This window comes from Gordonia sp. NPDC003585, assembly GCF_040610755.1.
GTDB lineage: Bacteria > Actinomycetota > Actinomycetes > Mycobacteriales > Mycobacteriaceae > Gordonia.
Genome location: NZ_JBEXMX010000042.1, coordinates 1 through 47,701, shown reverse-complemented (window position 1 = coordinate 47,701; position 47,701 = coordinate 1). Strand labels below are relative to the sequence as shown.

46 protein-coding genes and 1 pseudogene are annotated in these 47,701 nt (G+C 66.2%); 23 read left to right on the top strand and 24 right to left on the bottom strand.

The window, feature by feature from the left end:
- Window positions 1-300: 300 nt before the first annotated feature.
- Together ABZW74_RS13510 and ABZW74_RS13505 are read right to left on the bottom strand one after the other, a co-directional pair.
- Entirely contained in the window at window positions 301-489 is a 189-nt protein-coding gene (locus tag ABZW74_RS13510; protein ID WP_240862298.1) for a hypothetical protein, read from the bottom strand.
- Window positions 490-506: 17 nt separating this feature from the next.
- Window positions 507-1,439 (bottom strand): YafY family protein, encoded by a 933-nt coding sequence (locus ABZW74_RS13505; RefSeq protein ID WP_355276799.1) that lies wholly within the window; start codon window positions 1,437-1,439, stop codon window positions 507-509.
- A 91-nt stretch (window positions 1,440-1,530) separates the two neighbouring features.
- Between ABZW74_RS13505 and ABZW74_RS13500 the strand changes: the two genes are divergently transcribed.
- The 5 genes from ABZW74_RS13500 to ABZW74_RS13480 all read left to right on the top strand — a co-directional run bounded on the left by ABZW74_RS13500 (window position 1,531) and on the right by ABZW74_RS13480 (window position 6,558).
- On the top strand, window positions 1,531-2,124 hold the full coding sequence (locus ABZW74_RS13500) for a TIGR03086 family metal-binding protein (RefSeq protein ID WP_240862302.1): 594 nt from the start codon (window positions 1,531-1,533) through the stop codon (window positions 2,122-2,124).
- A 313-nt stretch (window positions 2,125-2,437) separates the two neighbouring features.
- Window positions 2,438-3,679: an MFS transporter gene (locus ABZW74_RS13495; RefSeq protein WP_355276797.1), complete on the top strand. Its 1,242-nt coding sequence runs from the start codon at window positions 2,438-2,440 to the stop codon at window positions 3,677-3,679.
- A 40-nt stretch (window positions 3,680-3,719) separates the two neighbouring features.
- Window positions 3,720-4,217 carry an SRPBCC family protein gene (locus ABZW74_RS13490; protein ID WP_240862307.1) on the top strand — a complete coding sequence of 166 codons (498 nt, stop codon included), beginning with the start codon at window positions 3,720-3,722 and terminating at the stop codon, window positions 4,215-4,217.
- 86 nt (window positions 4,218-4,303) lie between these two features.
- Window positions 4,304-5,878, top strand: a complete 1,575-nt coding sequence (locus ABZW74_RS13485) for a hypothetical protein (protein ID WP_240862308.1) — start codon at window positions 4,304-4,306, stop codon at window positions 5,876-5,878.
- Window positions 5,875-6,558: a DUF305 domain-containing protein gene (locus tag ABZW74_RS13480; protein ID WP_355276794.1), complete on the top strand. Its 684-nt coding sequence runs from the start codon at window positions 5,875-5,877 to the stop codon at window positions 6,556-6,558. The genes ABZW74_RS13485 and ABZW74_RS13480 overlap by 4 nt, the downstream gene beginning before the upstream one ends.
- Before the next feature lie 3 nt (window positions 6,559-6,561).
- On the opposite strand, the gene ABZW74_RS13475 is transcribed toward ABZW74_RS13480, so the two are convergent.
- Complete coding sequence (locus tag ABZW74_RS13475) at window positions 6,562-7,059, bottom strand: HNH endonuclease (protein WP_240862313.1); 498 nt, start codon at window positions 7,057-7,059, stop codon at window positions 6,562-6,564.
- A 311-nt stretch (window positions 7,060-7,370) separates the two neighbouring features.
- Here ABZW74_RS13475 and ABZW74_RS13470 point away from each other — a divergent pair, with 311 nt between their 5' ends.
- Entirely contained in the window at window positions 7,371-7,715 is a 345-nt protein-coding gene (locus tag ABZW74_RS13470) for a hypothetical protein (protein WP_355276792.1), read from the top strand.
- Window positions 7,716-7,818: 103 nt separating this feature from the next.
- Complete coding sequence (locus tag ABZW74_RS13465; RefSeq protein WP_355276790.1) at window positions 7,819-9,288, top strand: acyltransferase; 1,470 nt, start codon at window positions 7,819-7,821, stop codon at window positions 9,286-9,288.
- Here the strand turns inward: ABZW74_RS13465 and ABZW74_RS13460 are convergent.
- The 4 genes and pseudogenes from ABZW74_RS13460 to ABZW74_RS13445 form a co-directional block, all read right to left on the bottom strand.
- Window positions 9,201-10,202 (bottom strand): SGNH/GDSL hydrolase family protein, encoded by a 1,002-nt coding sequence (locus tag ABZW74_RS13460; protein ID WP_355276788.1) that lies wholly within the window; start codon window positions 10,200-10,202, stop codon window positions 9,201-9,203. The two genes, ABZW74_RS13465 and ABZW74_RS13460, sit on opposite strands and share 88 nt — an antisense overlap.
- Before the next feature lie 69 nt (window positions 10,203-10,271).
- Window positions 10,272-11,117: an enoyl-CoA hydratase-related protein gene (locus ABZW74_RS13455; RefSeq protein ID WP_355276786.1), complete on the bottom strand. Its 846-nt coding sequence runs from the start codon at window positions 11,115-11,117 to the stop codon at window positions 10,272-10,274.
- A 429-nt stretch (window positions 11,118-11,546) separates the two neighbouring features.
- Window positions 11,547-14,093 (bottom strand): ATP-dependent Clp protease ATP-binding subunit, encoded by a 2,547-nt coding sequence (locus tag ABZW74_RS13450; RefSeq protein ID WP_355276784.1) that lies wholly within the window; start codon window positions 14,091-14,093, stop codon window positions 11,547-11,549.
- A gap of 246 nt (window positions 14,094-14,339) precedes the next feature.
- Window positions 14,340-15,099: pseudogene (locus ABZW74_RS13445) on the bottom strand (VOC family protein).
- An 81-nt stretch (window positions 15,100-15,180) separates the two neighbouring features.
- Here ABZW74_RS13445 and ABZW74_RS13440 point away from each other — a divergent pair.
- The gene (locus ABZW74_RS13440) at window positions 15,181-16,089 is read left to right on the top strand and encodes a DUF5996 family protein (RefSeq protein WP_355276782.1); all 909 of its coding nucleotides are present in this window, start codon (window positions 15,181-15,183) and stop codon (window positions 16,087-16,089) included.
- Between the two features lie 4 nt (window positions 16,090-16,093).
- Here ABZW74_RS13440 and ABZW74_RS13435 read toward each other — a convergent pair whose 3' ends face one another.
- On the bottom strand, window positions 16,094-16,696 hold the full coding sequence (locus ABZW74_RS13435; RefSeq protein WP_240862329.1) for a TetR/AcrR family transcriptional regulator: 603 nt from the start codon (window positions 16,694-16,696) through the stop codon (window positions 16,094-16,096).
- Window positions 16,697-16,765: 69 nt separating this feature from the next.
- On the opposite strand from ABZW74_RS13435, the gene ABZW74_RS13430 reads away from it, so the two are divergent.
- The 3 genes from ABZW74_RS13430 to ABZW74_RS13420 are packed head-to-tail and all read left to right on the top strand — an operon-like array spanning window position 16,766 to window position 19,524.
- The gene (locus ABZW74_RS13430) at window positions 16,766-17,626 is read left to right on the top strand and encodes an alpha/beta hydrolase (RefSeq protein ID WP_355276779.1); all 861 of its coding nucleotides are present in this window, start codon (window positions 16,766-16,768) and stop codon (window positions 17,624-17,626) included.
- A 57-nt stretch (window positions 17,627-17,683) separates the two neighbouring features.
- Window positions 17,684-18,208, top strand: coding sequence for a sigma-70 family RNA polymerase sigma factor (locus tag ABZW74_RS13425; RefSeq protein WP_355276777.1), 525 nt, complete (start codon window positions 17,684-17,686; stop codon window positions 18,206-18,208).
- Window positions 18,205-19,524, top strand: coding sequence for a VOC family protein (locus ABZW74_RS13420; RefSeq protein WP_355276775.1), 1,320 nt, complete (start codon window positions 18,205-18,207; stop codon window positions 19,522-19,524). The genes ABZW74_RS13425 and ABZW74_RS13420 overlap by 4 nt, the downstream gene beginning before the upstream one ends.
- A gap of 23 nt (window positions 19,525-19,547) precedes the next feature.
- Here the strand turns inward: ABZW74_RS13420 and ABZW74_RS13415 are convergent, their stop codons facing one another.
- Window positions 19,548-19,946, bottom strand: a complete 399-nt coding sequence (locus tag ABZW74_RS13415; protein WP_355276773.1) for a helix-turn-helix domain-containing protein — start codon at window positions 19,944-19,946, stop codon at window positions 19,548-19,550.
- Between the two features lie 133 nt (window positions 19,947-20,079).
- Between ABZW74_RS13415 and ABZW74_RS13410 the strand changes: the two genes are divergently transcribed.
- Entirely contained in the window at window positions 20,080-20,946 is an 867-nt protein-coding gene (locus ABZW74_RS13410; RefSeq protein WP_355276771.1) for an NAD(P)H-binding protein, read from the top strand.
- Window positions 20,947-20,964: 18 nt separating this feature from the next.
- On the opposite strand, the gene ABZW74_RS13405 is transcribed toward ABZW74_RS13410, so the two are convergent.
- Window positions 20,965-21,441, bottom strand: coding sequence for an anthrone oxygenase family protein (locus tag ABZW74_RS13405; protein ID WP_355276769.1), 477 nt, complete (start codon window positions 21,439-21,441; stop codon window positions 20,965-20,967).
- 201 nt (window positions 21,442-21,642) lie between these two features.
- On the opposite strand from ABZW74_RS13405, the gene ABZW74_RS13400 reads away from it, so the two are divergent.
- Together ABZW74_RS13400 and ABZW74_RS13395 are read left to right on the top strand one after the other, a co-directional pair.
- Window positions 21,643-22,884, top strand: a complete 1,242-nt coding sequence (locus tag ABZW74_RS13400; protein WP_355276767.1) for a hypothetical protein — start codon at window positions 21,643-21,645, stop codon at window positions 22,882-22,884.
- Window positions 22,885-23,562: 678 nt separating this feature from the next.
- On the top strand, window positions 23,563-24,336 hold the full coding sequence (locus ABZW74_RS13395; RefSeq protein WP_240862344.1) for a lytic murein transglycosylase: 774 nt from the start codon (window positions 23,563-23,565) through the stop codon (window positions 24,334-24,336).
- Here the strand turns inward: ABZW74_RS13395 and ABZW74_RS13390 are convergent.
- The 5 genes from ABZW74_RS13390 to ABZW74_RS13370 all read right to left on the bottom strand — a co-directional run bounded on the left by ABZW74_RS13390 (window position 24,333) and on the right by ABZW74_RS13370 (window position 27,774).
- Window positions 24,333-25,607, bottom strand: coding sequence for a M18 family aminopeptidase (locus tag ABZW74_RS13390; RefSeq protein ID WP_355276765.1), 1,275 nt, complete (start codon window positions 25,605-25,607; stop codon window positions 24,333-24,335). The genes ABZW74_RS13395 and ABZW74_RS13390 overlap by 4 nt on opposite strands.
- A complete protein-coding gene (locus ABZW74_RS13385) occupies window positions 25,604-26,287 on the bottom strand; it encodes a hypothetical protein (protein WP_240862348.1) in 684 nt (227 codons plus the stop codon). Before ABZW74_RS13385 ends, ABZW74_RS13390 begins: the two co-directional genes overlap by 4 nt.
- Window positions 26,284-26,967 (bottom strand): phosphoribosylformylglycinamidine synthase subunit PurQ, encoded by a 684-nt coding sequence (gene purQ, locus ABZW74_RS13380; RefSeq protein ID WP_240862349.1) that lies wholly within the window; start codon window positions 26,965-26,967, stop codon window positions 26,284-26,286. Before purQ ends, ABZW74_RS13385 begins: the two co-directional genes overlap by 4 nt.
- A 9-nt stretch (window positions 26,968-26,976) precedes the next feature.
- Window positions 26,977-27,216 carry a phosphoribosylformylglycinamidine synthase subunit PurS gene (gene purS / locus ABZW74_RS13375; protein WP_240862350.1) on the bottom strand — a complete coding sequence of 80 codons (240 nt, stop codon included), beginning with the start codon at window positions 27,214-27,216 and terminating at the stop codon, window positions 26,977-26,979.
- 75 nt (window positions 27,217-27,291) lie between these two features.
- Complete coding sequence (locus tag ABZW74_RS13370) at window positions 27,292-27,774, bottom strand: glutathione peroxidase (RefSeq protein WP_240862351.1); 483 nt, start codon at window positions 27,772-27,774, stop codon at window positions 27,292-27,294.
- Window positions 27,775-27,916: 142 nt separating this feature from the next.
- Between ABZW74_RS13370 and ABZW74_RS13365 the strand changes: the two genes are divergently transcribed.
- The gene (locus ABZW74_RS13365) at window positions 27,917-28,453 is read left to right on the top strand and encodes a MarR family transcriptional regulator (RefSeq protein WP_240862364.1); all 537 of its coding nucleotides are present in this window, start codon (window positions 27,917-27,919) and stop codon (window positions 28,451-28,453) included.
- Window positions 28,454-28,503: 50 nt separating this feature from the next.
- Complete coding sequence (locus ABZW74_RS13360) at window positions 28,504-30,057, top strand: DHA2 family efflux MFS transporter permease subunit (protein WP_240862353.1); 1,554 nt, start codon at window positions 28,504-28,506, stop codon at window positions 30,055-30,057.
- A 198-nt stretch (window positions 30,058-30,255) separates the two neighbouring features.
- On the opposite strand, the gene ABZW74_RS13355 is transcribed toward ABZW74_RS13360, so the two are convergent.
- Entirely contained in the window at window positions 30,256-32,400 is a 2,145-nt protein-coding gene (locus ABZW74_RS13355; RefSeq protein WP_355276761.1) for a S9 family peptidase, read from the bottom strand.
- Complete coding sequence (locus tag ABZW74_RS13350; protein ID WP_355276759.1) at window positions 32,397-33,299, bottom strand: phosphoribosylaminoimidazolesuccinocarboxamide synthase; 903 nt, start codon at window positions 33,297-33,299, stop codon at window positions 32,397-32,399. Before ABZW74_RS13350 ends, ABZW74_RS13355 begins: the two co-directional genes overlap by 4 nt.
- 35 nt (window positions 33,300-33,334) lie before the next feature.
- On the opposite strand from ABZW74_RS13350, the gene ABZW74_RS13345 reads away from it, so the two are divergent.
- Window positions 33,335-33,622, top strand: a complete 288-nt coding sequence (locus ABZW74_RS13345) for a SelT/SelW/SelH family protein (protein WP_355276757.1) — start codon at window positions 33,335-33,337, stop codon at window positions 33,620-33,622.
- Window positions 33,623-33,737: 115 nt separating this feature from the next.
- On the opposite strand, the gene purB is transcribed toward ABZW74_RS13345, so the two are convergent.
- The 3 genes from purB to ABZW74_RS13330 form a co-directional block, all read right to left on the bottom strand.
- Window positions 33,738-35,165 carry an adenylosuccinate lyase gene (gene purB / locus ABZW74_RS13340; protein WP_240862360.1) on the bottom strand — a complete coding sequence of 476 codons (1,428 nt, stop codon included), beginning with the start codon at window positions 35,163-35,165 and terminating at the stop codon, window positions 33,738-33,740.
- Between the two features lie 24 nt (window positions 35,166-35,189).
- Window positions 35,190-35,555, bottom strand: coding sequence for a hypothetical protein (locus ABZW74_RS13335; RefSeq protein ID WP_240862365.1), 366 nt, complete (start codon window positions 35,553-35,555; stop codon window positions 35,190-35,192).
- Window positions 35,556-35,748: 193 nt separating this feature from the next.
- Window positions 35,749-36,342 carry a TetR/AcrR family transcriptional regulator gene (locus ABZW74_RS13330; protein WP_355276754.1) on the bottom strand — a complete coding sequence of 198 codons (594 nt, stop codon included), beginning with the start codon at window positions 36,340-36,342 and terminating at the stop codon, window positions 35,749-35,751.
- Window positions 36,343-36,518: 176 nt separating this feature from the next.
- On the opposite strand from ABZW74_RS13330, the gene ABZW74_RS13325 reads away from it, so the two are divergent.
- The 6 genes from ABZW74_RS13325 (at window position 36,519) to ABZW74_RS13300 (ending at window position 42,154) form a co-directional block, all read left to right on the top strand.
- Complete coding sequence (locus ABZW74_RS13325; protein WP_240862035.1) at window positions 36,519-37,256, top strand: DUF6882 domain-containing protein; 738 nt, start codon at window positions 36,519-36,521, stop codon at window positions 37,254-37,256.
- Window positions 37,257-37,388: 132 nt separating this feature from the next.
- A complete protein-coding gene (locus ABZW74_RS13320; RefSeq protein WP_240862033.1) occupies window positions 37,389-39,536 on the top strand; it encodes an MMPL family transporter in 2,148 nt (715 codons plus the stop codon).
- Window positions 39,537-39,594: 58 nt separating this feature from the next.
- On the top strand, window positions 39,595-39,864 hold the full coding sequence (locus tag ABZW74_RS13315; RefSeq protein WP_240862031.1) for a metal-sensitive transcriptional regulator: 270 nt from the start codon (window positions 39,595-39,597) through the stop codon (window positions 39,862-39,864).
- Between the two features lie 27 nt (window positions 39,865-39,891).
- A complete protein-coding gene (locus ABZW74_RS13310; protein WP_240862029.1) occupies window positions 39,892-40,305 on the top strand; it encodes a DUF302 domain-containing protein in 414 nt (137 codons plus the stop codon).
- A 6-nt stretch (window positions 40,306-40,311) separates the two neighbouring features.
- A complete protein-coding gene (locus ABZW74_RS13305) occupies window positions 40,312-40,962 on the top strand; it encodes a DsbA family protein (RefSeq protein WP_240862027.1) in 651 nt (216 codons plus the stop codon).
- Between the two features lie 253 nt (window positions 40,963-41,215).
- Entirely contained in the window at window positions 41,216-42,154 is a 939-nt protein-coding gene (locus ABZW74_RS13300; RefSeq protein WP_240862025.1) for an alpha/beta hydrolase-fold protein, read from the top strand.
- A 93-nt stretch (window positions 42,155-42,247) separates the two neighbouring features.
- On the opposite strand, the gene purD is transcribed toward ABZW74_RS13300, so the two are convergent.
- The 4 genes from purD to ABZW74_RS13280 all read right to left on the bottom strand — a co-directional run.
- On the bottom strand, window positions 42,248-43,501 hold the full coding sequence (purD, locus tag ABZW74_RS13295; protein WP_355276750.1) for a phosphoribosylamine--glycine ligase: 1,254 nt from the start codon (window positions 43,499-43,501) through the stop codon (window positions 42,248-42,250).
- Window positions 43,502-43,525: 24 nt separating this feature from the next.
- Complete coding sequence (locus tag ABZW74_RS13290) at window positions 43,526-44,740, bottom strand: low temperature requirement protein A (protein ID WP_240862042.1); 1,215 nt, start codon at window positions 44,738-44,740, stop codon at window positions 43,526-43,528.
- Between the two features lie 372 nt (window positions 44,741-45,112).
- Window positions 45,113-47,194 carry a glycosyltransferase family 39 protein gene (locus ABZW74_RS13285; RefSeq protein WP_355276748.1) on the bottom strand — a complete coding sequence of 694 codons (2,082 nt, stop codon included), beginning with the start codon at window positions 47,192-47,194 and terminating at the stop codon, window positions 45,113-45,115.
- A partial coding sequence (locus ABZW74_RS13280; RefSeq protein ID WP_355276746.1) for a GtrA family protein occupies window positions 47,191-47,701 on the bottom strand: 511 nt, incomplete at its 5' end. The genes ABZW74_RS13280 and ABZW74_RS13285, both read right to left, overlap by 4 nt.

Sequence of the window (47,701 nt, the reverse complement as noted above, 5' to 3'; positions counted from 1 at the left end):
GAAGAAACTCGTCCCCTATCCCTGGAGTCCTCCCCGCGAATTTTCTCGCGGACGACTCAACAAGCAGGGGCAGAAAGTAGGGGAAGAACCTTCCCTACTCTCCGTGGTCCGGTGGCTCGCCGACGTGGCCCGTTCACCTGCCCTTCGAGGCATCCCTCGGCTGGCGCCTCGGGCACCTCAGAGAGCGGTGGGGTGGTGGACGCTTATGTGCAGTTCAGAGCGCGAATCACCGAACTCTTCGGAGTCAGCGACCACTCCGAGTGTCGTCTATGCGGCCTCTGCCGACCAGGACTCGACGACCTACTCGATGTCCATGCTCGGCTGTCCTGCCATCAAGACAAAGATGAAAACGCCATAGGCGACAACACATGCAACACCGGCGGTGAACAACGCGCCTACCAGGCTTCGCGTACGCCGATACACGGTGACGGCGGCGATCACGGCCGCAACAGCCAGAATCGGAACGGACACAACGGCAGCGAGCGGCATGAAACGACACTACTCAGTCACAGATACATCGTGGCCAATGCGCGAACGCGTTCCACGACCGCCGCGCGCACGCTTTCTGGCGCACACACCTCGACATCGGCGGCGAAGGTCCACAGGGCGTTGACCGCATGCCGTTCTCCGACAAAACCCAAGGTCAGCTCGATACGACCATCCTCAACCGTGACCGGCGTTCCCTGTTCATCGGCGATCCCGCGCAGCACCTTCGCCGTCTGCTCCGAGCACCGCACCGTCACTCCGATGACGGTGAACCCGGCGCGAAACTCATCGCGCCGGCGTTGCCAGATCTCTTCGAGGTCGACGTCGTCGGACCGTCTGGCAGGCTCGTCGAGGATCTCGACGTCGGACATGCGCGACATCCGATACATGCGTTCGCTGCCCTCGACCTCGGCAACGAGATACCAGGTGTCGCCGGCGACGATCAGTCCCACCGGATCGAGGACGCGTTCGGCGGCGTGGTCGGCGCCGCGCCGGCGATACCGCACGCGGATGCGCCGACCGTCGAAGACCGCCTGCTGGACGGGCCCGAGTGCGTCGAGCTGTTGTGGTGGACGCACAAAACCCTCCGGCCGCACCAGGATTCGCTGTGCAGCACGCACCGCCGACGCCCGGAACTGTTCCGGCAGCGACGCGGCGACCTTGCGCATCGCCGACGCGAAGGCGGGCGAATCAATACGCCCACTGCCGGCGACCAGCGATCGGGCCTCGTCGAGGGTGAGCCCGGAGAGGTCGGTGCGGTAGCCCGGCAGAAGCGCAAACCCGCCATGCCGTCCACGTTCGGCGTAGACCGGCACGCCCGACAGCGACAGCGCATCGATGTCGCGCAGTACCGTCCGCTCCGATACCTCCAACTCGGCGGCGATCTGCGCGGCAGTCATCTGCGAGTGCGTTTTCAGCAGCATCAGGACCGCGAGTAGACGTTCGGCGCGCATGATTCACATTCTCCTCGAAATCATGACAGAAGGTGTCATGTATTGGCCGTTGACTGGTTCATGAGACAGCCACCAACCGAAGGAGAACGTCATGAACCGCCCCGCCGATCCCCGCCCCGTCTACGCCGCAGCCACCGCCTGGACCACCGGCATCATGCGCACGGTCACCGACGAACAACTGGGCAACCCGACGCCATGCACCGAATTCGACGTCCGCGCACTGTGCGCACATCTGATCGGAACCGCGCGTCGCGCCGAAGGCCTCGCCGCCGGCGCCGACATCTTCGCGATCAACCCTTACCCCGACATCTACGACGTGCAGACCTACGCCGACACCGTCGCCCACGCCATCGAGCTGTGGTCCGACGACGCCAGACTGTCCGCGATGGTCACCGTCCCGTGGGGCACCGTGCCGGGCGCGGGCGCGCTCTGGGGCTATGTGAACGAGACCCTGGTGCACGGGTGGGATCTGGCCGTCGCGATCGGGGCCGACGCCGAGGCCGGTCCCGCGATCGTCGCACCCGCACTAGCCGTCGCTCAGCAGTTCATCTCCGCCGACATTCGCGACGACGACGATGTGCCGTTCGGGCCGGTTGTCGAATCCCGACCGGATGCCGGGCTGACCGAGCAGCTCGCCAACTGGTCGGGGCGGGAATCGCGCAGCTGGGTCGGGGTGCGGGCGTGAGCTGAAGGTGTACCGCGAACAGCAGCACCGAGTAACTACCGCTCCCTGAGGTGCTCGAGGCGCTAGCCGAGAGCCTCGAAGGACCTGGTGAGACGCGTCGCCAGGGCCTTCGAGGCTCGTCGGTTTCGAGACGCGTCGGGTCGCTTCGCTCCCTCGTCGCTCCTCAACCCGGCGGCTTGCGCTCCTCGCACCTCAGGCAGCGGGAGGGTCGCGTTCGCTCGTCAGGCAGCGGGAGGGTCGCGTTCGCTCGTCAGGCAGCGGGAGGGCCTCAGGCAGCGGTGGACGGTTCGGAGTGCGAACTACCATCGAAATAATGACCACGCCCGAACTCCCGCGCAACGCGGTGTTCGCGTCGTTGGCCAGTCACAACTACCGCCTCTACTTCGGCGGTCAGGCGCTGTCGCTGATCGGGACGTGGATGCAGGCCACCGCGCAGGCGTGGCTCGTGCTGACGCTCAGCGGTTCGGCGTCGATCCTCGGGATCATCGTCGCGTTGCAAGCACTGCCGGTGCTGCTCCTCGGGCCGTACGCGGGGGTGGTCGCCGACCGCGTCGATCGACGCAAGCTGATGATCGCGCTGCAGTCGGTCATGGGGATCCTCGCCGCCATCCTCGCGACGCTCGCGCTCGGCGGCTGGGTGCAGGTCTGGCAGATCGCGATCCTTGCGGTGTTGCTCGGACTCAACAACGCCTTCGAGAATCCGGCACGCCAGGCATTCATCCACCAGATCGTCGGCCACGACCTCATCCGCAACGCGGTCACGCTGAACTCGGTGCTGGTGAACGCGGCGCGAGCCGTCGGGCCGGCCACCGCGGGCGTCATCCTCGCGGCGGTCGGCGCCGGCTGGTGCTTCGCCATCAACGCGGCCAGCTTTGTCGCGGTCGTGGTGTCGCTGCTGGTCATGCGCACTTCCGAGATCACCTACGAACAGCCGGTGGCGCGCGCCAAAGGCCAGCTCCGCGAAGGGCTCCGGTATGTCGGCGGACGCCCGACACTGTGGGTGCCGCTGGTGATGATGGCGATCGTCGGAACGCTGGCCTACGAGTTCCCGGTGTCGTTGCCCGTCGCGGCGAGCGAGGTGTTCGACGGAGGGCCGCAGGCGTTCGGGTTCATGACGTCGTCGATGGGGATCGGCGCGGTGATCGGCGGGCTGGTCGTCGCGGCGCGGGGCACCACGGGCCTGCGGACCTTGACCTTCGCCGCCTTCGGATTCGGCGTCACCATCGCACTCACCGCGCTGGCACCGACCCTGTGGCTGGCGATCATCGCCCTCTTCTTCGTCGGTTGGCTCAGCGTGTCGTTCATGTCGACGGGCAACGCCACCCTGCAGCTCGAATCCGAGCCCCAGATGCGCGGACGGGTGATGGCGTTGTGGTCGGTCGCCTTCATGGGGTCGACGCCGATCGGCGGACCCATCATCGGTGCGGTCAGCGAGTATGCCGGTGCGCGCGTCGCACTCGGCGTCGGCGCGGCCGCCTGCTTCGCTGCCGCCGCGATGGCGCTCCTGATGTATCGGACACGGACCCGGAAACCGGCTCGCCTGCAGCACATGTGAAGCTGTAGGCCCGCCGTACATCGAACAGAGGATTCGCAGCATGCGCTATCGCGATGCACCGACCGTCGAGGTGTCCGAACTGATCGAGGGATGCACCGTCGAACGCGTGTGGGACATCGTCGCCGACATCGCGCTTCCGACGCAGGCCGACGGTGAACTGGTGTCGGCGGAGTGGGTCGGCGAGCCCGCCGAGATCGTGGTCGGGGCGCGCTTTCGCGGCACCAACTCCGCAGAAGGACTCGGCACGTGGACTGCCGAATGCGAGATCGTCGAGGTCGAGCCGGGACGACGCTGGGTCTGGACCGCGGGTGGGCCCCAAGGTGAGCCGTGGTCCACCTGGGCGTTCGAGGTCGACGCGTCGTCGAAGGGTGCGATCGTGCGGCAGTGGGCCCGCCTTGGTCCGGGACCGTCACGGTTGTCGCAGGCCATCGAGGCGAACCCGCATCTGGAAGGACGCATCATCGCCCGGCGCATGGATGACTGGCGTCGTGGCATGCAGGCGAATCTGGACTGGGTGCGCGGCCAGTTGGTCAACTGACCATCCAATTCTCCCAATTGCGTCCGGTCGACCCGACCGCTCAGTAAGGTGACTTGGATCACGGCGGGCGAGTACCGGGGGATTCGATGGGGAATCGCACAAACACATCCTTGTTGCGTAGGCGCGGACCGCGCGTGCTGCGTTCAGTGGCGATACTGATAGTCGGTGCCGCGCTGGTGGCGACCGCGCTGACGGCGACACCCGCCCACGCAAGTACCCACTACTTCCCCGACATCTCCGAGGTCTCCGTCCCCAAGGCCGAGTGCGGCCCGGGCTCGCTGCCCGAACCCGGACTACAGGGCGACGTGAGTGCGGAGGACCGAAACTCCGGCCGCAGCCGACGCGGCTATCGCTGCAACATGACCAAGGTCGGCAACGTGCGCGGTGCGGGTGGTGGCATCGTGTCGGCCACCTTCGAGCATTGCAGCTACACGGGAAGTCTGTTCCCCGGCAACAACTTTGTCCGACAGCCGGGTGTGCAGGTGGTCGACGCGTCGAACCCCGCCCGGCCGCGCGTCGTCGGGTCGCTCACCGATCCCGCGATGCGCGGCGGCACGTGGGAGACGTTGAAGGTCAACAAGAAACGCAAGCTGCTGGCGGCGACCTCGGTTCCTCTGCTGTGGGGTGGCGGCTTCTTCGCCGTCTACGACATCTCCGACTGCGAACATCCGCGTCTGCTCAACCGCGGGCCGGGCGTGTCGACCCCGCTACCCTTCACCTCCCATGAGGGTGGGTTCTCGCCCGACGGTCGTACGTACTGGGCGTCGGGGATCTGGCCCGGCCACCTGTCGGCCATCGACATCTCCAATCCCGCTGTCCCTCGGGTCATCTGGCAGGGCCTGCACGGATTCCTGGGCCACGGCTTCGGCATGACGCCGGACGGGAACCGGATGTACATCTCCAACGGACTCGGGATCAACATCCTCGACACCCGCGCGATCCAGCGTCGGGCACCCTATCCGCAGGTACCGAGCATCGCGACGTACCTGTGGCCCGACGGACAGGTGAACCAACACACCATCCCGGTCACCTATCGCGGTGTGCCCTATATCGTCACGGTCGACGAACTCGGTTCCGGCGGAGTCAAGTTCTTCAACGTCACCCGCCCCAACCGGCCCGATTACGCCGCTCAGATCAAACTCGAGATCAACCTCCCGAAGAACCTCGACACCAACTTCCGGTCGGGCATGGGCGGCAGCGTCTTCAACAGCAATCCGCACTACTGCACCGTCGACCGTCCGGCCGACCCAACCGCACTCGCCTGCTCGTGGGAGTCATCGGGCATCCGCGTCTTCGACATCCGAAACATCAAGAGCATCAGGGAGATCGGCTACTACAATCCGCCGGCGCAGAAGAACGCCACGATTGCCGACCTCCCCAACTCGCCGCACGTACTCGGCTCGATCTCGGGCGTGCCGGCCGTCGAATTCCTGAGTCTGGGGATGGCAATCCTGCACGGCAAGGTGTCGTTGCCGGAGATGATCGGTCCGCGCACCGGGATGGTCGTCGGCGGCGACATGGCCACCGACTGGTGCTTTTCGCCGCCCGAATGGCGCGGCAACCAGATCTGGACCACCTGCGCCGACGGTGGCTTCTACACCCTGCAGCTGAGCCCGCGCGTGTATACGCCACCGCCAAACCAGGATTCGACGATCGGATGAGCGCATCACGATGGTCGGGCGCGCTTCGGATTGCCGCGGCCGCCTCGGTCGCTGTGCTGATCCTGGCGATCGGCGCGGTGGCAGGCGCGGCCTGGCAGCAGTCCCGGCACAGCGATTCCGATGCGCCCAGCACCGTCGACGTCGGATTCGCCCAGGACATGTCGACCCACCACGACCAGGCAATTCTGATGTCACGCACCGTGTCCGGGCTGCCCGGCGTCGGCGCCGAGATCCGCGTACTCGCCGACCGCATGGTGCTCACGCAGAGCACGGAAACGGCAACCCTGCGTGGCTGGCTGCAATGGTGGGGCGAGCCACTCACGTCGGACACGCCGATGTCGTGGATGGGCCACACCGACCATGGGTCGCACGGACATGCTGCGTCGCAGGAACATTCGGGACCCGCGACCGACCAACCACCCATGCCCGGCCTGGCCAGCGTCGACGAACTCGGTCGGCTGTCGACACTGACCGGCCGGGCAGCGGAGATCTACTTCCTGCAGTTGATGATCCGACACCACCGCGGCGGCCAGGAGATGGCGCGGGACGCCTTCAACGACGACCGCGCGAGCACGGCCACCCAACAGTGGGCGCTCACCATGATCGGCGATCAGGGCAACGAGATCGGACAGATGACCCTGATGCTCAAGGCGCGCAACGCCGAACCGTTGCCGACGTGAGAGTCAGTCGGTCTTCCACCGCAGGGTGAACAGCTCCCAGACCTCTTTCTGGTCCGCCGCCCACGGGTCGTAGACGAACGGCGCATGGCGTAGTGCCATGCCCGCCTCGCGCGGGGTCCGGTCGGCCTTGAAACCGTTGCACGACCGGCATGCGGCAACCAGGTTGCCGAACGTGCTTCTCCCACCGCGCGACACCGGCACGATGTGGTCGACGGTGTCGGCCGGACCTTCGCAGTACGCGCAGATCCACTGGTCACGCCGCAGGATCGTCGGCGACGACGCGTAGGAGTCCATCGACTTCCCGGCGAACGGACGGTAGGCGTTGCGCTTGATCGCGACCACCTTGTGGATCGGGAGCGTGAGCGTCGGCGAATGCACCACCCGGATCACCGGGGTTCCCTCGACGTTTCGGGCCACCTCGGTGGTCAGCAGCACCGCCGCGCGGCGCCAGGTGACGCGCGCCAGGATCTGTAATCCGGCGTTGGTGACGAAGATGGTCATGGCTTCTCCTCGAGACGATGGCGAACTGGTCGGTGCGCCAACGATTCGGGATCAGCCTGGAATGACGATCCCGAGATCCTTGGCGCTCGGGACGGGGCGCAATGCGGTACACGTGAGTCCGTGACCGGGTTCGCGGTCCCGATAGCTCCGGGTTCCGACGATGGTCATGTGCGCCACCTCCTCTCGCTGGGGTCGGGTTTCATGTCTTACCGACGACGATAGTCGCCGCAACGGGTGACGGTAGTGCGACGTGCGGGTCAGAGCCAAGTGAATTTCTCCGGTCGGATGCCCGCGCGACCTATCGTCGAGGCATGACCGACGAGCGCCCGCGGCGCGTTGTGGACCTGACCGCGTCGATCGTGATCTGGTTCTGCCACGTGCTGCTGGCCGTCGGCGTCTTTGGCCTGTCCGTTCTCACGACTTTCGGGACCGACGCGTGCGCCTACGAGGCGTGCGGGAGTCCCCGGTGGATCGATGCGGCGATCTGGACGGCCGCGGTCGGCAGCCTCGTGCTGCTGTTGGCGTTTCCCTTGGTCATCAACGCGCGAGGACGCGCGCGACGCCTGGCCTTTCCGTTCGCCCTGATCGGATGTGTTCTCGAGGTCGCACTGGTGCCCGTGGTGTTCGCGATCGCGAGCAACGCCGGGCCTGTGTAGCAACGAGTCGACGTGTCGCACGTCACTCAACGTGATCCTCACAGGTAGTGGGAGTACCCTCTGCGCGGGACCCGGACCGAGAACCGGCCGGGATCGGCACGGAGTGGAGGCGATCATCGTTACCGAGCGACCCGCAACGGTCACCGAGGATTACCTCGACCCCGACGAGCGAGACGACCCCAAACCGGCGGCCAAAACACGCAAGCCCGACAAGCACCTCTATCAGATCGACTTCGTCCGTCTGGTGACCTTTGCGTCGGTCATCCTCGACCACGTCATCCTCAACATCCCGCACATCGTGAACATGTCGACCGGTGCGGTCGGCCTGATGATGCGCTACACCCGGTACTCGTTCTTCGCGCTCACCGGTTTCGTCCTGACGTATCAGTACCGCGACCGCGAGCTGAAGCCGCTGACGTTCTGGCGTCGCCGCTACAAGCTGATCGGACTCCCGTTCGTCACCTGGAGCCTCTTCTACTGGGTCTATGGCCGCTACCTGGTCGGCGGCTGGTCGAACGTGGCGTCGAACTTCGAATCCGCCGAGTCCATCACGTTGGCGGTCAAATCGATCTGCTACGACCTGATCACCGGAAACGCCTGGTACCACCTGTACTTCCTGTCGGTGAGCATGCAGATCTACCTGGTGTTCCCGGGCATTCTGTGGGTGCTCCGCCGCACGTGGGGCTATCACCGCTACCTGCTCGCCGCGAGCTTCGCTTTCCATCTCTGGCTGATCTATGCGATGACCAGCCCACCCATGCAGTTCATCCCGGCCGGGGTGCACACGGCGCTGTCGAAGCATCTCGTCGCGACGATCATCCCGTACCAGTTCTTCAATCTCGCCGGCTGCGTCGCGGCGATGCACTACCCCGCGTTCCAGGCCTTCATGGTCAAGTGGCGCAAGGTGATCATTCCCGCGGGTATCGCGGTGATCGCGGCGACCATCGTGTACTTCGTCAATCAGGTCGACCTGGGTATCAGCATCGAACGCGCGTCCAACGTGTTCCTCGTGCACAACGTCTTCGCCTATATCGCGGTGATCTTGATCCTCTACTGCCTGGGAACGCTCTGGCAGGATCGTCGACGCCCCGGATCGGTGGCCGACGGGTTCATGCGCACCGCCGCCGACCGGTCCTTCGGCATCTACCTCGCCCATGCCCTCGCGCTGAGCGCGCTGATGCCGATCATCCGGGAACACGCCGGTTCCGCGCCCTGGCCGCTGCTGCTGCTGTCGTTCCTCGGCACAGTCGTCCTGACGGTGTTCATCGTCGAGGTGCTGCGTCGGAGCCCGATCAGCCTCATCACCACCGGCCGCAACCGGCTCGACTGGCGTCAGCAGAACGCGGGACGGTCGCTGATCGTGGGCATCGTCGCGATCGGCATCGGCGTCGCCGTTCGCCTGGTGATCGAGCCGCTCACCGGGAACCTGATCATCGCCACCGCCGCACTGCTCGTCGTTTCCGCGGTTGCGGTGTTCTGGCGGCGTTACCGCGACGGTAAGGGCGACCGGGACGGCACCGGTGCAGATACCACGACACCGCGCGCCAAGAAGTCGGTCACCGTCGAGGGCTGACTCAGCGTCGCCAACACGAGGTCGGCCACCGCCGCCTTGCCTCGGGCGTTCGGGTGATAGGACACGCCACCCTGGCCGAAGCCGTTCACCCAGGGAGTCTTCGAACAGACACCGTGATCGACGCCGGCTTTGGACGCGCGGACCAGGATGGTGCCCGACGCCGCAGCTGCGCGGGCGGTCGCGGCGGTCATGGCGTCGTACACCTGGCGTGTCGAGGCCACCTGCGCGGGAGTCAGCGGCAACCCGGGGCAGGTCCGGTCGTCACGCCCGAGCACCGGCACATAGTCGACGAGTACGACGACGGCACGCGGGGCACGCGCCCGGACAGCCGCCACGGTCTCGACGATGGCCCGCTCGACGGCGACATAGGCCTGCGGCGTCGGATCGGAACGAACCGAGTGAGGCCGGGTGCAGCTCTTCGCAGTCAACGGATGAATGCGCGCAATGTCGACGTTCGCGCAGCTGAGGGCGAGCAGCCTGGACATGTAGTCGAGGTCGTTGCCGCCGGTGGTGATCGTGACCAGGCGGGTGTCGGGCGTGACCGCGGCGATCTGCGGCTCGCGCAGCGAGCGCTGCGGCACCCGCAGGATGTTGGACGTCCGCGAACCACTGCAGGAGACATCCGACAAACGCATGTCGGTGGCGTCTGCGACCTGATGCGGGTAGTTGTCGGCCGATCGTTGGCACACGGTCCGCAGGCCGCGCACCTCCGGGCCTGCCGCGTAGGAACTTCCCAGCGCCACGTACTTGCTCAGCGCGAAGACAGACAGGACCGGGGTGTCCGAACCCGACGCGGTGGACCGCACCGGGTAACTCGGCTCGGGCATCACCGCTGAACCGGGAATCATCACCGCCGCCGCCGCAATCACGGATGCCACGACGACCGCAGCGTGCGACCACCGGTGACGACTCATCCCGCCAGTGTCACATATCGCCGACGCCCTATCCCGACAACTCCCCCGAACCGCATGGGGTGGCGCTGGTCACGACCAGATGTCCGGCAGGTCCTTGGCGACCGACATCGGGAAGTTCGGGGGGCGCTTCTCCAAGAACGCCGTCACCCCCTCGTAGACATCCGCCGACTGACCGCGGTAGTAGATCGCCTTCGAATCGGCGACGTGCGCATCCACCGGGGACGGCGCACCGGCCATGCGCCACAACAACTGTCGCGTCAGCGCGACGGAGACGGGAGCACTGTTGGCGGTCATCTCACGGGCCACCGCGATGGCCGTCGCGAGCACCTCGTCCTTCGGTACGACCTGCTGAATCAGTCCATGTTCGAGCGCCTCGTCGACCGACACCATCGTGGCGCCCATCGTCCACCGGAGAGCGGTCGGCAATCCGACCAACCGGGGCAGAAACCAGCTCGACGCCGCCTCGGGCACCAATCCTCGTGCGGCGAAGACGAATCCGAACTTCGCGTCGTCGGATGCGATGCGCGCGTCGGCCGGCAGGGTCATGGTCACGCCGACCCCGGCGGACGGACCGTTGACCGCCACCACGACCGGCTTGAGCGACCGGAAAATCCGCAACGAGAGTCGGCCGCCCTCGTCGGGCGGGACCTCGTCGGTGACCGACGACGCGTCGAAGGTGTCGGCGCCACCGCCGAGATCGGCTCCGGCACAATAGGCCCGGCCGTTCCCGGTCAGCACGACCGCCCGCACCGAGTCGTCGGCGTCGGTCTCGTCGAAGGCGTCGATCAGCGCCTGCCCCATCTGCATGGTGAACGCGTTGAGACGATCAGGGCGATTGAGGCGGAAGATCGCGATCTCGCCGTCGCGTTCGACGATGACGGGTGGGATGTCGGAATTCTCGGTACGTGATGGCACCCACACAACCTACTCGATGACCGAACGAGCGTTCCGTCGATCGTGAATCGCGGCGTTGGCGAGCCCATCCGCTCCCTGAGCGTGGATCCGTGGAGGGTTTGCATCTGGGCCTCAGATTCCGCTGCCTGAGGTGCGACGAGCGCTAGCCGCCGGGCTGAGGAGCCCCGTGCGAGGTACGAGCATGGAGCGTCTCGAAGTCGAGGAGCCTCGAAGGCCTGGTGACGGCTGCTACCTGGTCAACCAATTACCCTGTCTCACTAGCCCTTCGAGGCTCTCGGCTAGCGCCTCGAGCACCTCAGGGAGCGGTAGAGACTCCTGAGGGAGCGATGGGTGCACTCGACGCCCGGTCAACGGTTTGGGACGCCCGGTCAACGACGACGGCGGCGCCACCCATCAGGTGACGCCGCCGTCGTTGGTTGAACTCGTAGGTCAGCTCGCGTCGGACCCGCCGTCGGCGGCCTTGGTCAGCTCGACAGGGGCGTCGGGCACCGCGCGCGGCTTCTCCGAACCGGTGAAGGTGAACTTGGCATCTTCACCGTCGTCCTCGCCGTCCCAGCCTTCGACGTCGACCAGCACGATCTGACCCGCGGTGATCTCGTTGAAGAGGATCTTCTCCGAGAGCTGGTCCTCGATCTCACGCTGGATGGTGCGACGCAACGGCCGGGCACCGAGCACCGGGTCGAACCCGCGCTTGGCGAGCAGTCCCTTGGCCCGGTCGGTCAGCTCGAGAGCCATGTCCTTGTTCTTCAGCTGCGTCTCGACGCGGGCGATCATCAGGTCGACCATCTGGATGATCTCGTCCTGAGTCAGCTGATGGAAGACGATGACGTCGTCGATACGGTTGAGGAACTCGGGCCGGAAGTGCTTCTTGAGCTCGTCGTTGACCTTGAGCTTCATCCGCTCGTAGTTCGACTGCGAGTCGGCACCCTTGGTGAAGCCGAGGCCCACCGCCTTGGAGATGTCGCTGGTGCCGAGGTTCGAGGTGAAGATCAGCACGGTGTTCTTGAAGTCGACCGTGCGGCCCTGACCGTCGGTGAGACGACCATCCTCGAGCACCTGCAGCAGCGTGTTGTAGATCTCCGAGTGCGCCTTCTCGATCTCGTCGAACAGCACCACCGAGAACGGCTTGCGGCGCACCTTCTCGGTGAGCTGGCCGCCCTCTTCGTAGCCGACGTACCCGGGAGGGGCACCGAACAGACGCGACGCGGTGAAGCGGTCGTGGAACTCGCCCATGTCGATCTGGATGAGCGCGTCGTCCTCGCCGAACAGGAAGTTCGCCAGCGCCTTGGAGAGCTCGGTCTTACCGACACCCGACGGTCCGGCGAAGATGAACGAACCCGACGGACGCTTGGGGTCCTTCAGGCCGGCACGCGTGCGGCGGATCGCCTTGGACACGGCCTTGACCGCGTCCTCCTGGCCGATGATCCGCTTGTGCAGCTCGTCCTCCATGCGGAGCAGACGGGTGGTCTCCTCCTCGGTGAGCTTGAACACCGGAATACCGGTCCAGTTGCCCAGAACCTCGGCGATCTGCTCGTCGTCGACCTCGGCCACGACGTCCATATCGCCACTGCGCCACTGCTTTTCGCGCTCGGCACGCTCGGCGACGAGGGTCTTCTCCTTGTCGCGCAGGCTGGCCGCCTTCTCGAAGTCCTGCGCGTCGATCGCGCTTTCCTTCTCCTTGCGGGCGTCGGCGATGCGCTCGTCGAACTCGCGCAGGTCTGGCGGTGCGGTCATCCGGCGGATGCGCATGCGTGCGCCGGCCTCGTCGATGAGGTCGATCGCCTTGTCCGGCAGGAACCGATCGTTGATGTAGCGGTCGGCCAGCGTCGCCGCGGCCACGAGTGCACCGTCGGTGATGGACACACGGTGGTGGCTCTCGTAACGGTCGCGCAGACCCTTGAGGATCTCGATGGTGTGCTCCACCGACGGCTCGCCGACCTGCACCGGCTGGAACCGGCGCTCGAGGGCGGCGTCCTTCTCGATGTACTTGCGGTACTCGTCGAGAGTGGTCGCACCGATGGTCTGCAGCTCGCCACGGGCCAGCTTCGGCTTCAGGATCGACGCGGCGTCGATCGCGCCCTCGGCAGCACCCGCGCCGACGAGCGTGTGCAGCTCGTCGATGAACAGGATGATGTCGCCGCGGGTGTTGATCTCCTTGAGCACCTTCTTGAGGCGTTCCTCGAAGTCACCGCGGTAGCGGCTGCCGGCCACCAGCGACCCGAGGTCGAGGGTGTAGAGCTGCTTGTCCTTGAGCGTCTCCGGCACCTGGCCGTTGACGATGGCCTGCGCGAGACCCTCGACGACGGCGGTCTTGCCGACGCCGGGTTCGCCGATGAGGACCGGGTTGTTCTTGGTGCGGCGGCTCAGCACCTGCATGACCCGCTCGATTTCCTTCTCGCGGCCGATGACCGGGTCGAGCTTGCCCTCGCCGGCGGCAGCGGTCAGGTTGCGACCGAACTGGTCGAGCACGAGCGAGGTCGACGGGGTGCCGGACTCGCTGCTGCGACCGCCGGTGCCCGCCTCCTGCGGCTCCTTGCCCTGGTAACCGCTCAGCAGCTGGATGACCTGCTGGCGGACCCGGTTGAGGTCGGCGCCGAGCTTGACCAGCACCTGGGCGGCAACGCCCTCGCCCTCGCGGATGAGGCCGAGCAGGATGTGCTCGGTGCCGATGTAGTTGTGGCCGAGCTGCAGCGCCTCACGCAGCGACAGCTCGAGGACCTTCTTGGCACGCGGAGTGAACGGGATGTGTCCCGACGGCGCCTGCTGTCCCTGGCCGATGATCTCCTCGACCTGACTGCGGACACCTTCCAGGGAGATCCCGAGCGACTCGAGGGCCTTGGCGGCCACGCCCTCGCCCTCGTGGATGAGACCGAGCAGGATGTGCTCGGTTCCGATGTAGTTGTGGTTGAGCATCCGCGCCTCTTCTTGGGCCAGAACCACAACCCGTCGCGCGCGGTCGGTGAACCGTTCGAACATTGTTCTCCCTCACATTGCTAGCGCCCCGGCCGCCGTGGGTGTGACATGGTGCACTGACACGTCGACCAGCCTGGTTCCACTCTAGTGGTCGTCGGGTGTACACCTACAGTCAACGTCTGTCCAGATGACGTCGAACACCGGGTGCGGCGGGGATCTGGCTCATACAACCGCCCAGGCCAGCGCGGTGTTCCCCATCTGATACGCCCAGAGCGAACGGATCGGTTCTCCGCCCCGAGATCCGCAGCGTCAGCCGTGCAGTACCGCGATGACGTTGCCCGACGGGTCGGTGAACCACGCGATGTCGGGTCCGCCGTGTTCGCCCGACCGGACGATCCCGCGCTCGTCGTGGTCGAAGCCGTCGTAGCGCAGGAACTCGACGCCCTGGGCGGCGAGTTCGTCGACCGCCTTGTCGAGGTCGTCGACCGGGAGGTTGAGCATCGTGTAGCCGGCCGGCGTGTGGTCGGGCTTGGGGTAGGCCATGACCGTCGTCTGCCGGTTGATACGAATGCCGAGCACGCCCATCGGGAAGCGCAGCACCCGCATGCCGAGCACGTCCCGATAGAACGTTTCCGCGGCCTCGAGGTCGCCCACGGCGAAACCACTGAATGCCAGGTTCGGCTCGCTCATCTGGGCTTCGCTCTCGTCGGAGAGGCGCAGGATCTGCAGCCAGTTGCCGTCGGGATCTTCGACGGTGCCGAAGAGATTGCCGTCGCGGGCCCTCGAGCGGACTCACCCACACGGCGCCGAGTTCGTCGAGCCGTTTCGCGGTTGCGCTCGGATCGTCGACCTCGACGTTGAGGATGGCTCGCGCGCCGCCGGGGTTGGGCCCGGACACGTCGTCGCGCTTGTCGAACATCAGGTAGAAGCCGTCGAGCGCGACCACCTGATAGCCGTCGTCGCCGGGGGTGGACTCCACTTTCGCCTCGAAGGCGGTGGCGTACCACTGCGCGAGGCGGGTGGGGTCGTCGCTGGACAGGAGCATGGAGTTGATCGCTGCGGTAGCCATGTCAGTGCTGACCGTTCCGGACCGGAGAACTCATCGGAATGCGACGATCGAATTCAAGCAACCAGGAGGTGCTCTTCCACGATGACATCCAAGACGAACTCCGCGTGGCCCGAGATCCCCGTCGCCGAGTGGACCGACACTCGCGACACTTTTCAGCTGATGACGCAGATCGTCGGCAAGGTGCGCATGGTCAACACTCCGCGCATGAGTCACTGGTGGAATGTGACGCTGTATGTGACGGCGCGCGGCCTCACCACCGCACTGATCCCGCACGGCAGCACGTCTTTCCAGATGGACTTCGATCTGATCGACCACCAATTGGTGGTGTCGACGACGTCGGGTGAGAAGCGATCGCTGAAGCTGGAGTCGCGACCGGTGGCCGACTTCTACCGAGATGTCATGGCGATGCTCGACGATCTCGGGTTATCGACGGAGATATGGGAAATGCCGGTCGAGATCCCGGGCGCGATCGCCTTCGACGAGGACCGGGAGCATGTGGCCTACGACCCAGACGCCGTCCATCGCTTCTGGCTTGCGCTGGTTCAGATCGACCGGGTCTTCGAGATCTTTCGCGCGCGCTTCATCGGTAAGGTCAGTCCGTCCCACTTCTTCTGGGGCGCAGCCGATCTCGCGGTGACACGATTCTCCGGCCGAGAAGCCCCCAAACACCCTGGCGGAGCACCGAATTGCGGCCCAGAGGTGATGTGGGAGGCCTACTCGCACGAGGTGTCGAGCGCGGGCTACTGGCCCGGCCCCGACGGCGAGGGTTACTTCTACTCCTACGCCTATCCGGAACCCGAGGGCTTCACGGCCGCTCCGGTGGCGCCGTCGTCGGCCTATTTCGACGCCGGCCTCGGCGAATTCCTGTTGCCCTACACCGCGGTTCGAGAAGCCGACGATCCCGACGCAGTGCTGCTCGACTTCCTGCAGAGCACCTACGAGATCGCCGCGGATCTGGGCGGGTGGGACCGAAAGAGCTTGGAACGCTGAGCAATCAGACCACGAACGCGTCGATGATGCGATCCATCACGACGAGCATCTCCTCGGTGGCCTGCTCCCGATCGTCGGCGGCGGCGACGTAGAGCGCCGACTCGTCGAGCGCGCCGATGGCCACATGCGCGATGGGGCGGGTGGGCTGTTCGGCCACCTGCCCGAGCTCGATGGCGGTCCGGATCAGTCCTTCTAGGAGCGCGAAACCGAACTGCTCCCCCCGCGCTCGCCACTCCTGCCAGCCCAGGACCGCGGGCGCGTCGACGAGCCCGATGCGGTGTCGGACGGGTTCGGCGAACACCTCGAGAAACGCCCGAACGCCGACCTTGAGAGCCGCGATCGGATCGGTCGGCGCGAGTTCTGCCATGGACTCGGCGCACAGCGCGACAACTTCCTGCTCGAGCTCGTCGAATACCGCGGTGAACAGGCCCTTCTTGTCGTCGAACTGGTGGTAGAGCGCACCACGTGTGACGCCTGCGCGCTCGACGATCGCCTGAGTTCCGACGTCGGCGTAACCGTGTTCGCCGAAGAGTTCGCGGCCGGCCTCGACGAGGGCGGCACGGGTCGCGGCGGTGCGCTCTGCCTGCGTCCGACGGTTGACTTTCATACAGCTTGTACGTAACTTTCATACCGAGTGTTTGTAAATGAACTCATCAAGCCTACGACGGAGGCCACCATGCCGACCATCGAACTCGCCACGGCAACCATCGAATACGAAACCTTCGGACCAGAGGACTCGCCGCATCCACCGGTGGTGTTCGTACACGGCGTGGTGGTCGACGGTCGTATGTGGACCGATGCCGCCCAGAGCTTGGCCGACGCCGGATTCCGTTGTTATGCACCAACTTTCACCCTCGGCGCGCATCACATCCCTTGGGGGCCCGACGCCGATCGCACTCCGTCGGGGGCGGCGCGGTTGATCCGTGAGTTCGTGGGCGCAATGGGATTGACGAGCCCGACACTTGTCGGCTGCGACACCGGCGGCGCGCTCTGCCAGTTCGCACTGGATCAGGACCCGGATTTCGCCGGCCGCGTAGTGTTCACCAATTGCGATGCGTTCGAACAGTTTCCGCCGCAGCCGTATCCTGTCGTCTTCGCCCTGCTGACCCGGCCCGGCCTCACCAAACGGCTCGTCGGGCTCCTGCACCGTTCGACGGCGCTTCGCCATTCGATCGCCGGCTTCGGACTGCTCGTCACCGACCCCGATCCCGAGCTGTCCGCGTCGATCCTCGATCCGTTGCGCAGCGACGAACGAATCCGCGACGACCTCGCCGCCTTCCTGCGCGCCATCGACTCGTCCGAACTGGCCGCGATCACGCCTCGATTGTCGAAGGTCGCGGTACCCGTGTCCGTCGTCTGGGGCACCGCCGATCGCGCGTTCCGGCCGAAACTCGGCCGCCGTCTGGCGTCGGTCTTCGCCGACGCCACCTTCACCGAGGTACCCCGATCGCGCACCTTTGTCGCGATGGACCGTCCGCAGGCCGTGGTCGACGCCGTGGTCGAGATCAGCGCACGGCAGGTGCCGCGTCGGCCCTGACGAAAAAACTTGCGCGAAGGGCGTCGGGTTTTGGGCCCCACGAACGACGATAAGGGTGTGAGCGGTCAATCCGGCGGTGCTGATGCGCTGCTATCGGTCTACGACGAGGCACTTCCCTCGGTGTACGGCTACGTCGTGCGGCGCTGCGCCGACCGCGCGGTCGCCGAGGACGTGACCTCCGAGACCTTCCTCGCCGCGATGGACACCGTGCGCAGAGATGCGTCGGCGGTGCCGTCGACGCCCTGGCTGATCGGGATCGCGCGGCACAAGCTGGCCGACCACTGGCGGCGGATGCGACGCACACCGGAGCCGGTGGACGAGTTGCCCGAGACGACGGATGACGACTGGGATGCCCATCTGGATCGGATGGTCGCCCATCACACCCTGGCGACCCTCGGACCGGCCCACCGCGCGGTGCTGACGTTGCGCTACGTCGACGATCTCCCGGTCGCCGATTGCGCGCAGATCCTCGACCGCACCGTCGGCGCCACCGAGGCACTGCTCACCCGGGCAAAGCGCGCATTCCGCGCCGCCTACCCGGAGAACGAATTCCAATCGAGCCGGAGAGGAGGTCACGCATGAACAACACCGAGTTCCCCGACACCAGCGGCGATCCGCTGCGCATCCTGCGCGGTGTCGACAGCGGATTCGACGACCCGGTCGCGCCGGACGCCGCATTCGCTGACGCGTTGCGTGATCGCCTCCGTCGCGGCGCGACCCTACCCGAAGGAGTCATCATGAGCACGACCGTCGAAACAGTTTCAGCACCAACTCAATCCGAGCCGGTCGTCGAACGGCCGGGAGCACTGCCCTACCTGACCGTCGCCGACGCCCGTGCGGCGATCGACTGGTATGTCGCCAATCTCGACGCCCGACTCCGTGGTGAGCCGATCGTCATGGAGGACGGCACCATCGGGCATGCCGAGCTCGAGATGGGCGGCGGCGTGGTCTATCTCGCGGGCGAGTTCGCCGACATGGGTTTGCGTGCACCGACTCCCGGGCATGTCTCGGTGAGTCTGATGCTGGCCGTTGACGATACCGACGCAGCGGTCGCGCGGGCCGGACGTGGCGGTGCGTCGGTGACGCGGGAACCCTACGAGGGCTACGGAAATCGGACCGGCACCATCATCGATCCGTTCGGACATCGGTGGATGCTGACGGGACCGTCGAAGAGCGCTGTCGCAGCGTCGGACCGTATTGCGCAGGGCGACCTCGTCTACATGTCCTTGCAGACGCCGGACGCCGCGCGGGCCGCGCGCTTCTATCGCGCAGTCCTCGGCTGGGAGTACGACCCGGCGAGCCGCCAGGTCACCAACCTTGGTCACCGCCTGGGCATTTCCGAGGCCGGCGACTACGGGAACAACACCTTGTACTGCGTGTACGCCGTCGACGACTTCGGGTCGGCGCGTGAGGCGATCATCGCCGCCGGCGGTGCGGTCGGCAGCATCGACGAGGTGTCGAGTGATGGCGCTCGGGTACTCGACGCCGTCGACGATCAAGGAGTCCGATTCTCGGTGCACGTGCCGGACCCGGCGGCGCCGCGACCGCCGCAACACCCGCGAGGCATCGGCGAGATGTCGTACCTGACCGTGCTCACTCCCGACAGCGCCCGTCTGCGGGCGTTCTACGGCAGCGTGCTCGGATGGGAGTTCCATCCCGGGCGCATCGACGACGGCTGGGAGGTCGACGACGTCCGCCCGCAGATCGGCATCGGCGGCGGTGCCGACACGTCGGTCGCGGTGCCGATGTGGATCGCCGACGACGTGGAAGCGGCGGTCGAGCGTGTACGAGATGCGGGTGGTCGGGTCATCGACGAACCCCAGCGCGCACCCTACGGCGTCACCGCCCGCTGCGCCGACGACCAGGGCGCCGAGTTCTACCTCGGCCAGCTCTTCTGACCCACCCCACCCCCGTTGACGATTCAGTGGGTGTCGTCGTAAGTGCCTTGCGCGTCCCGGACATCGGCGACGTGGGCTTCGACGAACTCGATAAGCCCGAGCAGTCGGTCGGCCACCTCGCGACCGGTCGGCGTCAACGAATACTTCACCTTGGGCGGGATCGTCTGCAGCACATCACGATTCACGAAACCGTCGCGTTCCAATGACTGCAGGGTCACCGACAGCATCCGTTCGCTGACGCCGTCCACTCGACGCCGCAGCGCGTTGAACCGCAGATCACCGTCGGCGAGGGCCGCCAGCGCGAGGAGACCCCACCGACTTGTGACGTTGTGGAGGATGTCGCGCGACGCACAGTCACGGGCGAAGACGTCGGCAAGCAAGGCGGGATCGGGAATCCCGTCGTCGTACGCCGCGTCTGTCATGACCTGCATTCTATGCCAGCCACACCCTAAGCGCTAACTCCTACACTTGCACTGTACTAATAGTAAGTGCATGCTGCTAGAGAACCACTAATGGCCGGCGCCTCGACGCGTTCGGCGATACGGAAGGAAACGCATGACCACATACGCAGTGACCGGAGCAAACGGCGGACTTGGACGCGCGACGATCGAGGCACTGATCGAACGAGGCGTCGCGGCGTCCGACATCATCGCGATCGTCCGCGACGCAGGTCGTGCGCAGCACTTGTCCGACGCGGGCGTGACAGTGCGGGTCGCCGACTACGACGACGCGGCAGCGCTGTCGGCCGCACTCTCCGGCGTCGACCGACTGCTGTTGGTGTCGGGCTCGGAATTCGGTAGTCGAGTTCGCCAGCACGGCAACGTGATCGAAGCCGCGAAGGCCAACGGCGTCGACCTGCTCGCCTACACCAGCATCCTGTACGCCGACACCTCGCCGCTCAAGCTTGCCGAGGAGCATCTCGCGACCGAGCACATCCTGGCCGACAGCGGGGTACCCCACACCTTGCTGCGCAACGGCTGGTACTGGGAGAACTACGTCGGATCAGCTCCGGCGGCGATCGAGTCGGGCACGCTGTACGGCAGCGCTGGTGCCGGACGCGTCGCGGGTGCCGCCCGTCGCGACTACGCCGACGCGGCCGCAGCCGTCCTCATCGCGGGGACCGTGGGAGCGGTGTACGAACTCGCCGGCTCCGAACCACTCGACCATCCCGCCATCGCGGCGGCCATCGCCGAGGTGAGCGGAAAGCCGGTGCGGTACCAGGACATCCCCGAATCCGCGTACGCCGAGGCGCTGGTCGGGGCAGGGCTACCGGCCCCCGTTGCAGCCATTCTCGCGGACTCCGATGCCGGAGTGAGCCGTGGCGCCCTCGACTCCACGTCGACCGACCTCGCCGACCTCCGCGGGCGCCCGAGCGCGTCACTCAAGCAGGTGCTCGCCGAGTCCCTCGTCAGCGCACGCTGAACCGTTTGGGACGCACGGTCAACGGGCGGCGATGAGCCCGGCCACCAGCGTCGCGAACGCGGCGACGGTGGCGACCGCGCGGATGACGTTCCATCGCACCCATTGCGTCGTGAAATCAGCCCATACGGCGGCGACCTCACCGCCCGACACATCACCGGCAGCAGCGAGCCGGTCGTTGGCCGGCACGTTGACGATCGCGGTGATGAGCAGGCCCACCACGATAAGCACCACCGCTGCGACGATCCACCACCGTAGGTCGCTTCGCCAGAACGCCCAGATGCTCAGCGCCCCGAATACCAGTGGGCCGAGGAAGATCACGGCGAACACCGGATTGAGGATGGCGACGTTGATCCGCTGCATCGCCGGCACGGCCGACACCGGACCGGCACGATCCAGACCCGGCATCACCGCGTAGGCGAAGGCCGCCAGCAAACCGGCGCTGAGCCCGGTGGTGACCACCGTGATACCGAGGAGTGCATCCCTGACTGAGTTCATGGGTTCATCCCACACCCGCAACGTGAGACGATCCATGGTCGTGGAGCGCAGAAACATAAGCCAGAGTCTCGGCGAGTCTCCGACACCTCCCCGACAGGGTCGTGACCACACAATGATGATTGACTGATCGGCATGCCCAACCGATCGTGGATCGCCACTGTCCGTCGGCGTCTACCGTTTGGGATCGGGACTGTCGTTGGCGTGTTGTGCGTGGTGATGGTGGTGGCCGCCGGCGTCGTGCTGGCCGGCGCTCCGGAAGATGACGACACCGAGTACGGGTACGGGCTCTTGCGCGACTATCGGAACAATCCCGACGTCTCGTGGACGCTCACCGACGCCGACCTGCCCGGGCATTCGGGCGTTGGCACCATCGACGTAGCCGACACCTTCGGCGACACTTGGCTCCTCGCCTACCCGAACGGTCTCGGCCGGGCCTTCATGGCCATCGACCGCCGCAGCGGAAAGCCGTTGTGGAAGCAACCGGTTCGAGCCGGACTGGGCGACTGCGCATTCACCGACACCGGACAGATCGGATGTGCAATCGACCTGGGCGACCCACCCGAGCCCGGCTTCCACCTCATCGGTGACGACGGCACCCCATCGTCGACGACGGATCTCGACGACACCGCAGTGGTGTTCGGTGTCGGCCCGAACTTTCTGCGTATCAACAAGTTCAAGTACGAGGTCAGCCTGATGACGCCGACCGGTGCGTCGCTGTGGACCAAACGATTCGCCAACGCCGTCCTCACCGACGAGGTACAGATCAGCGGCAGCGTGGTGATCGTCCCCACCACCGACGGCAGCCAGTACGCACTTCGACGCACCGACGGGCAGGAGCACCTCACCTGCGGCCAATGCCAGATGACGCTGTACCCGGGCGGACTCGTCGTCGAGTACAGCGAGGCCGCCAACGAGCGGGTGTCGACGTTCGCCATGCCCGACGGCCGACTCGACGCCGATCCCGTCAACACGATCCCGGGCGTCCGCGTGATCACGGGGCCGTCGACCAAGCCGGTCCTCGAGAGCAGTTCGACGGTTTTCGACACCCACGGCACCTACTCGGTGCGCGATCCGGCGAGCGACGACGTCTGGCAGGTCAATGCTCCCGAGGCATCCAAATCGGGGGCCCGCCCGTGTGGTCCGCTGGTCTCGCTGGCGCGCAAGGACGGCTCCCGCGTCACTTTCGCGCTCACCGACGGAACCATCCTCGGCGAGATGCCGCCACCCGACTTCCGCGACCCCGACAGCAACATCGGCTACCTCCGCTGTGTCGGCGCCTCGGCCGACCTGATGGTGTTCGGCAACGCACACCGACTCAGCGCGTTCGCACCGGACGGCCGGGTCGCGTGGACGATCGGTCTGAGCAGCGGCGCGGCGTCGGTGGTCGACGGCTATCTGGTGCTGACTCAGGGCACCACGCTGTCGCTGCTGAGTCCTTCCTGAACCCGGCGGCTACTGCTTTCAGCCTCCTGAACTGGGGAAACACGACGGCGTCGTGCCCGCAAAATCTAGGGGAAGAACTTTCTTCCCCGGGGTTCGTAGTCGTCCGCGAGAATTTTCTGGGGGAAGGCTCCAAGGGCCGGGGAAGAAGTTTCTTCCCCTACTTTTTGTGGGCGCATGTTCCTGGCGTCGCGTTCGGCGGAACGCGACAACCGACGATCGGTGACTGAGATCGGGCCTGTCAGCGGCCGCTTCCGGGACATACCTGGAGGACCACCGTCAGGGGCCCGATCTCAGTCACCGGCCCGAGAGTTGAGTTGGAGAACGCGGGTGCTGCAGCACTCTCATCCTCCAACTCGGCACCGGTTGTCGTGGTGCCGGCCGCGGAAGCTCCGAGTCGCATCGCGGCCAGGGCTCTTCCTGGCTCCACGATCGCCGACGACGTCGGCGGGCGGGCGCTGCACGGGACGGATGGCGCCCCTATTCGAGCATCGAATACGCCGCGTGTGCGGCAAATCACAAAACCGTGTCCCTTACCGCAGCTAACTGCATCGACCGAGTCGAGTCGGCGTCGCTGCCGCCATATTGGTAACGGATAAATAACGGCAAGCTAACGGATTCATGTACGGTCGGCCGAGTTCTTCAGCAGCAACACGAGCAGTACACGCGAGGTCGATCAGTTTGGGTAAGCACTCGAAACCACGGAAAGCACGAGCACCGTTCGTCGCCGCAGCATTGGTGCCAGTCGGCATTCTGGCGGCCGCGGCGACCGCTGGAGCCGATCCCACACAGCACGCGGCACCGCAGACCGAGGCTGCTCACGCCGCGGCAGACCCGCACACCGTTGCGCTGGCCAACCACCACGTGACCGGCCCGTCGGCCCGCCAGACCGCGGATCCTGCCCCGCGCATTCCCGCGATCGTGCCCGCCCGTCCGGTCAGCGTGACCGACGGCGCGGTACCTGCCAGCAACTACGACGCGTACCGCAACGCCGCCGACATCATGTCGCACACGACGCCGCGCTGCGGCATCGACTGGAAGGTCATCGCCGGTATCGGCAAGGTCGAGTCCCACCATGCCGACGAGGGCAACGTGGACGCCCGCGGCACCCTGCGTGAGCCGATCTTCGGCCCGATGCTCAACGGCACATTGGCCGGCAACCAGGTCGTCACCGACACCGACCACGGCGCGCTCGACGGCGACGCGTCCTACGACCGCGCCGTCGGCCCGATGCAGTTCCTTCCCCAGACCTGGAATCACTACGCGGCCGACGCCAACGGCGACGGCAAGATCGACCCGCAGAACATCTTCGACGCGGCACTGACCACCGCGCGCTACCTCTGCGACGGCAATCTGAACCTACGCGACAACGCGTCGCTGGTGACCGCAGTGCTGCGCTACAACAATTCCATGACCTACGTCGACGACGTGCTCGGGTTTGCCCGGTCGTACTAGCCGTTCAAGAACGCCTGCAGCGCAGCGGAATACATCTCGACGTCGGCAACGCCCATGAGTTCGCGGGCGCTGTGCATCGCGAGTTGGGGCGCTCCGACGTCGATAGTGGTCAGCCCGGTGCGTGCGGCGGTGATCGGACCGATCGTCGAGCCACAGGGTAGATCGGCGCGGTGGGTGTAGCGCTGCATCGGCACGCCGGCGCGGTCGCAGGCGAGCGCGAAGATGGCCTCCCCCAACGCATCCGACGCGTAGCGCAGATTCTGATTGACCTTGAGAACCGGGCCGCCGTTGATGGCGATGCGGTGTCCCGGCTCGTGGCGTTCCGGATAGTTCGGGTGGGTGGCGTGCGCCATGTCCCCGGACAGGCACACACTTGCCGCCATCGAGCGCAGATAGTCCGGTCGGGAACCGCCGCGCGCCAACACGATTCGCTCACACACGGTCGCCAGGAAGTCAGACGCGGCCCCGCGTTCGGATCCGCTGCCGACCTCCTCGTGGTCGAACAGTGCGAGCATCCGGGTGTGGGTCGACGCACCACCGTCGAGCAGCGCCCGCAGACCCGCGTAACAGGTGCCCTGGTTGTCCAGACGCGGTGCGCTCAACAGGTTTTCGTCGACGCCCAGCACCCGGCTCGGCGTCACGTCGTGAGTCATCAACTCCCAGCCGAGGAGAGTGTCGGGGTCGACGCCCGCATACTGCGCCACCCAGCCGAGCACGTCGGGCACGGTCTCGCCGACACCCCAGATCCCGTCGAGGTGTCGTTGCGGGTCGAGAGCGACGCCCTTGCGATCCTCGGACAGGTGAATGGCCAACTGCGGCACCCGGACCACCGCTTCGGTGACGTGTACCAGCGTGTGCTCCACGGCGTCGCCCGCCCGGTAGGCGAGCCGGCCGGAGAGCCCAAGGTCGCGGTCGAGCCACGAGTTGAGCCAGGCACCCCCGTAGGGTTCGAGCGCCACCATCGCGACACCGGCGGACGTCCGGTCCGGGTGTTGTTTGAGACGAAGATTGGGACTGTCGGTGTGGCCGCCGACGATCCGGAACGCGTCGCCGTCACCGGCGTCCCAAGCGATGATCGATCCGCCGCGGACGACGTAGTGGCGTCCCCACCCCTCGGAATCCGGTGCAGGCCAAGACTTTTCCTCGAACAGTCGCCGGTAGCCGGCTTGCTCGAGTTCGGTCGCCACGCTGGCACAGACATGGAAGGGCGATGGGGAGGCGTCGACGAACCCGCCGAGCCCGGCCGCCGTTGCCGTCGTGGTGATAGTCATCGGTTGCCTTCCGTGGCAGCCGCTTCCAGCCGGAGGTCGGCCTCGCGGTCGGCGACCTTGGCCATGGTCGCGAGGAGCGTGATCATCAGGATCAGCTCACCGAGGTTGCCCAGCCACAGCACCGCGGTACCGGCGGCCGCCGCAAACAGCATCGCCAGAGCTCCGACGAGCAGCCACTTGAAGTAGCTGTAACGCGCGGCCATCCCGCCCAGCACGATCAACGCCAGCACCGTCACCACCGCTGCGATCGGCGGCCCAGAAGCACCGGCGTTGACGTAGCGCAGGGCGTCACCTGCGTTCTCGGGCTCGAGGTCCAGGCGCACGATGTCGGTGATGATGCCGATCACTTCCAGCATCGCGACGAGCAGAAGACCTGGGATCACGACGTTGCGGGTGCCGATCTGCTTGACGCCCAACCGATACACCAGCACCCCGGCGATCGGAATCAGCAGTGGCACGAAGAATGCGTGTATCCAGTAGCGCGGCACGTTGATCGCCATCAGCGCGTCGCCGTAGCCGACGAAGCGGCCCACCGCGACCGCGAAGTTGTCGTAGGCCAGACCCAGGCAGATGACCGCAACGGCCGACGCGATCTCCCCGACCCGCCACCGCATCCGAAACGCCAACACCCCGACCACCAGAATGCCGACGCCGATGAGGGCGAAGATCGCGGAGGTCATGGTGTGGCGGCCAGCACGGCGTCGATCGCCGAGTAGAACAGTCCGAGCCCGTCGTCGCTGGGTCCGGTGAGTGCCTCGGTGGCATGTTCGGGGTGCGGCATCAGGCCGACGACGCGACCGTCGGGGCTGCTGATGCCGGCGATGTCGAGCGCCGAGCCATTGGGGTTGCCGCCGGCGTAGGTGAAGACGATCAAGCCTTCGCCCTCGAGTTCTTCGAGTTTGCGCTCGGGTGCGACGTAGCGGCCCTCCCCCGACTTGAGCGGGATGAGGATCTCGGCGCCGCGCTCGAACCGCGTGGTCCAGGCGGTGGTGTTCGACTCGACGCGCAACCACTGGTCGCGGCAGATGAAGTGCAGACCCTCGTTGCGGGTCAACGCGCCGGGCAGCAGTCCGGCTTCGCAGAGCACCTGGAAACCGTTGCAGATGCCGAGGACCGGCATGCCCTTGGCCGCCGCCTCGACCACCGAACCCATGACCGGCGCGAAACGTGCGATGGCGCCTGCGCGCAGATAGTCACCGTAGGAGAAGCCGCCCGGAACGACGACCGCGTCGACCCCCTTGAGGTCGGCGTCGCCGTGCCAGAGTTCGACGGCCTCGGCTCCGGCGATCCGGACCGCGCGGGCAGCATCGACGTCGTCGAGCGTGCCCGGGAAGGTGATGACCCCGATTCGTGCTGTCATCTCGGTCGGTTACTCCGCGACCCGCGAGACGCTGAAGTTCTCGATGACCGTGTTGGTCAGGAGTTCCTCGGCGATGCGCTCCAAGGCGACGTCGTCCACGGTGTCGTCGACCTCGAGTTCGAAGCGTTTCCCCTGCCGGACGTCGGCGATTCCGCTGAATCCGAGACGCCCCAGGGCCCCGACGATCGCCTGCCCCTGCGGGTCGAGGATCTCGGCCTTGGGCATCACGTCGACCACCACTCGCGCCATGGGCACTTGCTCCGTTCTCGCTGATGCGCTGAATCTCGCCATCACCTTACCGGGTGGGCCAACTCGCCACGCGCCTCAGAGGACCGCCTCGATGGCCGAGACCACTGCGGGGTCGGTGGGCTCGGTACGGGGCCGGAATCGATTGACGACCGTCCCGTTCGCGTCGACGAGGAACTTCTCGAAGTTCCACTGCACGTCGCCGGCCTCGCCGTCGGCATCTTCGGTCTTGGTGAGCTCGGCGTAGAGGGGATGCTGCTCGTCGCCCTTGACGTCGGCCTTCTCCAGAAGTGGGAAGGTGACGCCGTAGCTGGTGGAACAGAAGGTGGCGATCTCCTCGGCAGTGCCCGGTTCCTGGCCCATGAACTGGTTGCACGGCATGCCGACGACGGTGAGGCCACGATCGCCGTAGGTCTTGGCCAGTTCTTCCAGCCCGGTGTACTGCGGCGTCAGCCCACACTTGCTGGCGACGTTGACCACCAGCAGCGGACCGCTGAAGTCCGCGAGATTCACGGTGTTGCCGTCGAGGGAGTTGACCGGGATGTCCTTGATGTTGCCCATGGCATCCGAGCCTAGTGGTGTGTCCCGACACAGTGGCCATGTGAGCCCCACCACACAGTTTTGCGAACTATGTGCAAGGTCACCAATGCTTGCGTTGAAGAAATAGTTGCACGGAAGTTAGCATTTCTGGGTGTCCACACCCATGTCTGCGATCGCGTCTGCCGGAGCCACCCCCGGCAACTCGGTGGACACCGCGCAGGCAACCCTGATCGACTTTCTCGATCGCCTCGCCTGCCTCGGCAAAGCCCACACGATGGACGACCTGGCCGCCACCGACCTCACGTTCTCGCAGTTGAAGGTCATCTTCGCGCTCGGCGGCCACGGTGCGCCGATGTCGGTCAACGAGATCGCCGAACACGTCAACCTCTCACTGGCCGCGGCCGGACGCACCGTCGACAAACTGGTCGGCGACGGTCTGGTGGATCGGCGCGAGGACGCCAACGACCGGCGCGTGAAGCGCGTTTCGCTGACCACCCATGGGCAGCAGTTCATCGACTCCCAGCTGAACATCAAGCAGGAGATCGTCCGCCGCTTCGTCACCGGACTGCCCGACGACATTCGCGACGACCTCTGCCGAGCCCTTCGACCGATCGTCGACGCCGACACCGACTACTTCGACATTCCGCACGACGGGCTCTCCGAATTGAGCAACTCAGAACCCAGCGAGCCCGCGCAGTAACTCTCGACTTCCCGATTCTCCGCACGTAACCCGAACCGACAGGAACACTCATGTCAGTCTCCTCGACCGGCGGCCACCTTCACGAAGGTCCACCGGACACCAAACTCGATCGTCATGTGCTGATGATCGCCGGCGTGGTCGTGCTCGGCGCGATCATGTCGATCCTCGACGTCACCGTGGTTGCGGTGGCGCAGAACACCTTCCAGCAGGAGTTCGGCACCGACGCGGCCGGAGCGGCCTGGACGGCCACCGGCTACACGCTGGCCCTGGCCGCGGTCATCCCGCTGTCGAGTTGGGCCGCAGCACGATTCGGCACCAAGAAGGTCTACTTGACGTCGCTGGTGTTGTTCGTCCTGGGTTCGGCGCTCTGCGCGCTCGCCTGGAACATCGGCAGCCTGGTCGCATTCCGCGTGATCCAGGGCCTCGGCGGTGGTCTGCTCATGCCGATCGGCATGATGATCCTGACCAAGGCGGCCGGACCCGAGCGAATCGGTTCCGTGATGGCGGTTCTCGGTATCCCCATGCTCCTCGGCCCGATCGGCGGACCGATCCTCGGCGGCTTCCTCATCGAGACCACGTCGTGGCACTGGGTGTTCCTGATCAACGTGCCGATCGGCATCGTAGCGCTCGTCTACTCGTGGTTCGTCCTGCGTGACGACGAGGAGACGACGAAGGCGTCCATCGACATCGTCGGATTGCTGCTTCTCTCACCGGGTCTCGCGCTGTTCCTGTTCGGCATCTCGTCGAGCGCCGAACACCGCACCTTCCTCACGCCGACGGTGTTGATTCCGGCGATCATCGGCGCCATCCTCATCGTGGCCTTCATCTGGCATGCGCTGCGGGCCAAGAATCCGCTGTTGGATCTGCGCCTGTTCCGAAACCGGACGCTGTCGATCTCGGTCGTCACCATGACGCTGTTCATGATCGCGTTCTTCGGTGCGTCGCTGTTGTTCCCGCAGTACTTCATCGGTGTGCGCGGCGAGTCCACGCTGACCGCCGGCCTGCTGCTGGCGCCGCAGGGTCTCGGCGCGATGCTCACCATGCCGATCGCGGGCAAGCTGACCGACAAGATGGGCCCCGGCAAGTTCGTCCTGCCCGGCATCGTCCTGATCCTGCTCGGCATGGGAGTCTTCATCTTCCTCGGCGCCGACACGTCGTACTGGATTCTGTGCAGCGCGCTGTTCGTGCAGGGCCTCGGTATGGGTATGACGATGATGCCGATCATGTCGGCCGCGCTGGCAACCCTGAACAACAAGCAGGTGCCCGACGGCTCGACCCTGGTGAACGTGGTTCAGCAGACCGCATCGTCGATCGGTACCGCGGTCATCTCGGTGGTCCTCGCCAGCGGCCTGGCCGGCAGCATGCAGGCCGGTCTCGCGATTGCCTCCAACACCGCGCCCGACAAGCTGCCACCGGAGATGCAGAACGCCCCGCTGCCGCAGTCGTTCTTCGAGTCCGCGGCCGAGATCTTCGGATCGACCTTCCTGGTCGCGGTGATCCTCATCGCCCTGACCTTCATCCCGGCATTCTTCCTGCCTCGCAAGAAGATCCAGTCGCCATTGGTCGAGGAGGACATGGATCGCGCGCCGATCATCATGCACTGATCGCGCACGCCGACACACGACAGCCCCGTCCGGCCTCCGGGCGGGGCTTTCGTCTGTCACCAGGCCATCCCTAGGTGCGAAGAGCGAGCGCCCACCGCTGGCTGAGGTGCGAGCTAGCGAGCCTCGAAGCCCGCTGGTGAGACGAGATCTGTTGTCTCACCAGGCCCTTCGAGGCTCTCGGCTAGCGCCTCGAGCACCTCAGGGAGCGGTGGGATCGGTGGGCGCGAGCGCCCCGGTCTGCTGCAGAATCCAGGCGATCTCGAAGGAGATCTCCTCCCACTGCTTGTAGCGGCCGCTCACCCCTCCGTGCCCGGCCGACATCTCCGTCTTCAGGAGCACGAGATTGTCCGAGGTGGAGCATTCCTGCAGCCGGGCAACCCATTTCGCGGCCTCGGTGTAGAGCACGCGAGTGTCGTTGAGTGAGGTGAGAGCCAGGATCGGCGGATACGGTTGGGCCACCACGTTCTCGTACGGCGAGTACTCGCGCATGTAGGCGTAGACCTCAGGGTTGTGCAGAGGGTCGCCCCACTCGTCCCATTCGATCACCGTCAGCGGCAGCGACGGGTCGAGGATCGAGTTGAGCGCATCGACGAACGGCACCGAAGCGAGGATGCCGTTGAAGAGTTGGGGTGCCAGGTTGGCCACCGCCCCCATCAGCAACCCACCGGCCGAGCCGCCCTCGGCCACCATCTGCGACGGCGTGGTCCATCCTTCGTCGACGAGATACTGTGCGGCCGAGACGAAGTCGGTGAAGGTGTTCTTCTTCTGCAATTCTTTGCCGTTTTCGTACCAGTAGCGGCCCATCTCGCCGCCACCGCGCACGTGCGCCAGCACGAAGACCACGCCGCGGTCGAGCATGGACAGCCGCGACACGGAGAAGTACGGGTCGATGCTCGCCTCGTAGGAGCCGTAGCCGTAGAGGAGCAGCGGCGCCGGCTTGTTCTCGTCGGTTCCCTTGCGCCGCACGATGGACAGCGGAATCCGCGTACCGTCCGCCGCGGTTGCCCACTCGCGGGATTGGACGTAGTCGGCGGGATCGTAGCCACCGAGAACTGGCTGCCGCTTGAGCAGAGTGCGTTCGCCGGTGGTGACGTCGAGCTCGATCAGTTCGCTCGGCTCGGTGAAGCTTCCGTACCCGATGCGCAACCGCGGTGTTGTCCACTCGCGGTTGCCTGCCAGCCCGACCGTTCCCAACTCCTCGGCAAACGTGACCTCGTGGAAATCCGCATCGGTCGGGATTCCGGTGATGGTCCGCAGATCGGCGATAGCGATGCGCGGCAACGCCTCCCGACGGTAGGACAGCACCAGGTAGTCGCGAAACGCGTCGAGGTCCTCGATGCGCCTGCCGGGATCGTGGGCGAAAAGCTCGCGTCGATCCGTCGGATCGTCGACGGGTGCGATGTCGATCGCAAAGTTCTCCGCCTTGCTGCCGCCCCGAATATCGTTGTGCACGATGACGAAATAGTCGGCTCCGTCGATCACGGCATGTTCGACGCTGTATTCGACGCCGTCGACCCGGGGTGCCACGCTGACGAACTCGCCGGTCGGGTCGTTCGCGTCGAGGACGTAGACCTCGGAGGTGATCTTGGAGCCGGCCCCGATCATCAGATACCGGTCGCTGCGGGTGGATCCCATGCCAACCCAGTAGCGTTCGTCCGGCTCGTGAAAGACCTTGACGTCGGCCGTGTCGGTGCCGAAGTCGTGGCGCCACACGGTGTCGGGACGCCATGCCGCGTCGACCGTCTGATAGAAGACGTGCCGGGCGTCGGCCGACCAGACCGCCCCGCCCGCCGTGTCCTCGATCAACTCGTCCAGCAATGCACCGGTGCGTAAATCCTTGAAGCGCAGCGTGTATCGCTCGTCGCCGACCACGTCGGTGCTGTAGGCCAGCCAGTTGCCGTCGTCACTGACCGACAGTGCGCCCAGACTGAAGAAGTCGTGGCCCTGCGCCTCGACGTTGGCGTCGAGCAGCACTTCCTCGCCGGGAAGCGCACCGTCCTCGGACACCTCCGGCGGCGTCCAGTCATCATCGTCGCCGATCGGGCAACGACAGTGCGTCGCATACTGTTTGCCCTCGTGCGTCCTGCCGTAGTACCAGTACTTGCCGCGGCGACTGGGAACCGACATGTCGGTCTCCTTGGTCCGCGCCTTGATCTCGGCGAAGATCTGCTTGCGCAATCCGGCGAGTTGCTCGGTGTTCTTCTCGGTGAACGCGTTCTGCGCTTCGAGGTACGCGATGACCTCGGGATCGTCCTTGTCCCGCAACCATTCGTAGTGGTCGACGACGGTGTCGCCGTGATGCGTGCGCTCGGCGGGTATCTTCTTGGCGACGGGCACGCTCATCGCTCCACCTCCGCGCCCGGCCAGTCGTTGAAGCTCAACTGCGAAATCCATTCGTAGGCATCGATATAACGTTGACGTGTGCGTGCCACGACGTCGTCGGGCAAGCTGGGTGGCGGCGTGTCGGAGGCCCGGTCCCACCCGGATGCAGGGCTGGTGAGCCAGTTGCGGACGATCTGTTTGTCGAAGCTCGGCTGCACCTCGCCGGCCCGGTAGGTGGCGGCCTCCCAGTAGCGCGACGAGTCGGGTGTCAACACCTCGTCGGCCAGGATCAGTCCTCCGTCGTCGCCGATGCCGAACTCGAATTTCGTGTCGGCCAGGATGATTCCACGCTCTGCGGCGATGTCGGCGCCCCGCGAGTAGATGTCGAGGGTGGCCGCGCGCAATGCTTCGGCCCGCTCGGCGCCCTCCTGTTCGACGACGTGAGCGAAGCTGATGTTCTCGTCGTGCTCGCCCTGTTCGGCCTTGGTCGCCGGGGTGAAGATCGGCGTCGGGAGCTTGCTCGCCTCGTCGAGCCCGGTGGGCAGGTCGATGCCGCACACCGACCCGGTCGCCCGATAGTCGAGCAGTCCCGACCCGGTGAGGTATCCACGGGCGACGCATTCGACGGCGACCATCGGCAACTTGCGAACGACCATCGAGCGCCCGACGACCTCGTCGGGAATGCGGTCATCGGTGGGCCCGCCGACCAGGTGGTTGGGCACGCCGAGCGCGTCGAACCAGAAGAAGCTCATGGCGGTGAGGATCCGGCCCTTGTCGGGGATGACGGGGCTCAGGATGTGGTCGTAGGCGGAAATGCGGTCAGACGCCACCAGCAGCAGGGTGTCCGCGTCGATCTCGTAGATCTCACGAACCTTGCCCGACGCGACGTGACGGTACGACTCGAGGTCTGGGTGGGCCATGACCACGACAGTAAACGTATGCGAGGCTGGCAGCCATGACCGGGCCACAGATCACCATCACCTACTGCACCCAGTGCAATTGGCTGCTGCGCGCGTCGTGGATGGCGAGCGAACTCCTCAACACCTTCGGTGCCGAACTCGGGTCGGTGACCCTGGTCCCGGGCACGGGTGGTGTCTTCCACATCGACGTCGACGCGACCCAGGTGTGGGAACGCAAGCGCGACGGCGGATTTCCCGATGTCGTCACCCTGAAGCGACTCGTCCGAGATCAAGCGCTGCCGGATTGGAACCTCGGGCATGCCGATCGGCAGGCCGATAGCTGAGTCCCTTCTGCCGTCTGATGCGTCCACCACCGATGGCTGAGGTGCGAGGAGCGGTAGGGGCTTCGCTTGCGCTCCGCGTACCTCAGCCAGCGGGTGAGGCGAGCGCGAGCTGGAGTCAGAGAATGGCGGCAGGCGTGTATGACGCCGCTTCCGGATACTGCGCAATGACCTTCTCGGCCGCGGCGATCACGTCGGCGACCTGCGCTTGCGCCGCACCGACAAACGCGGACTTGTCATCGAGCAGGGCGTCGAGCTGAGCACGGTCGAGCGGGATGCGCTCGTCGGCGGCGAGACGGTCGAGCAGATCGGGTTCGCGCCCCTCCTCACGCATGGCGAGCGCGACGTCGACGGCGTTCTCCTTGATCGCCTCGTGCGCCGTTTCGCGCCCGACGCCGGCCCGCACCGACGCCATCAGCACCTTGGTGGTGGCGAGGAACGGCAGGTAGCGGTCGAGTTCGTTGGCGATCACCGCGGGGTAGGCGCCGAATTCGGCGAGCACCGTCAGGAATGTCTCCATCAGTCCGTCGATGGCGAAGAAGGCGTCGGGCAGCGCGACGCGACGCACCACCGAGCAGAAGACGTCGCCCTCGTTCCATTGCGCGCCGGCGAGTTCGGCGGCCATCGATCCGTAGCCACGCAACACCACCGCGAGGCCGTTGACCCGCTCGCAGCTGCGGGTGTTCATCTTGTGCGGCATCGCCGACGACCCCACCTGACCCGGCTGGAACCCCTCGGTGACCAGCTCATGCCCGGCCATCAGTCGGATCGTGTGTGCCAGCGACGATGGCGCGGCCGCGGTCTGGACCAGCGCCGACACCACGTCGTGGTCGAGCGACCGCGGATAGATCTGGCCGACGGAGGTGAGCGATCGCGCGAAACCGAGATGGTCGGCGACCCGGTGCTCGAGTTCGGCGAGTTTGCCCGAGTCACCGCCGAGGAGGTCGAGCATGTCCTGTGAGGTGCCCATCGGGCCCTTGATGCCGCGCAACGGATAGCGGTCGATGAGCTCGCGCAGCCGGGTGAGCGCGATCATCAGCTCGTCGGCGGCCGACGCGAACCGCTTGCCCAGCGTCGTCGCCTGCGCGGCGACATTGTGGCTGCGACCGGCCATGACCAACGACGCGTACTGCGCCGCGCGCTCGGTCAGCCGGGCCAGCACCGTCACGCCGTGCGCGTGCACGTGTTCGAGGGAACGCAGGATCTGCAGTTGCTCGACGTTCTCGGTGAGATCGCGGCTGGTCATGCCCTTGTGGATCTGCTCATGCCCGGCGAGAGCGTTGAACTCCTCGATGCGGGCCTTCACGTCGTGCCGGGTGACGCGCTCGCGATCCGCGATCGACGCGAGGTCTATCTGGTCGACAACGCGCTCGTAGTCGGCGATCGCGTCGGCCGGCACATCGATCCCCAGATCGCGCTGCGCCTTGAGGACCGCGATCCACAGTTGGCGTTCGAGCTCGATCTTGGCGCCGGCCGACCAGATCTCGGCGAGGTCGGCGGAGGCGTAACGGCTGGCCAGAACATTGGCGATGGCAGGCTTGGGCACCGCACCAGTGTAGTTGCGGCCTCCTCAGAAGCCGAAGCAGAGTCCGTTAGACCCGTAGCCCTTGCGTACCTTCACCAGCGTCTTCGCCGACGTCTGACCGTTCTGGACGGCGTACAGGTAGCGGTCGCCGAGGTGACGCGGGACCCAGGTGGTCGAGGCGAGCGCTCCTCGCGGCAGATCGCGGCCGACGAAGATCGGCGGATACCCGGTGCGCTGTTCGTAGAACGCGACCCAGCCCGAACTGTTGACGGCGAGCGTGACCGGATAGGTGCAGCCGGTGCCGTAGACCACCGACGACAACGGCACACCGGCGTCCGGCTTTCCGGCCGGTGCCGCACTGCTCTGCCCCGCGCCGAGCAGGGCGGTCGCGGTGCAGACGAGCGCGAGCACCGCCGCACCGATCGTCCTGGCGGCCCGACGACCCGACGCCGAGCGCACGCGAGAAGAATCCTGCACCGTCACCACCCCAATTCCGTCCAAGCGTTCATTCCCCCGGCCACCGCGGACACACACTGTGACCGTGGTCATCCTGACACTCTTGCATACCGGGCACCCCAGGATCGGGACAACTGTCCCGATCGGCTCAGCCCTGAGGCGCAAGCACGCCGACGACCTCGTGCAGCGCATCACGTGTTGCGTCCAGTGGACTGACCGAGGGCTGGCCGAGCGCGCCGACGATGGCCCCGTCCTCGACGGCGATGAGCTGACCGACGTGGACCGGTTCGGCGATACGACCGGATTTCGCGAGCAGAGCGGAGTGGTACGCGGCGAGCGAATGCCGCCGCTCGGTGACCACGTCACGGAGTCGCGGGTAACGCGCCGCGAGTGCGATCAGTTCGTAGCGGGCCGCGAGCTCCTCGATGGAGGTGGACTCGCCGACGAACACCTCCGCGAGTACACCGGCCGTCGCACTGTTCCCGCGTCGTCGCCGTGGAACTGCATCGGTGCGCGCGGCGATGCCGTGTTCGTCGTTGCGGCACAGGTGCGCCGCCGCCTCGGCCATCAGATCGTCGAGGGATGCGAAGTAATAGGTCGTCGATGCGAGTGGAAGTTGGGCCCGATCGGCGACCGCCCGGTGACGCACTGCGTCGAATCCTCCTTCGAGCAGCAGGGCACCGGCGGCCTCGATCAACAGAGACCGCCGCCGCGCACCCTTGGGCGTCGCCGCCGATGTCATGTGCTCATGCTGCCAAAGCGATCAGGACCGCCGGGTTGCTTTCACGAAAGCGGTCCATAGGGTCGCGAACTACCGTATAAGTGCGTCGTCCGAACGCCATATGCACTGTTCAGGCGCTGTCAGTCGGATGTCGGACACCGGCAGAGATCGGCTGTTTCGGCGGATAACGTGGCCCCATGCAGTTCGACGGTTTGCATGCGGTCGCGGACTACGCGGCGTTGTATGCCGTGCTCCGTCAGGGCGCCCTCCGGTCCCATCTCGAAGGGCAGCTCGGCGACTATCAGACGCATGCGGACGTCGCCGGTCACTCCTTGTCGTTCACGGCTGCCGACGGCAGCGAGATTCGTTCGGCGACAACCCTGGTGGCCGTGCTCGACCCCGACGAGATCACCTGGGGTTGGGCCCACCCGTTCGGCGACCCGAGCGGGCTGGCCGCGGCCATGCGCGACACCGGCAACCGCTACGGCATCGCCGACCTGGTCTCGCCCCGAGTGGGCTTGCCGGCTCACCTGGCCCCGGCCGAGGTCAACGCCTACCTGAGCGAGACCGCGGAGATCGTCGCCGCGGCAGCGGTGCACAGCACCGGCCACAGCCCGTATCACTCCGCGGACATCGGCGGGGGCGCGCGGGCGGTGCTCCTCCTCGACGACATCGCACTCCCGGAACCCACCTTCGCCGACTTCGCGACGACGATGCCGGGCGTGCTGAACACACTCGCGGTCAACGACCATCGCGTCGCCATTCACGGTGTGGCCGCCCGGTTGGGTTGGCACATTGCCTGGGCGTCTGGCGAGGACAGCACGCGTTCACCCACCTGCGACATCACCGACGGAATCTCTACTGCCCATATCGATTTCGATCGCAAGGGCCGTCCGCGCAGTTACCGGTGCAGCCTCGGCGCCGCGGCCGGCTGATTCTCCACGGCATCTCACCGCCGCCTTCACCAAACGCACCCCCTTGCTTGATCCATACCCCCATGGGTATATTCGGCATCGTTCTGACATACCCATGGGGGTATCCGATACGGCTGGCGGCAAGGAGCCCACGTGACGACGCAAGAGAAGTCCCCACCGCAGTCCCCGTCCGAGGCGGACCCCGGCCCACTGGGCCGGCTCGGCGCCTGGACCGCCACGCATCGCAGATGGGTGTTCGGCACCTGGGCACTGCTCGTGATCGGCCTCGGCATCGCCGCGCCCAGCGTCTTCGGGTCGCTCGCGGGAGCGGGATGGCAGGCCAACGACTCGGAATCGGTGGCTGTGCGCAACCTGGCTCAGGAACACTTCGGCGGCAACTCGTCGGCAGCCGTCCAGGTGGTCATCCACTCCGACAGCAGCCAGATATCGAGTCCAGAAGTTGCCCGCCTGATCGACGAGATCAAGCGAATTGCGCATTCCGACAACCGATTCGGCGAGGTCGTCACGCCGCAGCCGGGCATGACGATCAGCCGCGACGGCCACACCGGCGTGGTGATCATCGGCGCGAACGCCGACACCGACGCCATGGTCCGCGCCGTCGACGACCACAAGGACGAGCTGGCCTCGTTGTCCGGCAACGGAATCGCGGTGTATCCGACCGGCGCGTCGGCACTGTGGAGCGACTTCAACAAGGCCAATCACGACGCGATGATCAAGGCGGAAATGGTGTCGTGGCCCATCACGCTGGCGATCATGATCGTGGCGTTCGGCTCGCTCGTCGCGGCGGGTCTGCCATTGCTGCTGACGATCGCAGGCCTGGTCGCATCCGCAGGCGGACTCGTGCTGCTCAACATGGCGACGCCGATCTCGGTGTGGGCGATGAACTTTGCGATGATGTTCGCGCTGGCGCTGGGCATCGACTACGCGCTGTTCATGGTCTCGCGCTTCCGCGCCGCAATGATCCTGCACGACAGCGGACGACGGGCGATCACCGAAACGATGGACACCGCAGGCAAAGCCGTACTGCTGTCCGGACTGACGGTGCTCGTCAGCCTGTCGGCCGTGCTACTCGTCCCGGCGCCGGCAGTACGCACCATGGCCGTCGGGATCATGCTGGCCGTCGTCTTCGTGCTGGCCGCGACCATGACCCTGCTGCCCGCCGTGCTGAGCGCATTGGGGCCCAAGGTCAATGCCGGTCGTCTGCCGTGGACCAAGCAGCAGGAGCACCACTCGACGTTCTTCGCGTCGTGGGGCCGTCTGCTGCATCGCCATCCCTGGCCGTTCGCGATCGGAGCACTCGTCATCCTGCTCACGCTGGCCGCACCCGTGCTGGGACTCAAGGTCGCCATGCCGTCGATCGCCGTGCTGCCCGAGGATGCGCCGGTGCGTCAGGGCTACGCAGTCGTCGCCGAAGCGATGGGTCCGGGCGCCCCCGGAGCACTGCAGATCGTGACCACCAGGGCGGATGCCGACGCAGCGGCGGCCGCAGCGGCCAACTCACCGGGAATCGCCATGGTCACACCCCCGATCCCGTCGGCAGATGGAACGGATCATGTTCTTCTCCAAGCCATTCCGGCCATCGACCCATCGGCTGCCCAGATCGAGGAGGTGATCACGACGCTGCGCGATCGACTACCGGCCGGTGCACTGGTCGGCGGTGCAGCCGCCGAGAACGTCGACTTGCAGCAGGCACTGGACACCTGGTTCCCGATCATCGTCGCCGTCATCCTGACACTCGGTTTCCTGCTTCTGCTGGTGGCCCTGCGCGCACCGGCGATCGCGCTGATCGGCACGCTGGTGAGCCTGCTGTCGACGGGCGCGGCCTTTGGGGTCGCGAAGCTGATCTTCCAGGATGGTCATGGCGCAAGCCTTCTCGGATTCGAGCCACAGGGGTTCCTCGATGGTTGGGGCCCGGTGTTCTTCTTCGCGATGATCTTTGCGATCGCCATGGACTACACGGTGTTCCTGCTGGCCACCGCGAAGGAGCACTACGAACGCTCGGGTGATCCGCACGCTGCCCAGATCGACGGCCTCGCCTACTCGGGACGAATCATCTTCGCGGCGGCGGCGGTCATGGTGGCGGTGTTCTTCACCTTCGCCCTGGCCGACCCGCTGCCACCCAAGGAGATGGGCATCATCCTCGGTGTCGCGGTGCTGCTCGACGCGACACTGGTCCGCCTGGTGCTGCTGCCGGCATTGCTGCGCCTGTCCGGGCACGGCGCGTGGTGGACTCCTCGATGGCTGGATCGAGTGCTCCCGAAGATCACCTTCCAGCACTGAGCAGATACCCCATAGGGTATAATGAGAAGCCAGAAATGCGCCGAAGAGAGGAGTCGTCATGGTCGGCGACGAAGAATCGATCACCGTCGTGCTCAACAGACTTCGTCGAGCACACGGTCAACTGGCCGGTGTGATCTCGATGATCGAGCAGGGCCGTGACTGCAAGGACGTCGTGACCCAGCTCGCCGCAGTGTCGCGCGCTCTCGACCGCGCCGGATTCAAGATCGTCGCCACCGGCCTACGCCAGTGCCTCACCGGCGAGAACGCCGACAACTCCGAACCCATGACCACCGAGGAACTCGAAAAGCTGTTCCTGGCCCTCGCCTGAGGACCGGCTCGAAGAGAAAGGAAGATCATGCAACTGGGCATCCGCACCACACTGCACACCACCTTCGACGACGCCGTCGCCAAGACCCGAGAAGCGCTGAGCGAACAGGGTTTCGGCGTGTTGACCGAGATCGACGTCCAGGCAACGCTGAAGAAGAAGCTCGACGAGGACATGGAGCGGTTCCTGATCCTGGGCGCGTGCAACCCGCACTTCGCACACCAGGCACTCGGACTCGAACGCCAGATCGGACTGTTGTTGCCATGCAACGTCGTTGTTCGCGACGACACCGAGAACGAGGGCTCCGTCATCGTCGAGGCGATGAATCCCGACATCATGGTCGCCGTCGCCGACGTGCCCGGCCTGCCCGAGGTCGCCGCCGGTGCGGCAGAACTCATCCGGGCCGCGATCGCGTCTCTGGAAGATGCCAAGGCCGAGGCCTGAGAAGCGATGAACGCCAACACCTCTCCGAATACACCGACGCAGATCGAATGCTACGTCGACCCGGTGTGTCCCTTCGCATGGGCGACGTCGCGCTGGCTGGCCATGGCGACCGCCGCGCGACCGGATGTCGCGGTGACGTGGCGTCAGATGAGCCTGGCGGTACTCAACGAAGGCCGGGAACTCGATGGGGCCCACGCGGCTCGCATCGAGGCATCGCGGCGGGCCGGTCGACTGTTCGCCGCGGCGATCGGCCCCGACGAGTCGATAGGTGACCTCTACATGGCACTGGGCCGACGCATCCACACCGATCCCGCAAGGTCGGCGGAAGTGTTACCTCGAGCAGTGGCGGCCGGGGCGCTGGCCGAGTGTGGACTCGACACCTCACTTGCCCAGGCGTTGGACGACCCGTCCTTCGACGACGAAGTGCGCCGCCGGCACGACGAGAGCCAGCAGGCACTCGGCACCACGGGCGGGAGCCCGATCACGGTCGTCGGTTCGCATGCGTTCTTCGGCCCGGTCCTCACGTCGATACCCGACGACGCCGAATCGGTTCGGCTGCTCGACGCGCTCCTCACCGTCGCCTCCACGCCGGCGTTCTCACAGTTGGAGCGACCCCGCAGCGGGCCGCCGAACCTCGTCGAGAAGGGGGCGGCCTGACATGTGCCATGCGGTGCGGTGCCGCCGATGCGGCAAAACCACGTGGTCGGGCTGCGGACGGCATGTCGCGCAGGTCAAGGCCGCGGTTCCGGCCGGCCAGTGGTGCGCGGGCCACGACGACGAGCCGGGCGGTGGACGAGGACTGTTCCGACGTCGGTGGTGACAGCGTCGGAGCAAGATCGGTCACACTCGCGCGTGGCGCACCACGTTGGTTTCGCGAAACCGACGTCGACGCCAGTACGCTGTTGACTCGATGGCTCGTCTGACCCCGAATCCCGCACCCGAACGTGATCTCGTTCGGGTGCGTCGTCGTACCGTCCTCGCTGCGGGTCTCGGATCGGCCGCCTTGGGGCTTGCGGCCTGCGCCGGACAAGCGAAGACCCCCGAGGTCGAGCCGCGGAAACTCGAGTCGCGGGCCGCCGACGACGAACTGCCCGCCGAGACCACCCCACCGCAGATCGCGACCGGGCCGCCGCTGATCACCGGGACCTTCCCGTCGGCAAAGATGCGCCGCGACACGCGCTGGGCCGTGGTTCGCCCCGACGGCGTGTCGGGACGGATGCCGGTTGTCGTCGTCCTGCATGCACTGAACACCAACGAGAAGTCGATCTTCTCGTCGAAGCTGGAGATCCAGTCGGTCCTGCAGCGCTACGTGGATGCCGGCAACCCACCGTTCGCGATCGCGGCAGCCGACGCGGGGCGCAACTACTATCACCGGCGCGCCGACGGCACCGACGGCGCCGCGATGGTGCTCGACGAGTTCATCCCGATGCTGGCGAACAATCGCGAACTGAACGTCTCCACCGAGCGCATCGGCCTGTTCGGCTGGTCGATGGGCGGGTATGGCGCGCTGCGGCTCGCGTCGCTGCTGGGTGCGCCACGTGTCGCCGCTGTCGCGGTCAGCTCTCCCGCACTCTGGGCCGACCCACGCAACTTTCCGCCCCGAGCCTTCGACGGCCTGGCCGACTACCAGGCCAACTCACTGTTCGGCACCCAGGACGCCTTCGCGAAGATCCCGCTGATGATCTCGGTCGGGTCGAGCGATCAGTTCTTCACCTACACGCGCCAGTGGGCCGCCGGATTGCACCCGCCCGCCGCGTTCGGGACCTCTGCCGGCGGTCACACCAACCGCTACTGGCGCAGCGTGCTCCCCGACCAGGTGGAGTTCCTGGGCCGCAATCTCGCGAGCTGACCTCGCCGACACCGTCGGAAATCTGTACGCCTCAGGCCGGTCAACCGCACTGTGCACATGGCTGACCCCCCAGGTACAGCTTTCCGACGGGCGTCAGATGCTGATCTTGCCTTCCAGGGCGTTGCGACCGATGTCGGTGCGGAAATGCGAGCCGGGCAACTTGATCCCGGCGAGCCGTTCGTACGCCTGCGCGCGGGCCTCGGCGAGGTCGGCACCCGTTCCGACGACGGCCAGCACCCGGCCGCCCGACGACACGACCGCACCGTCGGCGTTGCGTGCGGTTCCCGCGTGCAGGACGCCCTCCGCGTCGGAGCCGGTGATCACGTCGCCGGTCCGGGGTTTGCCCGGGTAGTTCTCGGCCGCCAGAACAACGGTCACCGCCGCACCGTCCGCCCATTCCAGAGGCGGCAAGGCGTCCAGTGTTCCGGTGGCGGTGGCGTTCAACGCTTGTCCCAACGGGGATTTCAGCAGTGCGAGCACCGCTTGGGTCTCCGGATCGCCGAAGCGGCAGTTGAATTCGACGACCGACGGGCCGTCTTTGCCGATGGCGAGTCCCGCATAGAGCAGGCCGGAGAACGGGGTCCCGCGTCGAACAAGTTCTGCCGCAACAGGTTTCACCACGTCATCGACGATCTGTCGGGTCACATCGTCGGGCAGCCACGGCAGCGGTGTGTAGGCGCCCATCCCGCCGGTGTTGGGTCCGGAATCGTTGTCGCCCACCCGTTTGTGGTCCTGCGCCGGGATCAGCGGGACCACCGTCTCACCGTCGACCAACGAGAACAGCGACACCTCCGGGCCGTCGAGGAAGCTCTCCAGCAACACCGGGTGGCCGCTCTCCAGGCATTCCGCGGCGTGATCGCGCGCAGCGGCCCGATCGGTGGTGACCACCACGCCCTTGCCGGCCGCGAGCCCGTCGTCCTTGACGACCCAGGTGGGACCGAAACGGTCGAGGGCAGCGTCGAGATGCGCAGGGTTGTCGACGACTTCGCTGTGAGCGGTCGCCACGCCCGCCGCGGCCATCACGTCCTTGGCGAACGCCTTGGAACCCTCGATCTGGGCGGCCTGCGCGCCGGGACCGAAGGTGGCGAACCCGGCCTCGCGCAGCGCATCGGCCACGCCCAGGACCAGTGGAACCTCGGGACCGATGACGACGAGATCGGCGTCGACCTTGCGGGCCAGGGCCACCACGGAATCGCTCGACGCGACGTCGACGTCGTGGTTGGTCGCCAGCGCCGTCGTGCCCGCGTTACCGGGTGCGACGTGCAGGTCGGTCACCGACGAGTCCTTGGCGAGTCCGATGAGCAGGGCATGTTCGCGGCCGCCCGAGCCGATCACGAGTACGCGCACGCCGTTGACTCTAGTGGTGTGCGTCTAGGACATCGTGTCGAGGACCGCGGCGAGCGCTCTCTCCCGTCGGGGCACCCCCGCGATCTCGTCGACGATCACCATCATCACCGGGGCGAGAGCCGCCACCGCGACCGCGAGGATCACCGACGCGCCGGCCGCGCACATCCACGTCGCCACACCCAGCACGACGATGACACCGGTAGCGAGGAACAGGCTGAGCGGATCAAACGGCAACAGGTAGTCGTACATGGCGATCACGCCCAGGCAGTAGATGCCGAGCGGGACCGCCACCGACGCGACCACCACACCGCCGCCCACGTGCGCCTCGTGCTCGATGTAGAGGGCCGCGACATGCAGACCGGCCCCGACCGCAGCGGCCGCCATGAAGATGACGATGTGGCCGTAGCCCCACCAGAAGCTCTTGTTCCGATGGGCGTGGAGCGCATCCCCGACCGGGACGGTGAAGTAGATCCACCACATCGCGAAGGTCACGGTCATCGAGGACAGACCGAGCACGGCAGTGTCGAGCGACCATCCGTGTGTCTCGATGAGTGCGCCGAGCACGGCGACGGTCCCCACCACGCCTTCGCCGAGGGTGATGATCGTCAGGAGCGAATAGCGCTCCGCGATGTGGTGCGGGTGCCATGGGGTGCCGCCCGACGAACGCGTCTCGCCGACAAACGGTCCCAGCAGTTCGATGCCGACACAGATGGCCATGCCGACGAGCGTCGGGATGAGCGACATGTTGATCAGGAGGACTGCCACCCAACCGAATTGGGCCAGCAGCGTCATGGCCGCATAGATGAGGCACGCGCCGCGATACTCCGGACTCTGCGCTGCCGCCCGCAGCCACTGGGCCACCATGCCGACGCGCATCAGGATGTAGCCGAGCACCAGCACCCGGTTGTCGACGTGCTCGTGGCCGCCCAGCGAGGAGAACACGTCGGGGATGCCGAGGGCGATCACCGCCACACCGATCATCTGCACGAGCGTGACGATGCGGAAGAACCAGTCGTCGGTGTCGAAGGCAGAGGCGAACCAGGCGAAGTTGATCCACGCCCAGATCGCGGCGAACGTGCACAGCAGGTAGCCGATGACGCCGGTCTGGTAGTGGCCCTCGGCCAGTTGATGGGCCAACTGGGTACCGGCCACCGAGAACGCGACCACGAACACGAGGTCGTAGAACAGCTCCAGGTTGGTGGCGGCGCGATCCTCCTCGTGCGGATCTCGACCACTCATTCTGTTCAGGCGGTGACCCATCGACGGGACGCTCGGCAAGGCAGACATGCGCCGAACTCTAGGCGATCCTCTGGCCCAAGAGGGAAGCCGTCACCTCCTGGTCGCCGACCGTCTCGGCGCTCATCGGGCGCGAGTGAGTGGCTGGCGCTCATCGACGGAGGGAAAGGTTGGAGGTTTGGGCGCCCACAAAAGTAGGGGAAGAAACTTCATCCCCTACCCTTGGAGTCCTCCCCCAGAAAATTCTCGCGGACGACTACGAACCCCGGGGACGAGGTTCGTCCCCTGGATTTTGCGGCAGGACGCTGGCGCATTTCCGCAGGTCATCGGGGTCGGTCACCCAATTCTTCGGATCGGCACCACCTGCAGGGAGCATCAGGCCTTCGGGGCCGTCAGGTCGTAGACCGTCACGCCGTCGATGGTGGTGGACGAGAAGTTCTCGGTGACCCAGGTGGCGATCTGCGACGACGGTCGAGCAGTATCCGACCCACCCGGACCGAATCCTCGACCACCCGCGATGAAGAAGTGGATCTTCTTCTCCGCGACCAGTTTCTGGAACTGCTCGAGTGTCGGCGAGGGATCGGTGCCGTTGAAACCGCCGATCGGCATCACCGAGTAGCCGGTTTCCAGCTGGTAGCCCGACGCCTCGTTGGAGCCGACGGCCGCGGCCATCCACGTGAAATCGCTTGCGTCACGGGTCAGGTGGTCGATCATCGCGGCACTCGGCTTGGACCCGTTCAGCAACCCGCCCGGACCACCGGGACCGCCTGGGTAGCGTGCCATGCCAGGGCCCTGCTGGCCTGGCCCCTGCGCGCCGGGACCCTGATTGGGCATGCCGCCGGGGCCGCGCCATCCGCCACGATTGCCACGCATACCCGGTCCGCCGCGGCCACCCGGGCCGAACTCACCGTCGACCCGTGGGCCGGCGCTGATGATCGAGCCCTGCTTGGCCGTCGCAACCGTGTCGACGGTGTAGGCGAGCGGACCGGCGAGACCGGCCAGCACCGCCAGGGTCGCGGCAAGTGCACCGAGGTATTCGCGATCGGCCGCGATCATCAGACCGCCCGCGACAATCCCGACGATGATCACGAGGAACCGCAGCCAGGGCACGAAGTCCGGCGATCGGTCGAGTAGGACGAATCCCCAGATCGCAGCGATCCAGATCGACGCGGCGAGCACCAGGCGCACCCAGAGCCGTTCTCGCTGTTGCCAACACACCGCCGCACCGCCCGCGACCACTGCGGCCACCGCAGGCGCCAGCGCCGCCGTGTAGTAGCTGTGGAAGATGCCGGCCATGTAGCTGAACACGACCATCGTGATCAGGAGCCACAATCCCCATACGACGAGGTAGGCGCGACGGAGATCCGTGCGTGAACGGCGTCCGATCAGTACCAGCGCGGCGATGCCGAGGACGAGTCCAGTGGGGATGAGCCAGGCGATCTGGCCGCCCTGTGCGGGTTCGAACATGCGGAAGAATCCGGTCTCACCCCACATACCGCCGCGTCCTCTGGGTCCGCCGGGACCGCCCTGACCGAAGTACGCAGCTGGGCCGCCCATTCCGGCGTCGCCCCCGCGGCCGCCCGGCATGACACTGCCGGTCTCATTGCCGTTGAGACGACCGAAGCCGTTGTAGCCCAGTGTCAATTCGAGAATCGAGTTGTTCTGCGAGCCACCGATCCACGGCCGCGACGACGCCGGCCACAGTTCGACGGCGAGAATCCACCAGCCCGCGCTGACGATCATCGCACCCAGCGCCGCGAACAGCTCACCGAGTCGTCGGAGCCAGCCGCGGGGACCGAAGGCCAGATAGGTGATCGCCAGCGGCGGAACGATCAGCATCACTTGCAATTGCTTTGTCAGAAAGCCGAATCCGACGAATACGCCGACCAGGATGAGCCAACGAATCCTGCCGGATTCCACCGCCTTGAGGCAGGCCCAGACCGCGGCGATCATCAGCAGCAGGAGCAACGCCTCGGGGTTGTTGAACCGAAACATCATGGCCGACACCGGAACCAGCGCGAGTACCAGACCCGCGAGGATACCGACCCAGTGTCCGAAGTATTTGCGGGTGATCCAGTAGAGCAGCGCCACCGCGGCGACGCCCATCAACACCTGCGGCACCAGGATAGACCACGAGTTGAGCCCGAAGATCCGCACCGACAGACCCGGAATCCACAGCGAGGCAGGTGGTTTGTCGACCGTGATGGAGTTCGCCATGTCCGACGACCCGAAGAACCACGCCTTCCACGACTGCGATCCCGCCTGGATCGCGGCGGAGTAGAAGGAGTTGGCCCAGCCGTTGATCGACAGATTCCACAGGTAGAGGACGGCCGTACCGACCAGGAGTGCGGCCAGCGACAGCCGCTGCCACAGAACGCTGTCGGCAACACGGCCGACGGCCGCCGGACCCGCGGGTGCGGAGTCCGACGGCCGGTCGGTGTCGAGAGTGGCGGTCACTGGGCAGCCCGCGCAGTTGCCGGGGACAGGTGTGAACGGAAGACCCAGCGCAGTCCGACGAAGCGGGTCATCGTCGCCACCAGATTGGCCACCACGAGCACCAGCAGTTCGATGTGCTTGGTCGCGTCGGGCACAAAATAGTGCAGTGCCACAAGCGATCCTGCGGTCACGATCCATCCGAACAGGAACACGCCGAGGCCGAACATCTGGTGCCGTATCGCGTCCTTGCGTCCGCGCACACCGAAGCTGAAGCGGCGGTTGGCGGCGGTGTTGAGGACCGCGGTGACGGCGAGCGCCACGAAGTTCGACACCTGCGCACCCAGGAACGAGTGGAGCAGCAAGTAGAGCACCGCGTAGGCGACGGTCGAGGCCACGCCGACCACGCAGAAGCGCAGCAGCTGGCCGACCATGCCGGTCGGGACGCCCGCGAGGTCGGGGCCGGGTCCGCGGTCGCGACCGATGGCGGCGCGCAGGTCGGCGATCGGCTGTCGTCCCGCGGCCAGCGCG

Bases quoted from the DNA above. Each gene is read 5' to 3' on its own strand.
- ABZW74_RS13470 (WP_355276792.1), top strand. From the start codon at position 7,371: ATGACCGACGAGCGCCCGCGGCGCGTTGTGGACCTGACCGCGTCGATC.
- ABZW74_RS13370 (WP_240862351.1), bottom strand. From the start codon at position 27,774: ATGGGCAACATCAAGGACATCCCGGTCAACTCCCTCGACGGCAACACC.
- ABZW74_RS13430 (WP_355276779.1), top strand. From the start codon at position 16,766: ATGCCGACCATCGAACTCGCCACGGCAACCATCGAATACGAAACCTTC.
- ABZW74_RS13300 (WP_240862025.1), top strand. From the start codon at position 41,216: ATGGCTCGTCTGACCCCGAATCCCGCACCCGAACGTGATCTCGTTCGG.
- ABZW74_RS13495 (WP_355276797.1), top strand. From the start codon at position 2,438: ATGACCACGCCCGAACTCCCGCGCAACGCGGTGTTCGCGTCGTTGGCC.
- ABZW74_RS13450 (WP_355276784.1), bottom strand. From the start codon at position 14,093: ATGTTCGAACGGTTCACCGACCGCGCGCGACGGGTTGTGGTTCTGGCC.
- ABZW74_RS13315 (WP_240862031.1), top strand. From the start codon at position 39,595: ATGGTCGGCGACGAAGAATCGATCACCGTCGTGCTCAACAGACTTCGT.
- ABZW74_RS13330 (WP_355276754.1), bottom strand. From the start codon at position 36,342: ATGACATCGGCGGCGACGCCCAAGGGTGCGCGGCGGCGGTCTCTGTTG.
- ABZW74_RS13365 (WP_240862364.1), top strand. From the start codon at position 27,917: ATGTCTGCGATCGCGTCTGCCGGAGCCACCCCCGGCAACTCGGTGGAC.
- purQ (WP_240862349.1), bottom strand. From the start codon at position 26,967: ATGACAGCACGAATCGGGGTCATCACCTTCCCGGGCACGCTCGACGAC.
- ABZW74_RS13415 (WP_355276773.1), bottom strand. From the start codon at position 19,946: ATGACAGACGCGGCGTACGACGACGGGATTCCCGATCCCGCCTTGCTT.
- ABZW74_RS13490 (WP_240862307.1), top strand. From the start codon at position 3,720: ATGCGCTATCGCGATGCACCGACCGTCGAGGTGTCCGAACTGATCGAG.
- ABZW74_RS13510 (WP_240862298.1), bottom strand. From the start codon at position 489: ATGCCGCTCGCTGCCGTTGTGTCCGTTCCGATTCTGGCTGTTGCGGCC.
- ABZW74_RS13360 (WP_240862353.1), top strand. From the start codon at position 28,504: ATGTCAGTCTCCTCGACCGGCGGCCACCTTCACGAAGGTCCACCGGAC.
- ABZW74_RS13350 (WP_355276759.1), bottom strand. From the start codon at position 33,299: ATGGCCCACCCAGACCTCGAGTCGTACCGTCACGTCGCGTCGGGCAAG.
- ABZW74_RS13405 (WP_355276769.1), bottom strand. From the start codon at position 21,441: ATGAACTCAGTCAGGGATGCACTCCTCGGTATCACGGTGGTCACCACC.
- ABZW74_RS13355 (WP_355276761.1), bottom strand. From the start codon at position 32,400: ATGAGCGTGCCCGTCGCCAAGAAGATACCCGCCGAGCGCACGCATCAC.
- ABZW74_RS13440 (WP_355276782.1), top strand. From the start codon at position 15,181: ATGACATCCAAGACGAACTCCGCGTGGCCCGAGATCCCCGTCGCCGAG.
- ABZW74_RS13420 (WP_355276775.1), top strand. From the start codon at position 18,205: ATGAACAACACCGAGTTCCCCGACACCAGCGGCGATCCGCTGCGCATC.
- ABZW74_RS13385 (WP_240862348.1), bottom strand. From the start codon at position 26,287: ATGACCTCCGCGATCTTCGCCCTCATCGGCGTCGGCATTCTGGTGGTC.
- ABZW74_RS13305 (WP_240862027.1), top strand. From the start codon at position 40,312: ATGAACGCCAACACCTCTCCGAATACACCGACGCAGATCGAATGCTAC.
- ABZW74_RS13485 (WP_240862308.1), top strand. From the start codon at position 4,304: ATGGGGAATCGCACAAACACATCCTTGTTGCGTAGGCGCGGACCGCGC.
- ABZW74_RS13475 (WP_240862313.1), bottom strand. From the start codon at position 7,059: ATGACCATCTTCGTCACCAACGCCGGATTACAGATCCTGGCGCGCGTC.
- ABZW74_RS13460 (WP_355276788.1), bottom strand. From the start codon at position 10,202: ATGAGTCGTCACCGGTGGTCGCACGCTGCGGTCGTCGTGGCATCCGTG.
- ABZW74_RS13435 (WP_240862329.1), bottom strand. From the start codon at position 16,696: ATGAAAGTCAACCGTCGGACGCAGGCAGAGCGCACCGCCGCGACCCGT.
- ABZW74_RS13345 (WP_355276757.1), top strand. From the start codon at position 33,335: ATGACCGGGCCACAGATCACCATCACCTACTGCACCCAGTGCAATTGG.
- ABZW74_RS13410 (WP_355276771.1), top strand. From the start codon at position 20,080: ATGACCACATACGCAGTGACCGGAGCAAACGGCGGACTTGGACGCGCG.
- purS (WP_240862350.1), bottom strand. From the start codon at position 27,216: ATGGCGCGAGTGGTGGTCGACGTGATGCCCAAGGCCGAGATCCTCGAC.
- ABZW74_RS13290 (WP_240862042.1), bottom strand. From the start codon at position 44,740: ATGAGTGGTCGAGATCCGCACGAGGAGGATCGCGCCGCCACCAACCTG.
- ABZW74_RS13325 (WP_240862035.1), top strand. From the start codon at position 36,519: ATGCAGTTCGACGGTTTGCATGCGGTCGCGGACTACGCGGCGTTGTAT.
- ABZW74_RS13310 (WP_240862029.1), top strand. From the start codon at position 39,892: ATGCAACTGGGCATCCGCACCACACTGCACACCACCTTCGACGACGCC.
- ABZW74_RS13390 (WP_355276765.1), bottom strand. From the start codon at position 25,607: ATGACTATCACCACGACGGCAACGGCGGCCGGGCTCGGCGGGTTCGTC.
- ABZW74_RS13500 (WP_240862302.1), top strand. From the start codon at position 1,531: ATGAACCGCCCCGCCGATCCCCGCCCCGTCTACGCCGCAGCCACCGCC.
- ABZW74_RS13480 (WP_355276794.1), top strand. From the start codon at position 5,875: ATGAGCGCATCACGATGGTCGGGCGCGCTTCGGATTGCCGCGGCCGCC.
- ABZW74_RS13505 (WP_355276799.1), bottom strand. From the start codon at position 1,439: ATGCGCGCCGAACGTCTACTCGCGGTCCTGATGCTGCTGAAAACGCAC.